This window comes from Trinickia sp. (genome assembly GCF_051954495.1).
Lineage (GTDB): Bacteria > Pseudomonadota > Gammaproteobacteria > Burkholderiales > Burkholderiaceae > Trinickia.
In genome coordinates, this window is record NZ_JBQCHR010000182.1 from 1 (window position 1) to 54,992 (window position 54,992).

The following is a 54,992-nucleotide window of genomic DNA, read 5'->3' on the forward strand; positions in this document are numbered from 1 at the left end:
GGCAATGGGTGTAGCATGAACGCGTTGATTGACCCACAGCCCTTCGCTGCGCCTCCGCAGTTGCCTTTCCCTTCGGAATAGGGCCGCTCGCTTTCATCACAGGCCGAACAACGCGGCCAGTCACGTGAAGACTGAACTCAGTCGCTCACACTCCTTTTCCCGATCGGTCGCAAGTTGATGCGGCCTCAAAGGTATTCTATGACAGCCGCTTTTCGTCTCTACCGTGGACTGGAAGTCTATCCGCTTGTCTTTCCGCATCGCGCCACCGAGCCTGGAAGCGGGCGGAATTACGATCAAGGGTTCGATGCGGCGGTTCGCATTCAAGACCCGGGCGCTTCGGGAGCATCCCCGCGCTGCCGCGTATTCAAGCTTGCGGTGAACAAGCCCTTCGAAAACACCGGCGACGCGCGGCGTGCGTCGACCGCCTATGCGGAGCACCTCATCGATAGGTGTTCGGAAGACACCGACATTCTCGCGCTCGAGGTCTAGGTCGCGCCTCGCTCGACGCCGGAACCCGCGGACAACATCGGCAGTTTGACCGACGATTCCCGGCAAGCTGACACCCAGGAAATAAATTGACTACGGTAACCCCCAAGCTGAACGAACCGATGGATGTCGCGTTGCGCCGCTTTCGACGCTCGATCGAGAGCACCGGCCTGATAAAGGAACTGCGGGCCAGAACGGCTTATGAAACACCGACTGCAAAACGCAAACGAAAGAAGGCCGCCGCTGTAGCGCGGCTCAGAAAGCAGATCAAACGGTCGTTGCCGCCGAGGAAGATGTACTGAGGCTGACATGCAGCCCAACGTTACCGCAATATTGCCCTGCACTGATCTCGATCGCACCGAGGCGTTTTCGTGCGGCTTGGTTTCCGGCGCGAGAATGATAGTCCGGATGACTATCGGATGCTCGCTGACGGCCTCGGCGGGCAAATTCATCTGAACCCGGCCGTCGCAGGGTGGCTCGTACCGGGCCGCAATCCGTTTGGACTTTACCTCTATCGCGAGGATGTAGACGCACTGGCCACGGTGTTTCGCCGCGAACTGCTCGGCAGCGGCGACCCGAGCGACAAACCTTGGGACATGTACGAGTTCGCGCTCAACGGCCCCGATGACTTGCTCGTCAGAGTGGGTTGGCCAACGCGCCTGCGCTAGCCTTTTCCAAATGCGCGATGTACGGCCGTCAGTGAGGAACCCGTTCGCCGGATCGTAGCGTCAAGACCTTCACGCCCTTCGGCACGACCGCCACGGTGTGCTCGAACTGCGCGGACAGTTGCCCGTCCCGCGTGACGACCGTCCAACCGTCGTCTTCGGTCCGAACGGAATGTCTTCCTTGATTGATCATCGGCTCGATGGTGAACACCATGCCTTCTTGCAACCGCAGGCCCGTGTTCGGCTTTCCCCAGTGCAATACCTGCGGATCTTCGTGCATTTCCCGCCCGATGCCATGTCCGCAATACTCTCGTACGACCGAATAACCGTGTCTGCGTGCGTGCCGTTCGATGGCATGACCTACGTCGCCAAGCGTGGCGCCGGGGCGCACGGCCTTGATCCCTTTCCACATCGCTTCATAGGTCACTTGCACGAGCCGCTTCGCTAGCGGCGACACGTCTCCCACAAGGTAGGTCTTACTGGAATCGGCGATGTAGCCGTTCTTTTCCAGGGTGATGTCGAAATTGACGATGTCGCCGTCTTGCAGGATTTCGGTGGCGGACGGAACACCATGACAGACAACGTTGTTGCGCGAGGAATTGAGCGCGTAGGCGAAGCCGTACTGACCTTTGCTCGCGGGCCGGGCGCTCAGTTCGGTCACGATGAAGCGATCGACGAGATCGTTGACCTGCAAGGTGGACATGCCGATCAGACTCATTTGATCTAGATAGCCGAATACGCGCGCCAGCAACTGGCCCGACTCCGCCATCAATGCGATTTCTTCCGGGCGTTTCGTCATGCCAACGCCGCCTTGAAGCTTTTCGCCACGACACCTGCCGCTTTCAGTTCGCGGGTAGCGATTTCATTGAAGCTCAGCGTCGGATTCATTTCGCACAGCATGCCGATCCTGATCCAAAAGGCCGCCTGTGCGTTGATCGAACGGCACGACACCGCGCTCGCTTTGCGTATCTGGTCGTGCAAGTCGTCGTCGATGTTCACGATGCCCATGGCATTTCCTTTCACTTAGTATATGAAACGTATACGAATCATATAGTCGGTGGGACGGAGTGCCAAGGGTTTTTTTTATTTTCGATCTGCCGGCCTACGCCGCGCTTGCCTGCGCGGCCTCCCGCAGCGCACCCAGCGCTAGGCCGTCCTGCCTGAACAAATGCGCGTGCCGCACGGAAAATCCCACCTCGATGCGCTGTCCGTCGGCCGCGGCGGATTCGCCCGATCCCTTCACTTGAATCGTGCCGCCGCCCGCGAGCCCCACATGCGATAGCGTTTCGCCGCCTAGGTGCTCGACAACGATCACCTCGCCCGCGAAGCGTGCGTCGCAGCCGTCGGCGCCGTTCTCCATCAAATGCTCCGGACGCACGCCGAGCGTGAGCTTATCGCCCGTTCGCACACCGTCGGATGCGCGAGGGACGGTGAGCGCCGCGCCGCCGGGCAGCGCGATCGTTACGCCGGCGCCATCGGCCGCACTCACTTGCACATCGATGAAGTTCATCTTCGGCGACCCGATGAACCCGGCGACGAACCGGTTGCGCGGGTTCCGATACAACTCGAGCGGCGAGCCGATCTGCTCGACCGCGCCGTGATTGAGCACGACGATGCGATCGGCCATCGTCATCGCTTCCGTTTGATCGTGCGTCACGTAGATCATCGTCGCGTTCAGTTGCTTGTGAAGCTTGATGAGCTCGAGCCGCATCTGCACGCGAAGCGCGGCATCGAGATTCGACAGCGGCTCATCGAACAGAAAGACCTTGGGCTCGCGCACGATCGCTCGGCCGATCGCCACGCGCTGTCGTTGCCCGCCGGACAATGCGCGCGGACGGCGCTCGAGCAATTGACCGATCTGAAGTATTTGCGCTGCGCCGTTCACGCGCCGGTCGATTTCGCTTTGCGGCATCTTGAGCATCCGTAAGCCGAACGCGATGTTCTCGTACACCGACATGTGCGGATAAAGCGCATATGACTGGAACACCATGGCGACGCCGCGCTCGGAGGGCTCGACTTCGGTCACGTCTTCGCCGCCGATCAGGATGCGCCCAGAATCGACGCGCTCCAAGCCGGCAATGGTGCGAAGCAACGTGGACTTGCCGCAGCCGGACGGACCGACGAAAACGAGAAACTCGTGCTCGTTCACTTCAATGTCGACACCCTTGAGCACCTCGGCGCCGGAGAACGTTTTGCGGATTTGCTGCAACTGCACTGCGCTCATTTCGTGTCTCCTACGAATGTCGCATCTCACACGTTGTCGGCGCGTGTCGCACGCGCTCCGGCTTGATGCCCGCGGCCACTTCATCGTGCAGTGCCGCAAGGACTCCTAATGAATTTCTTCTTGACAAGCGTCGTGCGCCAAAATATACATTTGAAAAAACGAAATTACAAGTGAAACGCGCGCCACCGGAGGGTCGCCGGACGCGCCGAAGTCGCATGACGCAGTACCGAGTGTCCGCATGCGTCGGGACCACCGAAGCCTGACGCTGAATCGATAACAAACCCGCTTTGAATCGGATCGGGAGCGAGCGCGCCGCGTGCTCGTCGCGGTCGACAAGGAGACAATCGATGAGCAAACGGTTCTTGCAGCGAAACATGGCGATGGCGTCGTTGGCCGCCGCATCGTTTCTGGTGGCGGCCCATGCTTCGGCATGGACGTTGAAGGAGGCCGCTGCGCCTTACTCGGGCACGACCCTCCACGCGATCTTCCTCGATCGGCCAGGCTATGCGGCCGCCGAAAAGTTGATCCCGCAGTTCGAGAAAGAGACCGGCATTACGATCAAGTGGGACGTCGTGCCGTACGAGAGCACGCGCCAAAAAGAGGTGCTCAATTTCGTCAGCGGCGGCGCGCAGGATATCGTGCTGGTCGATGTCGTGTGGATCGGCGAATTCGCCAGCAACAAGTGGCTCGTGCCGATCAAGAAGTTCACCGATGATCCCAAGCTCGCCGATCCCAATTTGAATCTGCAGGGCTTTTTCCCGATCCTGCTCGATTCGTTCGGCTCGTGGAACAAGGTCACATACGGGCTGCCGTTCGACAACTATTCGGGCCTCATGTTCTACAACAAGTGCATGCTCAAGCAGGCGGGATTCGACGAGCCGCCTAAGACTTGGGATGACCTGCTGAACGTCTACGCGCCGAAACTCACGAATGCCGGCAAGAACCAATATGCATTCGCGCTGCAGTCGCGGCGCGGCGAGACGCAATCGGCCGATAGCTTCATGCGTATGCTCTGGCCGAACGGCGGTTCCTTGCTCGACGCAAAATTCAAGTCGAACCTGATGTCGCCGCAATCCCAAGCGGGGCTCGAGTACCGGCAAAAGCTCATGAAGTACATGCCGCCGGGTATCGTCGATTTCGATCACGCCGAGGCCGTCAATGCACTTGCGCAAGGGCAAGTGGCGATGATCACCGAATGGTCGGCGTTCTATCCCACGTTGACCGACCCTTCGAAGTCCAAGCTGGGCGATTGCCTCGGCATCGCGACGGAGCCGCGCGGCCCGGCGGGCCTGAAGCCGGCGTTGGGCGGCTTCTCGCTGGCCGTCAACGCGAAGTCGAGCGCGAAGAAGCAAGCGGCGGCCTGGCTCTTTATCCAGTGGATCACCTCCGAGCAGATGGCCAAACCGTATCTCGAAGCGGGCGGCGTGCCGGCGCGTATGGCGGTGTACAAAGACCCGGCCTTGCAGCAGAAGTATCCGTTCGTGAAGCCGATGGTGGAATCCTGGCAAGGCGGGGTGCCCGACTACCGGCCGCGCTTCCCCGAATGGCCCGCGATCTCCGAGATCATCGGCGAGTGGGGCACGAAGATGATGCTGGGCGACGTATCGGTCAAGGAGGGGGCGCAGACCATCGGCTCGAAGATGGAAGCCATCCTGCAGAAAGCCGGCTACTACGACGGCAAGAAGCCGCTGCTCAAGTGAGTCGCGCACTTCGTCTAGCGTGAACCGGAGATCGTCATGCTGAACGGTACCGTGTCGCACGCGGGGCGCGAGCCGGCCGCACGCAAGCGCGTGCGGTCGCGGCTGCGGCCGCGTTCGCCCGCGTTTTGGTTTCTGTTTCCGGCCGTGTTCGCATTGGCCGTGATCGGCGTCTATCCGCTGCTGGTCGCGCTCTATAACTCCGTGCATCAGTACCGGCTCGCCGATCTCGAGTCGGGCACGCCGTTCGTCGGGCTCGACAATTACGTGGCCACGCTGACCGATGCGACGTTTTGGCAAGCCCTCGGCCGCACGATGCTGTTCCTGTGCTTGACGTTGCCGATCGAGATCGCGCTCGGCCTATTCGCCGCTCTGATGCTGCACCGGTCCGGGCTCGCCTGGATGCGGGCCGTCGCCCGCGTCGGGCTCGTGGTGCCCATGGCGACGACCTATGCGGTGGTCGGGCTCATCGGCCGGCTCGTTTTCAATCGTCAGTTCGGCGTCGCCAACTATTTGCTCGGCTTCTTCGGCGTTCGCCCGCTCGACTGGCTCGGCGATCCCACGCTCGCCTACGTCTCGGTGATGATCATGGACGTGTGGCAATGGACGCCGTTTTGCGCGCTGATCCTGCTTGCCGGGCTGACGATGGTGCCGAAGGAGGCCGAGGAAGCGGCGCGGCTCGAGACGCGCAAGCGCTTGACGATCCTTTGGCACATCGAGCGGCCGTATCTGCTACCCGGACTGACCGCGATCTTGATTCTGAGGTCGGCGGACATGCTCAAGATGTTCGACGCCGTCTACACGATGACGCGCGGCGGCCCGGGGGCGGCCACCGAGTTCATCAGCGTCTATATCGAAAGAATCGGCTTTCGCTTGTTCGATCAAGGCTTGGCCTCCGCGCAAGCGATGCTGCTGCTCGTGCTGACGATCGTACTGTCGCGCCTGTACATTCGCTACATCTACCGGGAGGTCGCATGAGCGTGTCCTTCTTAGGGCTGCTGACGCTCGGCGCCGCGCCGCGCTCGAACCGCGCGCGTGCCGAGCGCCGGCGTGCAACGCTATGGCATGGCTTCGCGCTGCTCATCGTATTCCTGTCGTCGGTGTTTCCTTTCTATTGGATGGTGACGACGAGCTTGAAGACGCAAGCCGATGCGCTCGCCTATCCTCCGCTGTGGCGGTTCTCCCCCACGCTGAAACACTACGGCGATGCGCTTTTCCGGCACGACGTGGGCGCAAGCCTCGTCAACTCGCTGATCGTCGCCAGCAGCACGACGGTGCTGGCGATCTTGCTCGGCACGCCGGCTGCCTACGCGCTCGCGCGGTTCGAGTTTCGCGGCAAGCGAGACCTGTGGTTCTGGTTCATTTCGAATCGCATGGTCAGTCCCGTCGTGCTGGCGGTGCCGTTCTTCTTGATCGCGACCAAGCTCGATCTGATCGACACGCATATCGTGCTGATCCTGCTTTACCTCACGTTTTCGCTGCCGATCGTGATCTGGATCTGCACCGATCAGTTCCGCAACGTCCCGATCGAACTCGACGAGGCCGCGCGGCTCGACGGCGCGTCGCCCTGGCGTGTGTTCTGGCGCATCAACCTGCCGCTCGCGATGCCGGGCATCGTCGTCTCGGCCATCTTCGCGTTCATCTTTTCGTGGAACGACTTGCTCTATGCCCTGGTGCTGACGCGCGACAACGCCGCCACGTCTCCGGTGGCCGCCACCAACTACATGAGCGGCTATGAATTGCCTTGGGGCGAAATCATGGCGACAGGCACGCTGATCGTGCTGCCGATGGTGATCTTCGCGCTGCTGGTTTCGGGCCGGCTCGTGCAAGGTCTCACGATGGGCGCTGTGAAATGAACTGTTTGGTATAACGTCCGTTTTCTCTCGGCGAGACCTTTTGACATCATGGGCAAGACCACCCCATCCGCACCGCCAGTCGAACTCGATGAGGGCGTCGACAGCGAAGAGGAACTGCAAACGCGCGTGGCCTGGCATTACTACGTGGGCAACATGACGCAGCAGGAGATCGCCCAGCTGCTCGGCACGAACCGCGTGCGTGTGAACCGGCTGCTCGCGGCGGGCCGCGAAGCGGGGCTCGTGCGCATCACGATCAATAGCCGCATCGCGCCTTGCGTGGCGCTCGAGGAGCAGCTAGTCGAGCGCTTCTCGCTTCAAACGGCCATCGTGGTGCCGAGCGGCGCGACCTACGAGGCGACGATGGCCGCGCTCGGCATCGGCGCGGCCAACTACCTGACTCAGCACATCGCGGCCGGCCATACGATCGGGCTCGGCTGGGGCAGAACGATTCGCGCGGTGCTGCGTGCATTGCCGCAGCGCGCTTATGGGCCGCTCTCCGCGGTTTCGCTGCAAGGCGGTCTTGCGCATTGCCCGAGCATCAATACGTTCGACATCGTGTCCGACTTCGCCGACCTATGTCATGCCGATGGCTACCTGTTCGCCGCGCCGATCTACGTCAGCAGTCAGAAAGTACGCGACATCATTCTTCAGGAAGACGCCGTGCGCGGGACCTATGAGCTGGCGCGCCGGGCCGATCTGGCGCTGGTCACCGCGGGAGATCTCACGGAATCGCTCGTCATCACATACGGCGTGAAAGACCCCGAGGATTTGCGCACGCTGCGCAACGCGGGCGCCGTGGGCGACGTGCTCGGCCATTTCGTCGATGAGAACGGCAAGCTCATCAACCATCCCTTGAATCGCCGCACGGTGGCGATCGCGCTCGACGATTTGCGCGGTATCAAGCGAGTCGTGCTCGCGAGCGGCGGCGCGCAGAAATTCTTCGTCACGCGGGCGGCGCTGCGCGGCGGCTACGTGTCGGTGCTCGTGACCGACGAGGACACGGCGCGGCGGCTCTGCGAGGAGCCGTGATGGTGGAGCGTAACGGACATACCGTAAGGACGACCGATCATGAGCTCGACGAATGCGGTTGACCGCCGCGATGAATTTTTCGGCAAGCGCGCCCTCGTCACGGGGGCCGGCAAAGGTATCGGCCGCGCGACGGCGTTGCTCCTCGCGGCGCGCGGCGCGCGCGTCGTCGCGCTGAGCCGTTCCGCGGACGATCTGCGCGCGCTCGAGCTGGAGATCGGGTGCGAGACGCATGCGGTCGATCTCGCCGACACAGCGGCCACGCGCGCCGCGGCGCTCGCCGCACAGCCGATCGATTTGCTCGTCAATAATGCGGGCATCGCGCGCTTGCAGCCGTTTCTCGATCTCGACGTCGAAGCGTTCGACGAAACGATGGCCGTGAACGTGCGCGCCGCGATGATCGTGGGGCAAGTTTGCGCGCGCAGCATGATCGAGCGTGGGGCGGGCGGCGCGATCGTCAATGTATCGAGCATTTCGGCGCAGATCGGCTTCGCGCTGCACGCCGCTTACTGCGCATCGAAGGCCGCGCTGGATGCGCTCACACGCGTGATGGCCGTGGAGCTCGGCGAGCACGGCATACGCGTCAATTCGATCAATCCGACCGTCACGTTGACGCCGATGGCCGAGAAGGCATGGGGCGATCCGGGGAAGGCGGCCCAGATGCTTTCGCGCATTCCTTTAAACCGGTTCGTCAAACCCGATGAAGTGGCGCAAGCGATCGCCTACTTGCTCGGCGACGAATCGCGCATGATCAACGGCGTCAGTTTGGCCGTGGATGGCGGTTTTCTCGCGCGGTGAACCCGTGCGCTCATTTCCTTTCTCATTTCAAGCGAGTCGACTATGAGTGAACCGAACGAGACGGCGCACATGACGGCCGTCGTCTGCCATGCCCCGAAGGATTACCGCGTCGAACGCGTCGCGCGGCCGCGGCCCGGCCCGAACGAGCTCGTCATCCGAATCGCCGCGTGCGGCATCTGCGCGAGCGATTGCAAATGCTTCTCCGGCGCGAAAATGTTCTGGGGCGGGCCGAACCCTTGGGTGAAGGCTCCCGTGATTCCTGGGCACGAGTTCTTTGGGTACGTGGAGGAGCTAGGCGAGGGCGCGGAGCAGCACTTCGGCGTGAAGGTGGGCGAGCGCGTGATCGCGGAACAGATCGTGCCGTGCGGGAAGTGCCGCTACTGCAAGTCGGGCCAATACTGGATGTGCGAGGTGCACAATATTTTCGGCTTCCAGCGCGAGGTCGCCGACGGCGGCATGGCCGAATACATGCGCTTTCCGCCGACGGCGATCGTGCACAAGATCCCAGACGGTATTTCGATCGAGGATGCCGCCATCATCGAGCCGCTCGCGTGCGCGATTCATACCGTCAACCGGGGCGACATTCAGCTCGACGACGTGGTGGTGATCGCGGGCGCCGGACCGCTCGGGCTCATGATGACGCAGGTGGCCCATCTGAAGACGCCCAAAACGCTCGTGGTGATCGATCTCGTAGACGAGCGACTGGCGCTTGCCCGCGAGTATGGCGCCGACGTCACGATCAATCCGAAGACGGACGATGCGCTGTCGATCGTTCGTTCGCTCACCGACCAATACGGCTGCGATGTCTACATCGAAACGACTGGCGTACCGGCGGGTGTGCCGCAGGGCTTGGAGCTCATTCGCAAGCTGGGGCGGTTCGTCGAGTTTTCGGTGTTCGGTGCGGAAACTTCGGTCGACTGGTCGATCATCGGCGATCGAAAGGAACTCGACGTACGCGGCGCACACCTCGGCCCTTATTGCTATCCGATCGCGATCGATCTGCTTGCGCGCGGGCTGGTCACGTCGAAGGGTATCGTCACGCACGGCTTCTCGCTGGATGAATGGGAGGAGGCCATCAAGGTCGCGAATTCGCTCGATTCGATCAAGGTGCTGATGCGGCCCGGCGATCGGCCGCGCACGTAAGGATCGATCGATCGTGCGCCGGCACTTGGGCGCGAACAGGCTTTGATCTGTATTCGGCATTTACAGACGATTTCCTGTATGGATTCGTCCTACAGGTGCTATACTGTATTTGCCATTTACAGGAAATTTTCTGTTTTCGCACACTCACCGTGGATTACCCCGTCAAGACTCCTCAGCAGCTCCGCCCGCTCCTGGTGGGCTTTCGCAAGGCGGCCGGCTTGACGCAGGCGCAGTTGGCGGCGCGGTTGGGCGTCACCCAGCAAACCTATGCCCAGCTGGAAGCAAAACCCGAATCTGCCAGCCTGGATCGGCTTTATCTGGTTCTAAAGCTGCTCGACGTCAACCTCGTTTTGGCCCATGTGTCGGGCACGGCGACGGTCGAGAATCCTGTTGCGGAGCGTGCCAAGCGCGTTGGGGGGGCCGCCTCGGCGAAGCGGCCGGCTGCGATGAAGCGTGGCGCTGGATCAAACAAGCCGGCCGCCGCCAAGGCCGGTATTAAACGCACAGCCAAGCGGGCCGAAACTCCGCCGAAAGGTCGCACTACCGAGCCTTTGCCTATCGCCTCGGTCGTCAAGAAGCGGGAGAAGTGGTAGGGATGGGTCGAAGAGCGCAATCAAAAAGCCTGGAACTGTGGATGAATGGTATTCCCGTGGGAACATGGGAGACCACGCGCGACGGTGAGAAGCTCACGTACTTCGAGTCCTGGGTCGAGGACGAGCAAGGGCGCCCCCTCTCGCTGTCATTGCCATTTACGCCCGGTAACCAGCCGCATCGCGGCAAGGTTGTTTCAGACTATTTCGACAACCTGCTCCCCGACAGCAAAGCTATCCGCGAGCGTATCGCCGCACGCCATAAAACCGGCGGCACGTCTCCCTTCGAGCTATTGTCCGCCTTGGGGCGTGACTGCGCCGGCGCGATCCAGATGCTGCCGCCCGGCGAGCGGCCGGTCGATCTGCAGCGGATTCGCGGAAAGCCCATGAGGGAGGCTGACATCGCTCGTTTGCTTCGGGATGTTACCGCTCCGCCGCTTGGCCAGCACGAGCCCATCGACGATCTTCGTCTCTCGATCGCAGGGGCGCAGGAGAAAAGTGCGCTGCTGTGGCATGGCAATCAATGGCTCCGGCCCGAGGGAAGCACGCCCACTACGCACATCTTCAAACTCGCGCTCGGGCTGGTCGGAAACATGCGTGCAGACATGCGCTCATCCATCGAGAACGAATGGCTGTGCTCGAAAATAGTCGCCGCCTACGGCTTGCCGATCGCTCACTGCGAGATCGGCGCTTTCGAAGATCAGAAAGCGCTTGTGGTGGCGAGATTCGACCGCAAACTGGCGAGTGACGGTTCTTGGATCCTGCGACTTCCTCAAGAGGATATGTGCCAGGCTACTGGCACGTCCCCCAACAGCAAATACGAATCCGACGGCGGCCCAGGTATCGACAAGATTATGGGGATCCTCGCGGGCTCGGAGCAGGCCAGGGTCGATCGATCCAATTTTTTCAAAGCGCAGATCGTTTTTTGGATTCTCGCGGCGACTGACGGCCATGCGAAGAATTTCAGCATCGCGCATCTCGAGTCGAACCGTTACATAGCCACACCGCTCTACGACGTGCTATCCGCGCACCCTATCATTGGGAAGGGGCGGAACCAGTTTTCTCCCCTCCGAGTCAAGCTTGCCATGGCCGTGCGGAGCAAGAACGCACACTATCTGATCAGCGAGATCCGCCGACGTCATTGGGTTGCGCAAGGGCAGCGTGTCACGCTCGCGGCGGAGGAGGTCGACGAGATGATCGGTACGTTGACCGGAATGACGGAGGCGGTGATCGACGACGTAGCGGCGAAGTTGCCGAGCGGTTTCCCCATGGATGTCGCGGACAAGATCTTCGACGGTATGCGAAGGCAAGCCCGCAAGCTCGCTGCACAATAGCTAGTCCTTCTCTCTTCAGGACTTTGCGCGTCACGCGCGCACTGACGCCGAGGCCAGCCTGACCGTGCCCGTCTTCGGGCGGCCTGAGCTTGTTTCTGATCCATCCCTCAATGTCGCAGAAGCCGCGCTACGGTTGAGAGAAAGTCGTCCATGTGGGCAGGTTTGCGCAGGCAAGCGTCCCACAACTGGACCTCGGGCGTACCGGCGTCGACGTGCGCCGACGTATGCAGTGCGATGGGGATGTGCGCCCACTCCGGATGCGCGCGCACCGAACGGCACAACGATAGGCCGTCCATGTCGGGCATCATAAAGTCCGTGACGATCAGATCCGGCAGTTGGCGTTGCATCTGCGCCAGCGCGTCGCATCCGTCGCGGGCGCATCCAACCTCGTAGCCCGCGTACGTCAGCGCAAAGCTCAAAGCCTCGAGTAGTTCGTATTCGTCGTCAACCAGTAGGACACGCTTCATTGCTCGTTCGAGATCCGAATGATCGATCCACGACATTGCGAAGTTCGTGCCTGCGCGACGCTCTTGCGCAGCCGCTGGCTACGGCCGTCCGGGGCCGATCCTGCGCACAACGATCTCGATCAGCTTCGGCGGCGGGTAGGGTTTGCGCAGTACGGCAAGAAAAAGATCCTTGTCCTCGTCCGACAGCGCATCGGGCGCGGCCGTGCACAAAACGATCGGCACCGCCGCTAGCTTTTCGTTGCGCCGCAGCGCCTGTGCGAGCTCCAAGCCGGACATGACCGGCATCATCAGATCCGTGATGATCAAGTCCGGCTGCAGTTGTTCGGCCGTCTCCAGTGCTTCTTTGCCGGTGCGGGCAGCATGCACCGCATACCCTTCGCGCCAGAAAAGAAACGAAAGGAAATCGGTGACAAGCGACTCGTCGTCGACGACAAGCAAGGTAGTCATGCGTTGATCCGTCGCCTATCGGCAGTCGACCCCGGTACGCACCGATGCGGTGATAGGCGCAGTGCCGGTGACCCGCAGCCCCATGCCGCTCCCCGCGATCTCGAACTCCACGACGGACGTATCGAAGATGCTGTCGCGAACCTTGAGCACTTTCATGCCCCGGCGCAGCGTATCGTCGGTCAGGGTGTGGTGCAGCGCGATCACATTGTCGATTTGGCTCAAGATTTCCGGGGACGGATTGGTGATCCACGGGCCTGAAAGTTCCTTGACCTCCCACGTGCAAATCGTCGTCACGCCTATCGAGCGCAATTCGTTCGATAGGGCGGCGAAGAATTCGACCATTCGGTGCGGATCCACCGTTGCTCGCTCGAAGCCGGCGAGCCCGTCCAGAAACAGCCGACGTGCGCCGGTGGATCGCACCGCGTGGAGCAATTCGTGCGCCAGCTTGTCCAGCAGATTTTCGGTGAGCGGCCGCCACATGACGGTGAGCGCGTTGGATGCGATCATGGCCTGCAGGTCGATGCCGAGGGCCGAGGCTTTCGCCGCCAGCCGTTGCGGCGTTTCGTAGAAGCCGAAGTGCACGGCCGGCTGCTGCGGCGTGGCCTCGTGCAGGAAGCCCAGGCCGAACGTCGTTTTTCCGCTGCCCGCGGGCCCGACTACAACGGAAACGGAATGCGCGGGCAAGCCGCCGCCCATGCGTTCGTCCAGCCCTTGCACTCCTGTGCTGAGCCTGTCGGGCGGCGCCGTGTCGTGGCCGGAAGGTTGCGCGAGCGCCGCTTCGAGGCGCGGATAGACGTCGATGCCGCGATTCGTGATTTCGAACAGATGGAAGCCGCCGAGCGCGCGGCTGCCGCGCGACTTCGCCACTCTCATGCGCCGCACCGTGCGCGAGCCGGCTTCGGCTTCCTCGAGTTGAAAGACGCCGTCCACCATCGTGTGTTCGGGGCTGGACTCGTCGATGCGGGCGCTTGTCAGGAACAGCACCGTGCAGCCGGTGAAGGCAGCGTGCCCTTGAAGCTCCGCGACGAACGTCTTGACGTCCAGGTTGTTGTTGGCGGTTTCGCGCGCCGTCAGCAAGCCGTCCAACACGAGAGTGGTGGCGCCTTGACGACTGAGTTCGCCGCGCAGCATTTCGACGAGCGCACGCAACCCTTCTTCCCGCAGCGTCCGCAATAGGCTGATGAACGTGATGTCTTTGCCGACCCTGGCGGCGTCGAAAAAATCGAGCGTCGAAAGCGACTGGAACAGGCGATCGTGGGACTCGGCGAGCAGCGTGACGTACAAGACCTTATGGCCTTGTCTGGCCTGCGCGAAGGCGAGTTGATTGGCAAGGATCGTCTTTCCTGCGCCGGGGCGCCCCTGGATGATGTACGACGAACCCGCGATTAGGCCGCCGCCGCAAATTTCATCGAAGCCCGGAACGTCACTGCGCAGTCGCGCCGGCACATTTTCCATTGCGTTGGGGATCTGTTGGTTGAAGGGCGAGAAAATATGACCGCTTTGGCAAGCACCAGCAGCGCATTGCGGCGACTGCCCGCGTCGTCGATTTTCGAAGTCTACCGCAGCTCGTGGAGGCCTGGAAGGAGACGAGGCTTGCGCGAAGGCAGTGGAAGTCAGCGATGGCAGTAGCGGGATCGGAGCGCCCGCACCCTGCCTGTCACCACCGCAGGCAACGCGGCGCGATGGCCGCGCCGATGGCTGTCGTGAAGACGATCGCAAGTACGTACCAGACGCCCCAGAAGGGCACCGCCATCTCGGCGCAGTAGAGCGAATAGACGAGCACGCCCTGCGCACCCGCCAGCAAGCCCGCGCCCGCGCCTGCCAGCGCGAGACGCGTCGGCGCGAGTTGCCTCATCGCGTGCATCATCGCGGCAAGGGAGGGCAGCGAAAGCAGCACGATGCTCGCCGTGGTCGTACGCCAAGTCGTGCCGAGCATCAATTGAAGCCGATAGCCCGGCGGCGTCGCCATCAGGATGCCGGCGGCGGCGAACAACATTGCGGCAATGGGTAACGCCGCCGCCAACCAAGCGAGCCCGAGCGAAGCGCCGGGACGGCCCAGCCTGTCCGCTAGGTGTATGGCCCCGGCGATGATGGAAAGCGGGAACGCGAGCCGCGTCCAGAACATCGTCGTCAGGATGAGTTCGGGCATGTCGCTGCGCACGCCGTAGAGCAGGACCAGCAATATCGCGCTGCCGGCAAGGCCCAGCATCAGCGCGCGATTGAGCACCCTGGAGACCGCGTTGCGTTCGACGGGCGACACATCGCTCGCCAGCCGGGCGACCAGATCGCGCGTTTTCATGATCGGCTCGCGCGATCTCCGAGCAGGTAGTCGATCGAGACGCGGCCCGGACCCCACGCGGCGATGCCGAGCGCCATGGCGGCCCATGTGATGTGGATGGGCCAGCCGTCGGGCACGGTCAGCTCGATGATGCAAGTCATCAAGAGCAGACCGATGGCGGCGAAGCGCGTGCCGAGCCCCAGCACGAGGAATACCGGGAACGCGACTTCGCCGCAGGCGGACAGAAACGCGAATACCGCGGGAGCCGGGAACGGGTACGGCCCGCCGGGCAAATGGAGCTTGAATTCTTCCGTGAACAAATCGACGGCGGTGTCGTTCAGCTGCAGGAAGCCGTGCCATTTGAGAATGCCCGATCGCCAAAACGGCACGGCCAGCGCGAGGCGCAATACGAGCTGCACGAACGACGGTTGGGCGAGCCGTTCGACGGCGCGCCGCGCGCGTCCGATCATGCGCGCGACGCCGCTCGGAAAGGGCGGGGTGGAGGTAGGTCGAGTCGACATGGTGATCACGCTCCTAATTCGATGGCGCTGAACACGCCTGCTGAAATCATGGCCGAGAGGTTGGCCGCCAAATCGAAAGCTTCGCTTTCACCGAAGGCCGATTGCACCGCGGCGCCAAGCGGCTCGCCTTCGAGAAGCGTCGCGAGAAATGCCGCGCCGCCCGGGGGCAGGCACGAGACGATCACGTCGTGGTCGGGCCGCGTCACGAGCGCGTCTTCCGCATCGCTGGAATTGAGCGGGGTCACGGGGCCGTCCGAGCGATTCATCGCGAAGATCGCGACCGCGGGATACGGTGAACGAACGATCCTTGCAGCCGGATGCGGGACGAATCGCACTTGTGCAAGGGCCGCATGATCGATGCTTGCGAGCGATTGCGCCGAAAGCGGCGCGGCGTCCGCCGCATGATAGGCATCGAGCCAAGCGCGTTCGATGCGCGCGGTGTCCGCCAGCCATGGCATGTCTCGCGCGTATTCATAAGCTTCGATGAATGCGGGGAAGTCCCGCCCGTATTCGAATAGCAGCGGGGAGATGGGCGGCGTCTCGCGCACGTGAAAGCGCGCCATCGCACGAAAGAATTCGACGCCCGTGATGCGCTGCACGGCGGGATAGATCGCTGCCAATGCGTCGATGAGGCTGACTGTAACGTTGTTGCGGTAAACGTTGTATCGCTTGACGACGCCTTTGCCGCGCGCACTCGTGGCGTCCTCGGGCGCACCCAACTCGGGGTTCGTCAAACCCGGCGCGAATGTCGCTGCATAGTCCCGCACTTCGTATGCTTCGTATTCAAGCTTCATGGGCGGCTGGCTCCGAGTGCGCGGGTCGAGGCTCGAGCGCGTCATGGCCCGCGCGATCCGTCATGATTTGCCGGGCCGTCATGGCCTGCATCCGCAGCTCGGGCCAGGAAGGCAAATCGCTGTCCCATTCGACGAGCGTCGGTACCGGCCCGGTCGTCTCGATTACACTTCGGTAAAGCGCCCAAACAGGCTCCGCCACCGCCCGGTCATGGCTATCGATGAGCAGCGGGGCGTCTTCGTCGTCGCGTTGCTCGCTGTGGCCGGCAAGATGAATTTCGCCGACGTGCTCGAGCGGAAACTGCGCGAGATAGTCGAGGGCCGAATAGCCGTGATTCGTCGCCGATACGAAGACGTTGTTGACGTCGAGCAGCAGCGCGCATCCCGTGCGCTGCGCCACGGCGCGGATGAATTCGGGTTCGCTCATCGTCGACGATGCGAACGTCAGATAGGTCGACGGATTTTCGAGCAGCATCGTTCGCCCGATCGCCTCTTGCGCTTCATCGATGTGCTCGCACACCTTATCGAGCGTCGCGTCCGTGTAAGGCAGCGGCAGCAGGTCGTTGAAAAACGCGCCACCGTGCGAGGACCAGGCGAGATGTTCGGAAACCCACCGCGGTTCATAGCGTGCAACCAACGCACGAAAGCGCGCGAGGTGGTCGCGATCGAGCGCATTCGGCCCGCCGATCGACATGCCCACGCCATGCAGCGAGATCGGATAGTGCTCGCGCAGCGCGGTCAGGGCGCGGTGTACGGGCCCGCCCGCGCCCATGTAATTCTCCGCGTGCACTTCGAAGAAGCCGTCCGGCAGGCCGTCTTCGAGAATCGCCGCGAGATGGGCGTGTTTGAAGCTGGCTCCGGCGAGCCCGGCCGCGCCGGGCGCCGTGCGACGAGAACGGCCGTACGCCTCGGGGGCCGCTGATTGGAGGGAGGCGTTCATGGCCGTCTCGTTGCGGTCGTCGCGCTTAAGACTTCATCGGCGTGAGCGAGCCGTGGCCGCCGCCCGGCACGACGATGCTCGCGCACGTGCCGCCTTGGACGAACTTCCACGAATTGCCTTGGAAGTCGACCGTCGACGTACCCTGGCACGTCGTGCCCGGGCCGGCGGCGCAGTCGTTTTGCCCTTTGAGCGCGACGCCGTAGCACTTCTCTTTATGAGCGGCGACGGCCGCCGTCGCTTCGGCTTTCGTCAACGGCGCTGCGTGGGCGGCCGAAGCGAGCAAGGTGGCGACGGCGCTGGCGAGCAGGGCGGAACTGACAGTGATCTTTGCGGACATGGATGTTCTCCGATGATTGATATGGAAGGTATCCGTCGTGGATACGTGGGTTAATTCGTGCGCTGCCGTCCGCTGGTTACAGCGATCGCAAAATTTTTTTTAGATGTCCAGGCATCCGCGGTGGCGGATCGGGTTCGACGATGGTTCAGATCGGTTGGACGCCGCGATACAGCGGCAGGTATGGCGGGGGAAGAGAGAGGGGAGTCGGCGGGCCGGCATGCGCCCGCCGGCGATCACCAACGCAGAAGGCGCGGGCCTAAAACGGCTCCGAGGGCGGCGGGCAGGGCCATGCCCAGCACGTACCATACGCTCCAGAACGCCGGGCTCATTTCAGGGCAGTGGAAGCAGTAAGCGACGGTTCCGATGGAACTGGCGAGCAACCCGGCTACGGCGCCGGTCACGCCCAATCGGGTTGGCGCCAGCCCCTTGATGGCCCAGAAAATGGCGGCGAACCCGGGAAGGGAAAGCAGAACGATATTGAACGGGCAGCTTTTCCAGGATTGCCCGAGTACCACGGCCAGGCGATCGTGGGGCGCGACGGTGGCGACGATGGCGAGGCCTGCGATCCATACGAGGATTACCGGTGCGCCCATGACCGGCCAACCGATCGTCACACGCCCACCGGGGCGCGCAAGCCGTGTCGCGCCGATCAACGCGCCAATCGCGATACACAGCGGGAATGCGAGCTTTTCCCAGAAGATCGCCGTGCGCGCGACGGCGGCGAGGTCCGGGCGGATGCCGTACACGGCGATCATCAAGAGCGTGGCGCCGATCGCGGCGATGGGCAATGAAATGGCGAACCGCTGCGCCGGCACGCCGCGCTTGACGGGTGCGATGCCGGTAGCGAGCAAGTCGACGAGATCGTCCGTTCTCATGCGACCCCCCGCACCCGCACGGCCAGCGCCTTGAGCCCGCGGTGAATGCTGACCTTGACGGCCGACTCGGTCAGCCCGGTCAGGCGCGCGGCCTCGGCCACGGAAAGCCCCTCGAGCTTGACGTGAAGAATGGAAAGACGCTGCTTGTCGGGTAGGTGGTCGAGCAGTTTCCCGATGTCGCGCCGCGCGTCGGCCCGCTCGTCGTCGGCCTCCGCGAAAATCGCGTCTTCATCGTCGAGCGGATCGTGCAGCCATTCGCGCCGTGTGCGCGTCCTGAAGAAATCCATCAATTTATAGCGGGCTATCGCGTGGACCCACGCGGTCAGCGGCTCGTCGGGCCGAAAGGTATGGCGAGCATTATGCACGGCCAGCAGGATTTCCTGAACGAGGTCCTCGACATCGTCGTGGAATTGCGGAATCCGTTTGCGCAGGTAGCCGCGCAAGTGCCGCGTCAATTCCGCTAAAAACGAACGGTAGTCGGGAGCGTTGCCCTCGAGGCCGCTCACGAACAAGGCTTTAAGACGCGACTCGGCTGAATACAAGGGGCGGTCTCCGGAGTCACAGCGCGCGAAAGTCGATCATGGTGTTCCGAAGCGTCTCAATGCACGAAATTGCACGACATGCGCGCCTCGAATCTGTCGAATGGCTTACGGCGAGGAGGGCGCGCGGGTGGTTTTAGATCGCTTGTTTTAGAATATCGTAATGCTCGTGGCGTTGCAATCCGACGCGCGGCGGAACGTGCAATTGCTGGAGGCGCCATGGCCCGTCCTCGGGAGTTTGATGAACACGCGGTGCTCGACGCCGCCGTTTACCGGTTTTGGCGGTATGGGTACGAAGCGACGTCGGTGCGGGAGCTGGCCCAGGAGATGGGCATCACGGGTGCGAGCCTGTACAACGCGTTCGGAGACAAGCGCTCGCTCTTTCGGCGCGCGCTGGCGTTCTACGTGGAAAACAGCTTCGGCGACCGAGTCGCGCGTTTCGAGCACGCCCTATCGCCGCTCGCGGCCATCGAGGCGTTCTTCAAGGAGATCATCGATCGTTCGGTGGCCGATCAAGATCGCAAGGGATGTCTGCTCGTCAATTCGGCGTTGGAAGTGGCGCCGCACGATCCCGATTTCCGGGCGACGGTGAGCGAGGTGCTGCAGCGTGTCGAGGGATTCTTTCGCCGCTGCTTGCGGGCCGGTCAGCAAAGCGGCGAGATCGCCCAAGGGCAATGCGCCGACGATCTGGCCCGCATGCTGCTCGGCATACATCTGGGCATTCGCGTGCTCGCACGGACGCGGCCCGACCGGGCGCTGCTCGACGGCGTCGCGCGGCCGGCGCTGGCGCTCCTGCGCCCCGCTCACAGCGAAAAGGCGTGACGCCCTGGCAGGCAACGTCACGCTTAGGTCGCCGATTCGATCAGCGCGTTGAGCGGGGCCGTTCGGGCCCGGGCGTGCCGCGGGGTTCTCTCAACGAAAAAGCGCTAGCCGGTGTTCAGCGAGCTTGCGCATAGCGCGGTGCGGGGGCGTTGCTCGACAAAAGGTTCGACATCGCGCGCCGCGCCCCTTCGAAGGCCTCCCACTTGTCCCCATCGTGCAGCGACGGGATCGTTACGAGTTCGCCGCGATCGAAGCCGACCAGCGCGGCATCGACCATGTTCTCGGCCGACATCACGATCGCTTTGTCGAGGTGCTCGAGCGGCAGGCCGCCCGTCTGCCAGAAATCGGTGGCCGTCGCGCCGGGCAGGACGGCCTGGACGCGGATACCTTTGGCGCCGAGTTCATGTTGAAGCGATTGGCTGAATGCGAGCACGTACGCCTTGCTGCCGCCATACACTCCGTTGAGCACTTCGGGTGCGAGCGCAACGATCGACGAGATATTGATGATCTCGCCCTTGCCGCGCGACAGAAAGCCGGGCACGGCGGCGTACGTCAGACGCGTGAGCGCCGTCACGTTCAGATCGATCATGCGGGACATCGCATCGACGTCGCTCTCCACGAGCGGCGTGTGCGTACCGACGCCCGCGTTGTTCACGAGCAGCGTGATCGTGGCGTCGTCCTTGAGCTTGGCTTCGACGCTTGCTACGCCGCCCTTCTCGCCGAGATCCGCGACGAGCAGTTCAACGTTGCGCCGCGTCTCGGTCGTGATGCGGCTGGCCAGCGCGGCGAGGCGTTCGCGGTTGCGCGCCACGAGCACGAGGTCATAGCCGCGCCGCGCGAGACGCTCGGCATAGACAGCGCCGATGCCCGAAGAAGCGCCTGTGATCAGCGCCGTGCCAAGGTAGGTTGGGTTCATGTTTCGCTCCGGTTCAGAAGATGGTGTGAGCGAATTGTGGAACAGGCAGCGTGCATCTCAAATGACGTATAAAGTCATGTTTTAGGACATTCCATTTTTCGACGAGGAGCGGACATGCATCGCATTGGCTATCTGCTGAGCGACGGTTTCCAAGTGATGGCGATCGCGAGTCAGACCGTGTTCGAGTATGGCAACTTGGTGGCCGGCGAGCCGTTCTATCGGATCGAAAACTTCTCGATCGACGGCGGGGAAGTGCGTTCCTCGCTCGGTATGGCGGTCGGCACGCGCGCGGTCGATCACCGCACTGCAATCGACACGTGGATCGTCGCGGGCGTGACCGACCCGCTCGGGCAGCCCCCTTCGGAGGGCGTGCTTTCGTTTCTCCGTAAGGCGAGCAATCGGGCTCGACGCATCGGTGCGATCTGCACGGGCGGATTCGTCGTGGCGGAAGCCGGATTGCTCGGCGGGCGTCGCGCGACGACGCATTGGGCCTTTGCGCGCGAACTGCAGAAGCGGTTTCCCGAGATACGCGTGGAAGAGGACCGGATCTATATCGTCGACGGCCCCGTTTGGACGTCGGCCGGCATGACGGCGGGACTCGACCTGGCGCTGGCGATGGTCGAAAAGGATCTAGGCTCGGACATCGCCCGTTCCGTCGCGCACAAACTCGTGATGCACCAGCGCCGCTCGGGCGGGCAGTCGCAGCACTCGGAAATGCTCGACCTGGCTCCTAAGTCCGATCGGATCCAAAACGCGTTGAATTACGCGCGGAAGAATCTCAGCCGGCCCCTGACCGTCGAGGAACTCGCGGAAAAGGTCAATCTCAGCCCACGGCAGTTCAGCCGCGTGTTCACGCTGGAGACAGGGCAGTCGCCCGCGCGAGCGATCGAAAGCCTACGTCTCGAAGCCGCGCGGCTCATGATCGAGCAAAGCCGTCATCCGCTCGAGGTCATCGCGAAAGAAACAGGATTTCGCGACCGCCGTCACATGAGAGAGGTGTTCATTCGCGGCTTCGGCATGCCGCCGCAGGCGGTCAGGCGCGAAGCGCGATAGCGAAGCGCATCGTCGATGTGAGCGGAATCGGAACGGCTGCCCGCGGGGCCGATGTCAGCCGGTCTTGAGCCGCCCGGCCCGACCTTTCGGCCCCTTCCTCGTCTTCGCATCGGCGAGGATTTCGTCGTGCAGGTCGCGCAGCACGCCCACGAACGCCGCCGCTAGCCGCTCGCGCGGGCGGTTCGGAGGGAACAGCAGATAGGTCGGGAACATCACGGCCGGCGAAAACGGCCGGATCGCGATACCCGGCCCCTCGAAATCGGCGGCGACGATTGGATGCGACAGCGTCACGCCCATGCCGCATCGCACCATCTCGCACGAAATGGCCGTGTACTGCGCTTCGATGGCCAGCACGCGCTCCACCCCGGCGCGGACGAACACTTCATCCATCTGCGAGCGGGTACCGTCTCCATGGCACAGCGAAATGAACGATTCGCCGTTCAGGTCCGCGGGCGTAATCGTGGCCTTCTTCGCTAGCCTGTGCTTGGCCGGCAGCACGCATACGGCGGCCACCTCCGAGAGCAGCTCGATTTCGCAGCTCGACGATTCGCCGACATAGACGGCCACTCCCAGATCGCAAAACTGCGACGCCGTCCAATGATTGACGGTAGCCGAGGTGTTCACGTGCAGCGAGACGGTCACGCCCGGATGTTCGCGCTGAAACCGGCTGATGGCTCTCGGCACGAGCGTGAGGCCGGCCGACGGAACCGCTGCGATCCGCAGCCTGCCGCTGCCTAAATTTCGGATCTGCGCGGCTGCTGTCGCGAGCCCTTGCAAGCCCACGTAGGCGCGCTCCACTTCTCGGAAGAACGCGGTGCCCTCGGTCGTGGGCACGAGGCGTGCGCCCGTGCGTTGGAACAGCCTGAGGCCCGTGTCGCCCTCCAACTGCGAGATCAACCGGCTCACATTCGGTTGCGACGTGAACAGCGCCTTGGCCGCCGCAGTCATCGATCCGCTCACCATCACAGCCCGAAACGCTTCGATCTGCTTCAGATTCATCGTTCCTCCACGATTCGGCGCGCCCGGGACGCGCTGGCGACCACGCCGCTAGGGTATATCACCCATGTATGGATCAGTATTTTATTCGTATTGGACGATATGGGCTGCCGCGCGTGAAACTTCATCGCATCGGCTCACTCGGATCGCGCCGATGCGCTTATAACCACACTGGAGATCGTCCGTCATGAAGACTGCGTTGCGTCGCCGTTCCCTCTCCGTGCCGCGTGCTTTACCGGCGGCGTTCGCGCTGTCGGCCGCGCTCGCGGTCATCGCCCCCGCCCATGCCGAAACGACGCTTTACGTGGCCAATGTCGGCGGCTCCAATGAACAGCTGTATCGGCAAAAGATCGATCCGCCCTTCGAGAAGGCGCACAACGTTCGTATCGTCTATGTCGCCGGCAACTCGACCGATACGCTCGCGAAACTCCAGGCGCAAAAAGGCCACGAGCAGATCAACGTGGCCGTGATGGACGACGGCCCCACTTACCAAGCCATGGCGCTAGGGCTTTGCGCCAAGGTGGACGACGCGCCGGTCATGAAGGATCTGTACCCGCTCGCGCATCTGGGCCCGACGGCCGTCGGGGTCGGCATGGTCGCGACAGGCATCGGCTATAACGAGAAAGCGTTCAAGAAGCTGGGCTTGCCGGCGCCCGATTCGTGGAGCGTGCTGACCGATGCACGCTTGAAAGGAAAAATCGGCGTGCCGCCGATCACGAATACTTACGGTCTGCATACGCTCGTCATGCTCGCCCGCATGGGCGGCGGCGGCGAGAAAGACATCGACCCGGGGTTCAATGCCATGACCAAGAAGGTCGCGCCGAACGTGTTGTCGTGGGCGCCGACGCCGGGCGAGATGGACGGTCTCATGCAGTCGGGCGACGTGATCCTCGCCCCCTACGGAAGCGGGCGTGCCGTCGCGCTGCAAAACACGGGCTTTCCGCTGAAGTTCATCTATCCGAAGGAAGGCGGTGTGGCGCTGCAGGTCGCGGCATGCGTCGTCGCTCAAAACGCGCAGCCACAGCTTTCGCAGCAATTCGTGCAGTACCTGCTGAGCCCTGAAGTGCAAGCGATGCAGGCCGAGGCGATCGGGCTCGGGCCCGTCAACAAGACGGTGAAACTCGCACCCGAAGTCGCCGCGCGTGTGCCGTACGGGCCGGATCAGATCGCGAAGCTGACGGCCGTGGACTGGGCGACCATCAACGAGCATCGTACCCAATGGACCGAGCGGTGGAATCGTTCGGTCGAGCATTGATCGCTGAATTCGCGAGCGGCGCGCAATGCGGGCGCCGCCCATCTCACACGAAGGACGGACGCAGATGAGCTTTCTCTCCCTGCACGGCATCTCGAAGCGGTATGGCGATTTCACAGCGATCGAGCAGCTGGATTTGTCGGTCGAACGCGGCGAGTTCTTGTCGCTGCTCGGCCCATCGGGGTGCGGCAAGACGACGACGCTGCAAATGGTGGCCGGCTTCGTCACACCCACGACCGGACGGATTGTGCTCGACGGCCGCGACATCACGAACGAGCGCCCTGAAAAGCGCGGCATCGGCGTGGTGTTTCAAAGCTATGCGCTGTTTCCGCACATGACCGTGGCCGGCAACGTCGGCTTCGGGCTGGAGATGCGCAAGATGAAGCGCGATCAACGGGCCGCGCGTATTGCCGAAGCGCTCGAGCTCGTGCATTTGACGGGGCTCGATACGCGCTATCCGAAGGAGCTCTCGGGCGGGCAGCGGCAGCGCGTGGCGATTGCCAGGGCCATTGCAATGCAGCCTGAACTCCTGCTGCTCGACGAACCGATGTCGAACCTCGACGCAAAGCTGCGCGAGGAAATGCACATCGAGCTGCGCGCGATTCAAAAGCGGCTCGGCATCACGACGATTCTCGTCACGCACGATCAGGTCGAGGCCATGACGATGAGCGATCGCATCGCGGTCATGCACGGCGGCAAGATCGCGCAGCTGAGCACGCCGTTCGAGGCGTACGAGCGCCCCACCACGCCGTTCGCCTCGACGTTCCTTGGGCGCACCAATACGCTCGCCGGGCAGGTCTTGCGCAACAACCCGCGATGCGCGGAAGTAGCGGTGGCCGACACGCTGCTTCATGTTCCGCGCGAGGGGCGCGACGTGGCCGGCGCGGTCAACGTGTATATCCGCCCCGAGAAGGTGCGAATCGCGAACGGCGATGCGCGCGTGCAAGGACGCGTCGCGACGCGCGTGTTCGTCGGCAATCAGTGGCTGCTCGTCGTCGACACGTCGCTCGGCAAACTTCACGTCGCACAGCCGAATTACGGTGCGCCGCCGCCCGACGAGGGCCAAGAGGTTGGGCTCGCCTGGACCGACGACGATTTGCGCGTGCTGAGCCCGGAGGACCGCCATGGCCACGCTTGACGATGCGCGCGGCGGCGCCGCGCCCTGGCTCCTGTCCGCGCCCGCTTTGCTGCTTTTTGTTGCGCTGCTGCTCGTTCCGCTGGTTCTGACGTTCGCGCTGTCGTTCCATGTCTTCCAAGATATGGCGGGCGTGCAGCCCGGCTATACGCTGCGCAACTATCTGCAGGTGCTGGCCGATCCGTATTACCACACGATTTTTCTGCGCACGGGCGTGCTCGCGTTCGCCGTTACGTTGCTCTCGATCGTGCTCGGCGTGCCCGAGACGATCGTGCTGGCGCGGATGCGCCGGCCGTGGCAATCCATTTGCCTGCTGATCGTCCTCGGGCCGCTGTTGATTTCCGTCGTCGTGCGCACGCTCGGATGGCAGATCCTGCTCGGCAACAACGGCGTCATCAACAGCGTTCTGCAGGCCCTAGGCGTGACGGACGAACCGATTCGCTTCGTGTTCACGATGACGGGCGTGGTCGTGGCGCTGACGCACGTGCTCGTCCCGTTCATGGTGATGTCGGTGTGGGCCACGCTGCAAAAGCTCGATCCGCAAGTGGAGTGGGCCGGGCGCTCGCTCGGGGCCTCGCCGCTGCGCGTGTTCCGCCGTGTCGTACTGCCGCAGATTCTGCCCGGCGTGCTGTCCGGTTCGATCATCGTCTTCGCGCTGTCGGCCTCCGCATTCGCCACCCCGGCCCTGATCGGCGGGCGGCGTCTGAAGGTGGTCGCCACCGCCGCCTACGACGAGTTTCTCGGCACGCTCAATTGGCCGCTCGGCGCCAGCATCGCGGTGCTGCTGCTGATCGCGAACGTCGCGATCGTCATGGGCTGCAGCCGGCTTGCCGAACGTCGCTTCAAGCACGTCTTCGAGTGAGGGGGCCATGAAACGAAACGGATTCTTTTCGCTCGCCTACAACGCGCTCTTCTTGACGTTCATCCTTGCGCCGCTCGTCGTCGTGATGCTCGTCGCGTTCACCGATAAGGGCTATATCTCCATGCCGTTTCACGGGGCATCGCTACGCTGGTTTCGCGCGATCCTCGAAGACGACGACATCGTTTCGTCGTTCTGGCTGTCGGTGCGAATCGCGGTGGCGGCGGCGACGATCGGCGTGGCGTTGGCGGTGCCCGCGGCGCTCGCGATCGCGCGTTACCGCTTCCGAGGGCGCGGCGCCGTGATGGCGTTTTTCCTTTCACCGATGATGATTCCGGCAGTCGTGCTCGGCATCGCGTTTCTGCGCTTTCTGTCGCTGCTCGGCATTGGCGGCTCGTTTTGGGCGCTGGTGGGCACGCACGTCGTGATCGTGCTGCCGTATGCGTTGCGTCTCACGCTGTCGTCGGTCGTGGGCCTCGATCGGGACGCCGAGCGCGCCGCGCTTTCATGCGGCGCCAGCCGTTTCACGGCGTTTCGCCGCGTCGTGCTGCCGATGATCATGACCGGCGTGGCCGGCGGCTGGCTGCTCTCGTTCATCCAGAGTTTCGACGAACTGACCATGACGATCTTCGTTGCGACGCCCGGCACGACCACCCTGCCCGTCGCGATGTACAACGCGATCGCGCAGACGATCGATCCGCTCGTCGCCTCGGTGTCGACGGTCCTGATCGTGGGAACCGTGCTGCTGATGATCGTCCTCGACCGGCTGGTCGGTCTCGATCGTATTTTGATTGGGGAAGTTCGATGACATTGAATGCATCCGCCAGCCCCGATGTGCTCGTGCTCGGCGGCGGCCTCGTCGGTTCGGCGCTGGCCTATGGGCTCTCCCGCATTGGCGTGCGCGTGACTGTGCTCGACGAGGGCGACGGCGGCTTGCGCGCATCGCGCGGCAACTTCGGCCTCGTGTGGATTCAAGGCAAGGGGTATGGGCTCACGCCCTATGCGCACTGGTCGCGCGGCTCCGCGTCTCGCTGGCCCGAGCTGGCGGGGCATCTACTCGGCGATACGGGCGTCGACGTTGCGCTGTGCCAGCCTGGCGGTTTTCACTTTTGCTTTTCCGATGACGAACTGGCCGAGCGGAACAAGCGCCTGTCGACGCTGCGGCAGGAGATGGGCGACTACCCGTTCGAGATGCTCGATCGCCAAGCCGTGCTCGATCGCGTGCCCGGCATCGGCCCCGCGGTGATCGGCGCGAGCTACACGCCGATGGACGGCCACGTCAATCCTTTGAGACTGCTGCGGGCGTTGCATGCGGGTATGCACTGGCGGGGCGTCGAACTCGTCTCCGGCGAGCGCGTGACCGGCATCGAGCCGAGTGCTAGCGCCCACGGCGGGTTCGAAGTGGCCACCGATCGCAACCGCTATCGCGCCGCACGGGTCGTGCTCGCGGCCGGTCTCGGGAATCGGGCGCTCGCACCGTTGGTCGGCCTCCATGCGCCGGTCTCGCCTAATCGCGGACAAGTGCTCGTCAGCGAGCGCGTCGCGCCGTTCTTGCACTATCCGACGCTGAACGTGCGCCAAACCGATGAAGGCACCGTGCAGTTCGGCGACTCGATGGAGGAGGTCGGCTTCAACGACTTCACGAGCACACGCGTGCTCAGCGACATCGCGCGGCGCGGCGTGCGCACGTTCCCGATGCTGCGCGACGTGCGCCTGGTGAGAACCTGGGCCGCGCTGCGCGTCTACAGCCCCGACGGGTTTCCCATCTACGAGCAATCGGCGACTTATCCGGGCGCTTTCGTCGTGACCTGTCACAGCGGCGTCACGCTCGCCGCCGCGCACGCGCTGCGACTCGCGCCGTGGATCGCGGGCGGTGCGATGCCCGAACACCTGCCGGCTTTCTCCGCGCGACGCTTTGAACGCGCCGCCGAACCGATCTCCGCCCACTGAAACCATTATGAACGCCCAATCGACCCATTCGCTGTTCAAACCGCTGACCGACGCCGATGCGCCGGTAGACATCTGGTTCAACGACGAGCCGCTCCAGGTGCCGGGCGAACGCTCGGTCGCCGCTGCCTTGCTCGCGGCGGGCGTGTCCCGTTTTCGGTCGACGCCGGTCTCGGGATCGCCCCGCGCGCCCTATTGCATGATGGGGGCGTGCTTCGAATGTCTCGTGGAGATCGACGGCGTGCCGAGCCGGCAAAGCTGCATGGTGCGCGTGCGTGCGGGCATGCGGATCCGATCGCAGGAAGGGGCGCGCGATCTGCCGCCGATCGAGGCGGGCGTCGATGACACCGTCGCCGTCGCGGAGCATCGTCATGGCCGCTGATGTCGCTCAAGAATGCGTCGACGTGATCGTCGTCGGTGCGGGGCCTGCCGGTATGAACGCCGCGACGCGTGCGGCCGCTGCGGGCTTATCCGTCGTGTTGCTGGACGAACAGGATGCGGTGGGCGGGCAAATCTATCGAGGCATCGGCCGCGCCGATGGGCGACGCAAGGAAATCCTCGGCCCCGATTACGCGGCGGGCTCGCCGATTGCGGAGGCGTTCGCGCGCTCGGGCGCGCGCCACATCGCGAACGCGTCCGTTTGGCAGGTGACGCGCGAGCGCACCGTGCATTATCTGAAGGATGGCAAGGTCGGCAGCTTCGAGGCGAAGCGCGTCATTCTGGCGAGCGGTGCGCTCGAGCGTCCCTTCCCGATTCCGGGCTGGACGCTGCCCGGCGTGTTGACGGCAGGGGCTGCGCAGATTTTGCTCAAGAGCGCCGGCGAGGTGCCCGCGAAGGCGCCTGTGCTCGTGGGGTGCGGTCCGCTCTTGTATTTACTCGGGTGGCAGTACGTGCGCGCGGGGGTGCCGATCCGGGCCCTCGTCGATACCACGCGTCACGAGGACCGCTGGCGCGCGAAGCGTCATTTGCTGTCGGCCTTGCGCGCGTGGCCCTTTCTCGGCAAGGGTCTGCAGTTGATTCGTACGCTGCGCGAAGCCGGCGTGCCAAGGTACGAGGCCGCCGACGATTTGCGCATCGAAGGCAAGCCGGACGGGCAGGGCGTACAGCGCGCGTCGGCGCTGATGTTTTCCACCCCGCAAGGTACGCATCGTATCGAGGCAGACGTCATTTTGCTGCATCAAGGCGTCGTGCCGAACACGCAATTCACGCACGCGTTGCGTGCTGCCCACCGCTGGGACGATGCGCAGTTGTGTTTCACCCCGCAAACCGATGCATGGGGGGAACTCGACGTACCCGGGATCTTCGTCGCGGGAGATGGCGCCGGCATCGGCGGCGCGCAGGCCGCGGCGGAGCAGGGGGCGCTCGCGGCGCTGGCCGTAGCGTCGCAACTGGGCGCGATCGACGCCGCCACGCGCGATCGCGAAGCGGCGCCCTACCGCGCGGCGCTCGCGCGTGCGATGCGCATCCGGCCGTTCCTCGACGCGCTTTACCGGCCGCGCGACGCCAATCGAATTCCGGCCGACGGCACCGTCGTCTGCCGCTGCGAGGAAGTGACGGCGGGCGATCTGCGCGGGTTCGTCGCGCTAGGTTGCGTCGGCCCCAATCAAGCGAAATCGTTCGGCCGTTGCGGCATGGGGCCGTGCCAAGGCCGCATGTGCGGGCTCACGGTAACCGAGGTCATCGCCGATGCGCGCAAGGTGTCGCCGAGCGAAGTCGGTTATTACCGTATCCGCCCGCCGATCAAGCCGCTCACGCTCGGGGAGCTTGCCGGTGAATGAGATCGAGCAGTCGAGCGAGCGCGTGGTGGGCAAAGCCGACATCCTGGTGATCGGCGGCGGCTTGCATGGCGCGAGCAGCGCGTTTCATTCGGCCCGACGCGGCGCGAGCGTGATCGTATTGGAAGCCGACTACGTGGCGCGCCATTCGTCGGGCGTCAACGCCGGCGGCGTGCGTACGCTGGGCCGGCCGCTGCCGGAGATTCCGCTCGCGCTGATGTCGCGCGACATGTGGCACACATTGCCCGAGCTTGTCGGCGACGACGGCGGCTTCGTGCCGTCCGGTCAGTTGAAGATCGCCGAAACGCAGGCGGAGCTGGACGAGTGCCGTGAGCGAGTGGCCTTGCTGCAGGCGAACGGCTTTACCCACGAACAGCTCATCGACCGGGAGACCGTACTCGAATTGGAGCCCGCGCTGTCCAAACATGTCGTGGGCGGCATTTGGGTGGAGCGCGACGGCTATGCATTGCCGTTTCGCACGACGACTGCTTTTCGTCTCGCGGGGCAACGTTGTGGGGTCCGGTTTTACGAAGGCACGGCCGTGTCGCGGATCGAGCAGCGCGGCACGCGTTGGTACGCGAAAACGCCGCGGGGCTGGTTCGCCGCCGAGAAACTGCTCGTGGCTGCCGGTGCGTGGTCGGGTGAATTGGCGCAGCAGGCAGGCGAAGCGGTGCCCGTGCACCCCGAGGGCTTGATGCTGATGGTCACGCACCGGGTGGCCCCCTTCTGCAAGGCCACGCTCGGTGCGACAGGGCGGCCGCTGTCGTTCAAGCAATTCGATAACGGGACCGTCGTGATCGGCGGCAAATTGATTGGTATTGCCGACTTGGCCGGCAGGCATGGCGAAGTCGATTTCATGCGTCTCGTGAAGAGCGCGCAAACCGTCGTGGATCTTTTCCCCCACCTGCGCCATCTCGGCATCAATCGTGCATGGGCGGGAGTCGAAGCGTTCACGGACGATTCGCTGCCCGTCATTTCCGCGAGCCGCACCGCGTCCAATCTCTATTACTCGTTCGGTTACTGCGGCAGCGGCTTTCAGATGGGGCCCGCTTGCGGGCGGCTCGTCGCCGAGATGATGATCGACGGCGCGCCCTCGCTGTCGCTCGATGCGTTCGCGATCGACCGGTCGTTTGCTTGCGTCGACGCGGGTGCGACTTCGACTTCGACTTCGAATGCCGCCGTCCACCACTAGCACTAGCACTAGCAGCTATCGCAGTTTGCTTTCGTCTTTTCTCCCCACTTCCTAAACAAGGAGTCCAATCGATGTCCGATATCGTCCGCCTTCACACCAATCAACGCATGAGCCGCGTCGTCAAAGCGGCGGGGCTCGTTTTCATCGGCGGGCAAACAGCCGGCGACCCGGTCGCCGATGTGAAAATGCAGACCGCGCAAGTGCTGGAAAAGATCGACGGGTTTTTGCGGGACGCCGGCATCGACAAGACGCGCCTCGTATCGGCCCAGGTTTGGCTCGCGAACATCGAGCGCGATTTCGCGGGGATGAACGAAGTGTGGGACGCGTGGGTTCCGCAAGGCTGCGCGCCGACACGGGCGACCGTCGAGGCGAAGCTCGCGGCTGCGCAGTTGTTGGTTGAAATTGCCGTCGTAGCGCTCGCCTAACGGAAAGCGTCGACGGCCTCGACGGTGGAGCGCGTTGTTGATGAAAAACGATCAGCGCATTTCGATCAAACTCGGATCGATATAGGCATCGACGTTCTGCGCTTGCTTATACACCGCGTTGCGCACGTTGAACGCATCGGCATTGTGCGTGGATCCATAGATCGAATCGAGGCCCTCGCCTTTCTTGAACGCTTGCTTTTCCGCTGCCGCGTCGAGCAAATGCGTGCCCTTGAGCAAAGGCAAGTACTGCTGCGGCGAAAGGCCGACGCGCGCCGACATGATCTTCACCGCATCGGCCTGCGTCTTGGGATCGTTGATATAGGCCACGCAGCGGTACCAGACCTTGACCACCTTCGCCCAGTCCGCCTTGCGCGTGGCGAGGCTCGTCGGCGAAACGGTGATGGCGTCGTAGATCAAACCCGGCGCGTCGGCCGAGGTGAAGATCGCACGCGCACCGGGCGAACGTTTCAATGCTTCGCCGGCATTGGGCTGCCAGGCAGCGATGGCCGCGATGTCGTTCGACGATCCCAGCACCTGCGGCAACTCGTTGGTCTTCGCGTTGACGAGCGTGATATCGGTGTCTTTCATCCCGTGCTTTTGCAGCGCGGTTTCAAGCAGCAGGTGGTCGACCAGGCCCATTTCGACGCCCACCTTCTTGCCTTTCAATCCTTCGACCGTCCGCAGCGGCGGCTTGGCGATGATCATGTCGTTGCCGGCCGAATAGTCCGTCAACAGGATCATGACGTTCTTGGCGCCCGAAGCGCCGGTGACGAGTGCGTCGCCGTTCGTCGCCGTCACGGCGTCGAGCTTGCCGGCTGAGAAAGCGTCGAGCGAGGCCGAGTAATCGAACCATTCGAAATCGACGTCGACGCCGGCTTCTTTAAACCAGCCTTTATCGATCGCCACTTGGAACGCGACCCAGCCTGGCCAATCGCTGTAGCCGATTTTCAGCGGCGGGGCGGCGTGCGCGGCCGGCGCGGCGGTAAAGGCGAGCGCGAGTGCCGCGGCGCCAAGCGGGCGGCGCAACGAAGCGGGGGACAACAGGCGATTGAGCAGGGACGCGATACGGGTCATCGTATTCTCCAGGAGACCGGGTGATGCGCTTGTCGAGCGAACCGCGCCCATGGCGCGATCCAATGGCATGACCGGCTTCCTTCGCGTACGCACGACGAACGCCGGTCAAGGAGAGGCACGATGGCCGTCGCCATCGCCGATCTCCCGGGCTTTTGTCCCGCCGTGTAGCGCCCGCGGCACGTCTTTCGACCTTGCCGGCAGGCGCCGGGCTGCTCTCGGACCAGACGTTCTCGCGAACCGGAACCCTAGCACCCCTAAAGATGCGAGTCGCCGCACCTCTCGGCGCCCAGCCGAGCGAGAAGCATGCCAACGCGTGTCGCGCCGGGCTGTCATGCGCGCATCGCATCGCGTCGAGTCAAGTGCGAGCCGTTTGTCTTCTCGGTTCGACCACGCCGCGATCTTCCGGCGATGACGCGGCTGCTTAACGGATCGCATCGCCCCGCGGTGGTGCGCTCGGCGTTGCCATGGTGCGTCGCGCGCCCGAGTCTTGGGCGCTGCATCGCGCGTCGAATGCGCGTCTGCCGCATTGTCCGTTGCCGGACGCGGCTGTCAGCGCTGAGCGATTTCATTGGCATGGTCCTCGCTTTATGAATCCCCGAGAGGTGCGAAGCAATTTGCATCATCTTCAGGATCGCTAGGGTTCCGGTCGCGTGGCGCAAGCGTCGCGCGACGGCTGGTCCGAGAGCAATCCGGTCTGGCCGTCCATCCTCTTCGAGGAAACGGCGAGGCTCCACGGAGGGATAAAAGCCCGGGAGGTCGCGATGTCGTTCGGTCGCCCTCTCATGCCTTTTATCCATCGATCCGAGGAGCCTTCATGTCGCCCAGCACTCAAGCAGAACCCAACCCCGCGCTAGATCCGCTTCCACCGCCCGTATGGGAAGCCGTCATTCCCGCCGGCACGCACTGGTCGGGCATCTTGCGGCGCGGACTGGCGCTTCGCATCGTCGATATCGAAGGCGGCGCGAATCTGTCCGCCGTTTTTCATCGGCAAGAAGATCCGCTCGAGCGCTACAACATGGCCGATACGCTCAAGGCGCAGCACACGGCGCATCTGACCCGCGGACACGTGCTTTATACGGACATGGGCCGCGTCATCGCATCGATCACGGGCGATACCCTCGGGTGGCACGATGCGCTCGGTGGCGTGGGCGATTCGCGACTGTTCGAACGCAAGTACGGCGCCTCCTCCTATCAAGCCGACCGCAACGAGATGATCCGCAACGGACGCGACAGCCTCGTGCTCGAACTCGCGAAGTACGGGCTGTCCGCGCGCGACCTTTCGGCGAACGTCAACTTCTTCAGCAAGGTCGCGCCCGATGAGCAAGGCGCGCTCGACTTCGTCACGGGACACTCGCGGCCCGGCAGCGCATTCGATCTGCGCTTCGAGATGAACACGCTGGCGGCGTTCTCGACCGCGCCGCACCCGCTCGACCCCAACCCGGCATATGCCCCGAGAAGCGTCAAGCTGATCGCCTATCGCGCTTATCCCGCCGATGCGGCGGCGCCCGATGACGATCGTTGCCGCCGCGCCTGCCCGGAGAACGTCCGCGGTTTCATCAATACCGATCGCCTGTTTGCATAAGGAGCACGCCATGCCGACCATCGAAAGCACGCTCGACATGCAGCGAGCCATCTACGACCTCACGCTGAACGCGGGTGAACCGTGGCTGCACGAAGTCAAGCAAGGGCAGATCTTGCGGATCCTCGATCTCGAAGGCAATCAAGCGGTCGATACGCTGTTCTATCGCACCGACGATCCGACCGAGCGTTATAGCGCGCAGGACACGATTCGCGAGCAGCGCAATGTCTACCTGACGGCCGGCAGTGTGCTGAGGTCCAATTTCGGCAAGCCGATGATGACGATCGTCGCGGATACCTGCGGCCGCCATGACACGCTGGGCGGGGCATGCGCGGCGGAGAGCAACACAGTGCGCTACGCGCTCGAGAAGCGTCATATGCACAACTGCCGCGACAGCTTTTTGAATGCGATATCGCGTTGCACGTGCGGCGCCGGGGCCTTGATGTCCAAGCGCGATATCGTGAGCAACGTCAACTTCTTCATGAACGTGCCGGTCACGCCGCTGGGCGGCCTGACGTTCGAAGACGGCATTTCCGCCCCCGGAAAATACGTGGAAATGCGCGCCGAAATGGACGTCACGGTGCTGATCTCGAACTGCCCGCAGCTCAACAATCCGTGCAACGGCTACAACCCGACGCCGGTGCGCCTGGCGATCTGGGAGGCGCAATGAGATTCGCCAAGGTATTGGTCGCGAATCGCGGGGAGATTGCTTGCCGAGTCATTCGCACGCTGAAACGGCTCGGTATCGCCTCGGTGGCGATCTATTCCGATGCCGATCGCGATGCACGGCATGTGACGCTGGCCGACGAAGCGGTTTGCGTCGGCCCCGCGCCCGCCGCGCAGAGTTATTTGAACGTCGAAGCGATCCTCGCCGCCGCTCGGTCGACCGGCGCGCAAGCGGTGCATCCGGGCTATGGCTTTTTGTCGGAGAACCCCGATTTCGCGCAAGCGTGCGAGGCGGCGGACTTGCACTTCATCGGCCCGAGCGCCGCGCAAATGCGTGCGTTCGGCCTCAAGCATTCGGCCCGTGAATTAGCGAGCCGCCACGGCGTCGCGCTGTTGCCCGGAACGGACTTGCTGGCCGACGTCGACGCGGCGCTGGCCGGGGCGGAGGCGATCGGCTACCCGGTCATGCTCAAGAGCACGGCGGGCGGCGGCGGGATCGGGATGTCGCTCTGCAAGGACGCTGTGCAACTTTCCGCCGCTTTCGATCAGGTCGTACGTTTGGGCAGTGCGAATTTCGCGCATGCGGGGGTCTACCTCGAAAAATTCGTCGAGCACGCGCGGCATATCGAAGTGCAGATCTTCGGCGATGGACACGGCGAGGTCATCGCGCTAGGCGAGCGCGACTGCTCGGTGCAGCGCCGCAACCAAAAGGTGATCGAAGAAACGCCGGCGCCCGGCTTGACCGACGACGAGCGGGAAGCGTTGCACGAAAGCGCGGTGCGCCTCGCGCGCGCGGTCGATTATGCTTCGGCGGGGACGGTCGAATTCGTCTTCGACGTCGCGACGCGCGCCTTCTATTTCCTCGAAGTCAATGCGCGGCTGCAAGTCGAGCATTGCGTGACCGAGGAAGTGACGGGCGTGGATCTCGTCGAATGGATGATTCTTCAAGCCGAAGGCGATCTGCCGCCGTTGGGCTCGCTGGCAGTCAAGCCGCGCGGCGCGAGCATCCAGGTTCGCGTCTATGCCGAAGACCCGAACAAGCAGTTTCAGCCGAGCGCCGGCGTGCTCACGCATGCGGTGTTTCCCGATACCGCGCGCGTCGAGACATGGGTCGAGGCGGGGACCGACATCAGCGCCTATTACGACCCGCTGCTCGCGAAGCTGATCGTACGCGGCGAGACGCGCGCGCAAGCGCTAGCGGCGCTTCGTGCGGCGCTGGCCGATACGCAGCTGTACGGCATCGAAACGAATCTCGACTACTTGCGTGCGATTGCAGGTTGCACGACGTTCGTCCGCGGGGAGCAGACGACCGCCTTGCTGTCGCGCTTTGCGTTCGCGCCCCACACGATCGACGTCATCGAAGGCGGTGTGCAGACGACGGTGCAGCAAGCGCCAGGTCGTATCGGCTACTGGGATATCGGAGTGCCGCCCTCCGGCCCGATGGACGATCGCTCTCTCGCCCTCGCCAATGCGCTGCTCGGCAACGCGAGCGATGCGGCTGGGCTGGAATGCACGATGGTCGGCCCCACGCTGCGGTTCAACGTCGACACGTTGTTCGTTCTCGGCGGCGCCGCGCTTGCCGCCACGTTGGACGGCCAGAGCGTCCCCTATTGGCAAGTGCTGCGCGCGGCGCCGGGCGCCGTGCTGAAGCTGGGCGGCGTCACGGGCCCCGGTGTCCGTGCCTATGTTGCAGTGAAGGGCGGACTGCAGGTACCGGACTACCTCGGCAGCAAGGCGACGTTCACGTTAGGGCAGTTCGGCGGCCATGCGGGGCGCGCGCTGCGCAAGGGCGATGTGCTGCATCTGGGCGAATCCGCTGGACGCGGCGATGCCGGTGCTGTCTTGAACGACACCGAGTTGCCGGCGCTCACGCATGCTTGGACGCTGGGCGTGCTCGACGGGCCGCATGGCGCCCCCGACTTCTTCACGAACGACGACATCGCGATGCTGTACGGCACGCGCTGGACGGTGCATTACAACTCGAGCCGAACGGGCGTGCGTCTGATCGGGCCGAAGCCGCAGTGGGCGCGCACCGACGGCGGCGAAGCGGGCCTGCATCCTTCGAACATCCACGACAACGCCTATGCGATCGGCGCGGTCGATTTCACGGGCGATATGCCGGTCATTCTCGGTCCCGACGGTCCGAGCCTCGGCGGGTTCGTTTGTCCCGTGACGGTGGTGCGCCACGAATTGTGGAAGCTGGGTCAACTGCGTCCTGGCGACACCGTTCAGTTCGCGCGGGCCGCTGCTTCGCGGGCGATTGGTGCAGGCAGTGCCGCAAGACACGACGATTGCGTCCTATATCGCGATCCCGCCGCCGGTAACGGAGTCGGCGTCGTCTATCGCCGTTCTGGCGACTGCAACGTCCTGATCGAATACGGGCCGCTCGTACTCGATCTGAATCTGCGGTTTCGAGTGCATGCGTTGATGTGCTGGCTACAAGCACACCCGTTGCCGGGCATGCTCGATCTCACGCCGGGGATTCGCTCGCTGCAGGTGCATTTCGATGCGCGCAGGCTGCCGCTTGACGCCTTGCTCGAGCATCTACAAGCCGCCGAGGATGAACTGCCCGACGTGGCCGAGATGACGGTGCCCAACCGGATCGTGCATCTGCCGCTGTCGTGGGACGACCCGTCCACCCGCTTGGCAATCGAACGCTATATGCAATCGGTACGGCCGGACGCGCCTTGGTGTCCGAGCAATATCGAATTCATTCGCCGCATCAACGGGTTGAGCAGCATCGACGAGGTCAAGCGAATCGTATTCGACGCGCAGTACCTCGTGATGGGGTTAGGCGACGTGTATCTCGGCGCGCCGGTCGCCACGCCGATCGACCCTCGCCACCGTCTGGTCACGACGAAATACAACCCAGCCCGTACGTGGACACCCGAAAACGCGGTCGGTATCGGCGGCGCCTACTTGTGTGTCTACGGCATGGAGGGGCCGGGCGGCTATCAGTTCGTCGGACGAACGGTGCAGATGTGGAATCGCTATCGAACGACTCGCGAGTTCGAAGCGGGTAAGCCCTGGCTGCTGCGCTTTTTCGATGTCATTCGTTTCTACGAGGTGGACGAGCGCGAGTTGCATCGGCTGCGCGCGGATTTCATCGCGGGACGTGCGTCGTTGAAGATCGAGGAATCGACTTTCGACTTAGGCGAATACAACCGCTTTCTTCGCGACGAAGCCGGATCGATCGCTGCATTCAAGTCCGCGCAGCAAGCGGCGTTCGACGGCGAACGAGAGCGCTGGCGCATCGCCGGGCAGGCCGAGTATGTCGGCGAAGGCGGGGCCGGCGATGCACATGCGGCGCTCGCAGAGGATGCGCTGGGCGCCGAGCAGCGCGGCATCGCCGCCGACGTATCGGGCAGCGTGTGGAAGGTGCTCGTCGAAGCAGGCGAACGCGTGACGGAGGGCCAGGTCGTGGCGATTCTCGAATCGATGAAGATGGAGGTGTCGGTGGTAGCGACGGAAGACGGCGTGATCGAGTCGATCGATTGTGCGCCCGGGGCGGCCGTTTCGGCCGGTCAGCGCTTGATGGTCATGAATGCCGGCGCGGCCGAGGAGGCCGTATGAATGCGCGGACGCACCCCATGAACGATAGGGCGCCGAACTATCGCTCGATCTCGGCCCTTCGGAGGCGGTACGCAGCGGGCGAATTGACGCCGCGGGCGCTCGTCGAGGCGATCGCCGCGCATTTCGACGGCGGCGACCCGAATCACGCGTGGATCCGTCCTTTGACGCGCGACGAAATGATGCGATATGCCGATGCGCTTGCCGGCCGAGACATCGATACATTGCCGCTCTTCGGCGTGCCGTTCGCGATCAAGGACAACATCGACCTGGCCGGAGTGCCGACGACGGCGGGCTGTCCCGGCTACGCCTATACGCCCTCGCGCAGCGCGCCTGTTGTCGAACGCTTGATCGCGGCCGGCGCCATCCCCATCGGCAAGACGAACCTCGATCAGTTTGCGACGGGCTTGTCGGGGCAACGTTCTCCGTACGGCGCATGCCGTAATGCGTACGAACCGCGTTATGCGTCGGGGGGCTCGAGTTCGGGCTCCGCCGTCGCCGTTGCGCTTGGCGTGGCCGCGTTTTCCCTCGGGACCGATACGGCCGGGTCGGGGCGGGTGCCGGCCGCGTTCCATGGGCTCGTGGGCATGAAGCCGACGAAGGGTGTATTGAGCACACTCGGTGTGGTGCCTGCGTGTCGATCGCTCGATTGCGTATCGATCTTTGCGCATTCGCCGGCCGACGCACGGGCAGTGTTCGACGTGGCGCGCGGGGTGACGCCGGACGATCCGTATGCGCGCGAGTGGCAACCGCTGTTGACCGGAGGGGCGAACGCGGGCGGGATACCGCACGCCGCGCTCGCCGGCGTGCGGTTCGGTACGCCGCGTGCCGACCAGCTTGAATTTTTCGGCGACGAATCGTATCGCGGCGCCTACGAGGCGGCATTGACGCGTTTGCGCGCGGCCGGCGCAGACGTCGTCGAACTCGACTTCTCCGCGTACCTGGCGACTGCCAAGCTGCTGTACGAAGGCCCTTGGGTAGCCGAGCGGCTTGCCGCCTTACGCGAGTTTTTCGACGAAAATCCCGATGCCGTGCATCCCACGGTGCGCAAGATCGTCGGCGGCGGTTCGCGCTTTACCGCCGCCGATACATTCGCGGCGCTCGATCGTCTCGCCGCGCTGCGCGTCGAAGCCGAGCATGCCTGGGACCACGTGGATGCGATCGTGACGCCTACTTCGGCGACGACAGCCACCATCGATGAACTCGACGCCGATCCGATCGGCGTGAACGCGCGTTTCGGGTATTACACGAACTTCGTGAATCTGCTCGATCTTTCCGCGATCGCGGTGCCCGCCGGCTCCTGCTCGTCGGGCCGTCATGCCGGGCTGCCGTTCGGCATTACTTTCATCGGCCGCGCGCACGACGATGCCAAATTGCTCGGGCTGGCCCAAGCGTGGATCGGCGAAGATCGCAACGCGGCGCCGCCCGAAGCGCAGTCGCCGGCGGCGAGCACAGGCGTGGTTCGCGTGGCTGTAGTCGGCACCCATCTGAGCGGAGAGCCCTTGAATTGGCAGCTGACGCAACGCGGCGCGCGCATTGTGGCGACGACCACGACGGCGACCGCCTACCGGCTCTACGCGCTCGATCCCGCGGCGACGGGCGGTGTCGAAAAGCCCGGCCTCGTTCGCGTGCGCGAGCAAGGCGAAGCGATCGCCGTGGAGGTGTGGGAAGTGCCCGTTCGGGCATACGGCGGGTTCGTCGGGGGCATCGACGGGCCGCTTTGCATCGGGACGATATCGCTGGCGGACGGCACGCGTGTGCAGGGCTTCTTGTGCGAAAGCGCTGGGCTCGACGGTGCGCGAGACATCACCCAATACGGCGGATGGCGAGCCTACCGCGCGAGCGGCGTAACGACCGCCCTGTGTAGCAACGGAGATCTTTGATGTCGACGACCCCGAACTCAACCGAATGGTTCGCCGTACGACGCGAGCTGTCGACACGAGGAAAATGGACGCTCGCAACGGCTTCCTTTCTGCTGCCTCTCCTCCTGTGGTGTTTGATCAGCTACGTGCCGTTCATTTGGCACCCGCAAGTGAAGATTACGAGCCCCGGCAGCGTCGATTACTTCCAGCCCGGCATGCAGGTGGACAAGGCCATCTTCGCCGATGAACTCGACCACGCGCGAGCAGCCCACGCGGCTTTGCCGCAGGGCGTGCCGGCGAACCCGGTGTACCTGCCCGCGCCGCATCAGGTCGCGCGCGCGTTCTATACGGCCTTCACGACGCCGCCGGCATCGCGCGATGGCGTGTGGCTGCACCAAAGTCTTTGGCACAGCATTCGCATCATTTTCTGGGGCTTCGTGATCTCGTCGGCGATCGGCGTGCCGCTCGGCATCATCGGCGGGACGTTCAGCGCGATTGCTCGCTTGCAGGAGCCGTTCTTCGAATTCTTCCGCTATTTGCCCGCTCCGGCGTTCGGCGCGCTGATGGTGGCGATTCTCGGCATCTACGATGCGCCGAAGATCGCGATCATCGTGATCGGCACGCTGTTTCAACAGGTATTGATCATCGCGAACACCACGCGCAAGCTCGAATACGGGCTGTTCGAAGCGGCGATGACGTTGGGCACGAAGAAGCTGAAGCTCATCGCCCACGTCGTGATTCCCGGGGTGTTGCCCGATCTCTACCGGGACCAGCGCATCTTGCTCGGCTGGGCGTGGACCTACCTGATCGTCGCCGAGCTCATCGGCACGAGTTCCGGCATCACCTGGTACATCGTTCAGCAAGCGCGCTACGAGCATTTCGACAACGTTTATGCCGCGATTTTGATGATCGGCATCATCGGCCTCGGCACCGACCTCGTCCTCGCGCTGCTCGCGCGCAAACTATTTCCGTGGGACCGCACGCTGAAAGCGTGACGGCACATGTCAATGAACTTATCGGCCGTTACCGAAGAGGCGATCATGCGCAACCCTCAGCCCGTTCCCGACTATCTGATCCAATCCGAAGCCGTGCGCGAGCGCTTCGACCGGCTCAAGGCCCGCGAGGTGGTGCTCGACGTGCAGCACGTCGGCAAGCGCTATCGCTCGGCGCACGGCGACGTCGTGGCGCTGAACGACGTGAGCTTCCGCACGCATCGGCGCGAATTCGTTTGCGTGATCGGTCCTTCCGGCTGCGGAAAGTCCACGCTCATTCGGATCCTGGCGGGACTCGAGTCGCATACGAGCGGCGAGGTGCTGCTGGACGGGAAGCCGGTTCGCGGACCGGGGGCCGACCGCGGCATGGTGTTTCAGGGCTACACGTTGTTCCCGTGGCTGACGGTGAAGAAGAACGTCATGTTCGGTTTGAAGATGAACGGCAGCAGCACGGGCGAGGCCGAGCGCGAGGCGCTTCAGTGGCTCGACCTCGTGGGGCTTACGCCGTTTGCCGACGTGTATCCGCATCAGTTGTCGGGCGGCATGAAACAGCGCGTGGCGATTGCTCGTTCGCTTGCGAATCGGCCGCGCATTTTGCTGATGGACGAACCGTTCGGCGCGCTCGATGCGCAGACGCGCGCCAAGATGCAGGCGCACCTCATCGATATCTGGCGCAACATCGACGTGACGATTCTATTCATCACGCACGATCTGGACGAAGCGATTTTGCTCGCGGACCGGATTCTCGTCTTGAAGGCCAACCCGGGCGAGGTCCAAGAATTGATCGAGGTGCCGGTGCCGCGCCCGCGCGAGGCGGCGCAGTTGACCACGCGCGAGTTCCAGGCGACGAAGGCGAGACTGGAGGCGCTGATTCACCCCGCGGCCCCCGAGGGCGACAGCGCGGACGAGGTCGTTCGCCCTCATATGATCCGCATGACGGATGTGACCGACAACGTGGAATGAAACCGGCCGAAAAGCGGCGCGCCTTCCGACGAGGCGCCGCTCTGCTGGGCCGGGCGGTATCCGCCCCCAAACTTTGCTAGTCCCACACCGCTCGCGGGCGCCCGGTTTTCGGGTGGCCCGCGCAACGACGCTCGAGCCGTCGATCCCCGCGATCCACAACCCATCTTCCCCCGCACCCGTGCACCGTCCAAGCGCGGAAAACGCCGGTCACGTTTTTTGAAACCCATTTTGGATAGAAAAATATTCTATCTGCACAACGATTTACGGCATTTCTTTGGAAGCACTTTTCGCTGCGTCGACTTTAAGCTTGCGTTCAGTGGCGCCCACGAGCGCAGGCCGAAGCGGGCCTGCCCGCCTTCCAGGGCTCGCGCGATGCCACTGCGGGTTGATGGTCGATCGGTGAACACAGTCCGAATACGCAAATTATTTTTCGTAGTACAGGAGACAAAGTTGACGTCCGCGATCATGTCTTGCGTTGCGCGGGTTGCGTACGCTGTCTAAGGGGGCTAATCATCATGAGTGCGAATGGCAATCTTCGATATTTCGACTATGCGGCGACGACGCCCGCCGACCCGCGCGTGATCGAATCGATGTCGGAGTGCTTGGGTATCGATGGCGTATTCGGCAATCCCGCTTCGAGTTCACACGCCGCGGGAATCGCCGCGCGCGAACGAGTCGAGCGCGCGAGAGAGCAGGTGGCGCAATTGATCGGCGCGGATGCGCAAGAGATCGTTTGGACATCCGGGGCGACCGAGTCGAACAATCTCGCTTTGAAGGGCTGTGCCGAATTGGCTACGTCGCGACGGCATATGGTCACGAGCCGGATCGAGCACAAGGCGATTCTCGATACGATGGCCAGCCTCGAGAAGCGCGGCATGTCGATCACCTTCATCCGGCCGACGGCCGATGGGGAAATCACCGCCGAGGCGGTCGCGGCGGCGGTCGGCCCGCAAACGTGCTTGGTGTCGCTGATGCTGGTCAACAACGAACTGGGCACGCTGACCGATATCGCCGCCATTGCGCCGATCGTCCATGCGGCGGGGGCGCTGCTGCACGTCGACGCCGCCCAGGCGCTCGGCAAGACGCCGATCGACGTCAAGGCGCTCGGGATCGACTTGCTGTCCATGTCCGCGCACAAGGTGTACGGGCCGAAAGGGATCGGCGCGCTGTACGTCAGCCCCGAGGCGGCCAAGCGGATCGCGCCGCAGATGCATGGGGGCGGCCATGAGTGGGGGCTGAGATCGGGGACGTTGGCGACGCACCAAATCGTCGGAATGGGGACGGCGTGCGAGTTGGCCTGTGCACGCATGGCCGAGGACACTGCACGCATCGGCAAGCTGAGTGCAAGGCTGCTGGATGCGGTGCTCGCGCTCGACGGCGTGAGGCAGAATGCGCGCGCGGCGCATCGTATTCCTCACACGTTGAGCCTGACGGTCGATTTGCCGGGCTTTTCCACGTCGATGCTGGGAGACGAACTCGCGGTGTCGTCCACTTCGGCGTGCAATTCGGCGGCCGGCATGCCTTCGCACGTGTTGACCGCGATCGGGCTCGACGCGCAGGCTGCCGCCCGCACGGTACGTTTGAGCCTTGGCCGGTACACCGGGCAAGAAGACGTCGATTTTGCGATTGCCTGCTTTCAGCGAGCCGTTAGCGCATGTCGTGAAGCGGCCGCCGGCCGGCCGACGTCGCGGTTCACGAAGATGTCGACTGAATTTGCCGTCGCGCCGCAGTTGTCGGGCGACGACCTGGAAGCCGCACGCACCGAGGGCTTCAAGACGATCATTTGCAACCGTCCGGATGGCGAGGAACCCGGGCAGCCTCGGTTTTCAGCCATTGCCGAGGTAGCGGAACGTCTCGACATCGAGGCGCGTTATCTGCCGGTCATCGCGGGCAAGATCAGCGAATCCGACGTCACGGCCTTCGCCGCCTATATCGCGGCCTTGCCCAAACCGGTGTTGGCGTATTGCCGAACGGGAAATCGGTCGAAGTTGCTTTGGACTATGTCCGCAACGCTGCGCAAATAACCCGAACCGAATCGAGGACAAGCCATGAGCAGCACGCCGGTCATGTCGATTGAAGGCTTTTTCGACCCAGCCACGAGCACCGTGAGCTATCTCCTGCTCGATACAGCGCGTGGCGACTGCGCGCTGATCGACAGCGTGCTCGACTACGATCCGAAATCCGGGCGCACGCGAACGGAAAGCGCCGATCGGCTCGTCGCACGTGTATCGGAGCTGGGCGCCACGGTTCGCTGGTTGCTGGAGACGCATGTTCATGCGGATCATCTGTCCGCGGCCCCTTATCTGAAGCGCCGCGTCGGCGGTGAAATTGCGATCGGTGCTCGCGTCAGCCGCGTGCAGGACGTGTTCGGTCGGTTGTTCAACGTTACGACGGACGGTAGTGCGATGGGCGCGAGAGCGTTCGACCGGCTGCTCGACGATGGCGAAGTGCTGCCGCTTGGCGCGTTGTCGATTCGCGCCATGCACACGCCGGGGCACACGCCTGCCTGTATGAGTTACCTCGTCGACGACGGCGCGCAGCGGGCGGCGTTCGTCGGCGATACGCTGTTCATGCCCGACTACGGTACGGCGCGGTGCGACTTTCCCGGAGGGGACGCGCGTGAGCTGTACCGCTCCATCTCGCGCTTGCTGAATCTGCCTCCCGACACTCTCCTCTACACGTGCCACGACTATCAACCGGGGGGACGAGGTGTGCAGTACGCGTGCACGGTGGCGGACCAGCGAGGGGCCAACGTGCATGTGCGCGAGGGCGTGACCGAGGACGAATTCGTCGCGATGCGTACCGCGCGCGACGCAACGCTCGCCATGCCGGTGCTGATGCTGCCAGCGGTGCAGGTCAACATGCGCGCCGGCCGCCTGCCCGATCCCGAGGGTAACGGCGTGCGCTACTTGAAGATTCCGCTCGATGCTTTCTGAATGTTCATCGCGCGCCTCGTGAGGGGGCGAGATGTCCGATAAATGGGGGAACAGAGGGAACATTCGCCGAACGTTTAACATCGGCGATAATGTCGCCCGCGCCGGCGCGAGATGTATCGAACGATCGTGCCGGTACACTGTTTTCGAATCTGGAGGACATCCATGCGTGACGTCATCGACGGCTTTCTGCGTTTTCAGCGCGAGGTCTTTCCGCAGCGTGCCGAACTGTTCAAGCAGCTTGCTACAACGCAAAATCCGAAGGCGCTGTTCGTGACTTGCTCGGACAGCCGCGTCGTGCCGGAGCTGCTCACGCAGCGCGAACCGGGCGAGCTGTTCGTGATTCGCAATGCCGGCAACATCGTGCCGTCGTACGGTCCGGAGCCGGGCGGCGTATCGGCTACCGTGGAATATGCCGTGGCGGTGCTGGGCGTGCAGGACATCGTGATCTGCGGCCACTACGACTGCGGCGCGATGGGTGCGATTTCGCGCTGCACGTGTCTCGATCATATGCCGGCGGTGGCGAACTGGTTGCGCCATTCCGATGCCGCGAAGGCGATCAATGCGGCGCATCAGTTCGACACGCCACGCGCCAAGCTCGACAGCCTCGTGCGGGAAAACGTGATCGCGCAGTTGGCGAACATCCGCACGCACCCGTCCGTGGCGCTCGCATTGGAACAGGGGCGTATGAACCTGCACGGCTGGGTCTACGACATCGAGAACGGGTCCATCGATGCCCTCGACGGCGCCACGAGACGCTTCGTATCGCTCGCCGAATTCCCGACCACTGTTGCCGTGGCTTCGCGCAACCGCGCGCAGGTGTAAGACGCCGCCTTCGTCGACGGCTTTTGTTGGGAATGCACGCTTGCGCCGGGGATTAGCGAGCGCGACTCGGAGCAACAAAACCATTACGTGGCAGGTAATTGAGGTGCACCTCGGCGGCGGGCAAACTTCGGCCTAGAGGTTTCGAATCGGCGCTTCGATGCGATACCGGTAGGTGCGCGCAATCCCGGTAGCGCGAGGGATCCGACGAAAACACTCGCATCGGCAATGACTCGCAACCGCAAAGGTCGAAGGAGGAAAGCTACTATGACTGCATTCGCGATCGCCCGTCTGCGCGACGTCAAGATGGGCCCGGACATCCAATCCTATCTTGCCCGCATCGATGACACGCTCGCCCCGTTCGAAGGGAAGTTCATCATCCACGGCGGGCGAAAAAAGGTGGTCGAAGGGCAGTGGACCGAAGACTTGATCGTCATCGCTTTTCCCGATTTCGACAAAGCCAGCCGCTGGTACGAATCGCCGGCGTATCAGAACATCCTTGCGTTGCGCACCGGTAACTCAGCCGGTGACGTCATCCTCATCGAAGGCGTGCCGCAGAACCATCGAGCGACCGATATCCTCGCCGGGATGGAACTGTAAGCATCGGCATCGGCATCGGATCGCGCGAGCAGGCTCGCAAGGTCCGATGCCGTTCGCTTCCGCCGGAGCGAACGTTTGGTCGGCCGGTGTGCCGGTCTTACCGTTCCAGCGCGGCCTGCGGCGTGTTACGGAAGCTGATGGCCATGCGGTTGTAGGTATTCATCAAGCCGATGGCGATGGTCAGATCCACCAATTCCCGTTCATCGAACACCGCGCGGGCGGCATCAAAAGCCGCGTCCGGCACGCCGGTCTGCGCGACGAGCGTGACCGATTCGGCCCAGGCGAGCGCGGCGCGCTAGCGTTCGTCGAACACATTGCCGGCCTCTCGCCATGCCTGCACGAGCGCCAGCTTTTCGACTTTTACGTCCTTTTTCAGCAGGTCGCGCGTATGCATGTCGAGGCAGTAGGCGCAATTGTTGATCTGCGAGATCCGCAGATAGACCAGATCGACGAGGACCGGGGACAGGCCGCTTTGCATGACGTAACCATAGACGCCGCCAAGGGCTTTGACGCCTGCCGGCGCGATCTGGGCATAGTCGAGACGCTTGCTCACGAGATGACTCCTTGGTGCGGTGATTTACTTGATGGGGGTAGTCAGCACTTTGTCGCTTGTGTCCGCGACGAACACGGCGAGCAACTTGGCAGGTTGCGTGTCGCTCGCGTTGCGGCTGACGCGGTGAGTGGCGCCGGGCGCTTCGAAGAAGCTCTCACCGGCATGGTAGATGCGCTTCGGGCCGTCATCGACCTGTGACTCGATTTCGCCCGATACAACATAGGCGTAGATGAACGCCGAGCGTGCGTGCCGGTGCGCGGGCGACGCTGCTCCGGGTGCATAGTCGACGACGACGGCAGTCAACGATTTGCCCGGAACGTTCGGAATGGCGTGCTGGAAATTCGGTGTGACGGTTTCAGCGGCGCTATCCGCTACGGCCGGCAAGGCGATGCCGCAGGCCACGGCTGCGCAGGCGACTGCCGCGATGGATCGGATGTTCATGGATGTCGGGCTCCTTTGTGTTCCTGCATTGTCGTGCGACATGGGACAACGCTAAAGGACCAGGAATGAACATTTTCGATGTACCAAGATGCGATAGCGGGCGAGGCGTCGCCGGCTCTCGTCAGCCGCGCTCGCGAACGAGTTCCAGCAGGCGGGCACAGTGTGCCTGCAGCGTTTTTTCATTGAGATTCGTTACACCGAGCACAAGTCCCTGCCGCGTCGGATCGCTCATGTACCAGGGCGAAAGCGGAACCAGGGCCAGCCCGAATGCGCGCGCCTGAAAGACAATGTCGACATCCGATACGGATGATGGAAGGGCGGCTACCACCGTCATGCCGGCCGCGGCCTGCACCTTGATCGAATCCGAGCCCAGTTCGTTCAGACAACGAACCAAGGCTTCCTGCCGGGCGGCGTAGAGGCGCTTCATCCGCCGCAGATGGCGAAGAAAGTGGCCTTCGTGCATGAACTCCGTCACGGCGTGCTGTCCGGATGCGGCCGGGGCAGGGGCCAGGCACGCCGCGACGTCGCCGAAGCGCTGTGCCATGTCAGGCGGGACCACGAGAAAACCCAGACGCAACGCGGGGCTGATCGTCTTGCTGAACGTTCCGATATGCAGCACTCGCCCGTCTTGATCGAGCGAGGCCAGCGCCGGGGCGGCCCGCCCTTTCAACTGCAGCTCGCCCAGGTAATCGTCTTCGACGATCCAGGCGTCGTGTCGCTTGGCCCAGTCGAGCAGCGATATCCGACGGGCGAGCGACATCGTCATGCCGAGCGGCGCCTGCTGGCCCGGCGTCACCACCGCGAGGGCGGCTTTGGGCGCGATGCGAACCCCTGTGTCGACGTCCAAACCGTCCGCGTCCACCGGCACGCCTGCCACGCTCATGCCGGCTAACCCGAGCGCCGTGCGCGTGAGCGGAAAGCCGGGCTCCTCCATCCAGGCTTGCCGGCCTTCGACCTGTAGCCCGCGGATCGCGAGATTGAGCGCGCCGGAGAAACCGGCCGTGACGAAGACCTGAGAGGGGCTGCATCGAAGGCCGCGCGAGACGGCAAGATAGGCCGCGATCTCCTGTCGCAATTCCGGATCCCCGCGTGGGTCGGGATATCCGACGGGAGCCGCCGCCGCCCGGCGCGCCGCCCGTGCTTGGATGCGCGACCAGAGCTTGAACGGGAAGGCATCCTGGGCGGGCACGCCCATTTGAAACGGCAAAGGCGCCGTGCTGAAGTCGGTGAAAAGGTCGGGAAGCGGCGGCGCGTCCGGCGACCATCCGGTCGTTGCGGGCACGGGCCGCTCGGCTACTCGAGTGCCGGCTGCGCCCAGGCCGATCGCGAATTGTTCGTCGATCAGGCGTTCGTAGGCGGCCCGCACCGTGCCCCGGGACACCCCGAGCTGGACGGCTAAATCCGACCAGGATGGCAGCCGCGCGCCGGCGGCAAGCTGCCCGGATTCGATCGCATCTCGGATCGAGCTGTAAATTTGCGCCGATAACGACGTGCGGCCGGCGCGGTCAATGTCGATGGAAAGCGTTCCCATGGACGCGATAGTACATTCGGATTGCTCAATCTTGGGTCTGGTCCGTGATCCATGCGAAGCGTAACTTTCTGTGTGCAACGCCGCCGGTCGTTCGCGGCGGCACCGAAAGTGCAACGCTCTTCCGCTCGAGTAACCCGATGAAGCACGATAAAACAACGCCGCCGAACGAGATGTTCGACGTCGTCATCCCCGACAGCCAACTGGCGCGTGACGTAGCCCAGCTCATCCGCGACACCGAAAGCGAATTGCTGTTCAACCACTCGACACGGGTTTACCTGTGGGGGGCATTGCTTGGGCAGCGAAAGCGCATCGCTTTCGATCCTGAACTGCTCTACGTCGCGGCGATGTTTCACGACATCGGCTTGACGTCGGCCTACCGTGAAAGCCAACTGCGCTTCGAAGTGGACGGCGCCAACGCCGCGCGCGATTTTCTGCGCAGTCGTCATATCGATGAGGCGGACGTAGCGAAGGTATGGACCGCTGTGGCGCTCCACACGACGCCCGGCATTCCCGAGCACATGCACGGGGAAATCGCGCTGGTGCAGGCCGGAGCGGGGATGGACGTGGCGGGACGGGACTTCGATGCGTTGACCGAGGAACAACGCGCGGCGGTGATTGCGGCCTATCCGCGCGGCGCCGATTTCGCGGCCGAGATGATCGATGCCTTCTATGACGGCATGAAGCATCGCCCGGGCACTACGTTCGGCACCTTCAACGACGATTATCTCGCGCACAAGGACCCGCACTTCGAGCGCGTGAATGTGTGCAGCATCATGTTGAATTCAAGGTGGGGCTGACATTCTGTGCAGGCCCCTCTCGATCATCCCAACACTAATAGGATTTAGTCATGCTTAGCCGTACGTTTTTGGTTACGGGCGCCAGCAAAGGTATCGGACGCGCGTTGTCCCATAGGCTCGCCGCCGATGGTCATCAGGTCATCGGCCTTGCTCGCGGGGCCGATGACCCCAGTTTCCCCGGCACACTCGTTTCCGTCGATTTGACCGATCGCGATGCGACGACACGAACGCTCGAGGGGCTGGTCGAGCGCTATACGTTCGACGGCGTCGTCAACAACGCTGGGTTCGTCCGTCTAGCTGGCATCGAAGCGGTCGATCTAGACGATTTGGAGGCTTCATTCAGACAAAATCTCACCGCTCCTGTGCAGACCGTGCAAGCGTTGCTACCCGGGATGCGGGAGCGAGGGTGGGGGCGAATCGTCAATCTGTCGAGTCTCGTCGTGCTCGGTGTCGTCAACCGTACGGCCTACGCCGCGGCCAAAGCCGCCATGATGAGCTTTACTCGAACGTGGGCGCTGGAGCTTGCGCAGACCGGCATCACGGTCAACGCCGTCGCGCCCGGACCGACCGAGACCGAGTTGTTCCGGCAAAACACGCCCGTGGGCAGCGAAGCGGAGCAGCGCTTTCTGTCGCTGGTACCGATGAAGCGATTCGGCAAGCCAGAGGAATTAGCCGCGGCCGTCGCATTTCTTTTGTCCGAGGACGCGGGTTTCATCACTGGACAGACCTTGTTCGTCGATGGCGGCGCTTCGGTAGGCAAGGCGGCGTTTTGATCGCTTGCGGTCTCCGGCCATGCATGCTTTTTGCTCCGTCGAAGTACCGTCCGAGGCCGACAATGGGAAGACGCGATGAGTTGGCGCGCGGCGATTCGACCGGTCTACAGGAGGTGTGCGATGAAAGCGTCGAACCATGGCATGGCCCGCAGTCTCGTTTTCGCGGCGGCCGTGGCGCTGCTGACCGCGTGCGGCGGGCACGGCAGCGACTCCGTTGGCGGGGCGGGCAGCGGGGCCGGCGCCGGAGCCACCCCCGCGGGCGGCATCCATTTGCAGGTGGTTTCGTTCGGAGATAGTTTGTCGGACGTCGGCACTTATGCGCCGATTGCGAAGCTAGTGGGCGGCGGACGCTTTACGACCAACCCGGGGCAAGTGTGGGCGCAGGATGTCGCCCAGTATTACGGCGACACGCTCACAGCCGCCTATACGATCGATGCGACTCAAAAGCTGAGCCCGCAAGGCGGCTTTGGATACGCGGAAGGCGGGGCGACGGTGGCGACGCCGGCCGATCTCAACGACTTCCTCGTCGACGTGATTGGCGACATCGAAATGCCCGTGACCCAGCAGGTGTCGAGCTATCTGTCGCAACACGGCAGTTTCAATGCAGGGCAGCTCGTGCTCGTATGGGCGGGATCGAACGACGTGCTGCGAGCAGGAGCGTTACCGGCGGGCGCGGCCACCGTGCAGACGGCTGCCAATGCGCTCGCCCAAACCGTCAGACAGATCGTCGCAAACGGTGCGACGCACGTGGTGCTGGTCAATGTCCCGAACGTTGGACTTTCGCCAAAAGGCCTTGCGACACCGGACGGCGGCGCGACGTTGACACAGGAGTCGCAATTGTTCAACGCCGACCTGACCGCGGCCTTGCAGGCCGGCGGCTTGCAAAACAAGGTCATTCAGGTCGACTCGTATACCTGGATCAACCAGGTGGTCGCCAACTACCAGGCCAATGGTTTTCTCGTAGCCAATACCGGCCAGGCCTGCGATGCTTCGAAGACACCCCACGATACGTCGCTGTTGTGCTCGCCCAGCACGTACGTCGCGGCCAATGCCGACCAGACGTATATGTTCGCGGACGATCTGCACCCGACGACGCATCTGCACGCGCTGTTTGCGCAGTTTGTCGAGCAGCAGATCGCGGCGGCCGGGCTGGGCCGTTGAAGTGCTCCGCAATGTTCTATTTGGACGGGTTTTTGCTTGCAGCACGCGTTATCCGTGGACCCGGGGCACGAGACGGCCTCGGCGATTCAACCGCGCCGGCTCCCGCTCTCGCGTTCGGCATCTGTCGTCCAGTGTTCAAGCAGCAACTCTTTCAGTAGGGGCAGGGTTTGAGTAAGCAAGGGCCCCCGAGGACGCTGCGCGGAGGTGGCGACCCAAAGCGTCGTGTCCAGGCTCGGTTGGGATATGGGGCGTACGTTGAACTCCTGCGCGTACCCGCTAGAGCGGACGGCCTTGAGCGACAGGACCGCGTGAAGACCTTCGTCGCGAACCAGGGCCAAAATTGCTTGGACGCTTTCGACCTCGACGACAATGCGCGGCTTCAACGAGGCTTGCGCCATCGTCGCTTCCAGCAGCATGCGAATGGAGTGCGGCCGGCTGGGCATCACCAGCGGCCGCCGAGCAACCTCCGCCAGGGTGATCGCCCCGTCGCCCGCGCCGCCGGATGAAGCGGTGTCGCCCGTGCGTCCAGATACAAGATAAAGCGGCTCGGTGAGTACCGGCGTCAGCTCCACCGCCGATGAAGTGGGAACGGTATACACCACGGCGCAATCGGCCCGGCTCGTCGTCAGCCACTCCAGCACATAGCTCGATAGCCCCTCCAATACGCACAACGTCGCCTTCGGAAACCGGTCCCGAAATGCTCTGACCAATGCAGTCGTAAGCGTCAGGCTCACGCTCGGCGGCAGCGCCACGACCACGCGTCCCGTCGACGCGCCGCGGCCTTCCTCCATGTCCAGTTGCGCGCGTTCGATTTGCGCCAGAACGCTACGGCCGTGCTCCAGAAAGCGCTTGCCGGCCTCGGTCAGCGTCACGCCCCTGCCGTTGCGCTCCAGCAGCACCTGACGGAACTCCACTTCCAGCGCCCGTACTTGCCGACTGAGCACCGGTTGCGCGACGGATAGGAAATTCGACGCCCGCGTAAAGCTTCCAAGCTCCGCGACGTGGACGAAAGATTCGAGCTGACGAAGCTCCATGACACTCTCCTGATTTGCAAAATACGCATATCTACTATGCTGGATATGTCATTGCAGAATGGCAGAAAACATCAAAAAATACAAGCACATCGCAGAGCGGGCCCGACCTTCGAGATCGTGCCGCTTCGGTGCGATCGATAACCTGAGTGGGTGCAAGAAAGTCGATGACCACGCATTTCGAAAAGACGCCGGGTTGGTTGGACTGGTACCGAGGTCCTTCGCGACCGAATTTCCGATTGCCGCCGGGTTCGGTGGACGCCCACTGCCATGTCTTCGGTCCGGGCGAGCGGTTTCCCTATGCGCCGGAGCGCAAGTACACGCCGTGCGACGCCAGCAAGGAGCAGCTTTTTGCGCTGCGCGACCATCTAGGTTTTGCACGCAATGTCATCGTGCAGGCGACCTGTCACGGCGCGGACAACCGCGCGCTGGTCGATGCGTGTCTGGCGTCGGAAGGCAGGGCGCGCGGCATTGCCACGGTCAAGCGCGATGTGAGCGATCAGCAACTGCGCGAATTGCATGCGGCGGGGATACGCGGCGTGCGTTTCAATTTCGTCAAGCGGCTGGTCGACTTCACCCCTAAGGACGAACTGCTTGAAATCGCGCATCGCATTGCCGAAATGGACTGGCACGTCGTCGTTTATTTCGAAGCGGCGGACCTACCGGAGCTTTGGGACTTCTTTACCGGCTTGCCGACGATCGTGGTGATCGACCACATGGGGCGCCCTGACGTGTCCCAGCGCGTCGACGGAGAGGAGTTCGAACTGCTTGTGCGTTTGATGCGCGAGCACCGCAACGTTTGGTCGAAGGTAAGTTGTCCAGAACGGCTTTCCGTATCGGGGAAACCCGCTTTGAACGGTGAGCGGGACGCCTACGGCGACGTCGTGCCGTTTGCGCGGCGCTTGGTGGAGACATTTCCCGATCGGGTTCTTTGGGGCACGGACTGGCCTCATCCGAATTTGAAGGACCATATGCCGGACGATGGCTTGCTGGTGGATTTCATCCCGCGTATCGCCGTAACCGCCGAGCTTCAGCGAAAGCTGCTCGTCGACAATCCCATGCGTTTGTATTGGGGGGAGCGATGAACCCCACCGACACGCGCGCCTATCGCCAAATCCCCGGCACCTACGTATTCGATGGAGAGCATTGCCGGAAAGGCTATGCGCTGAACATGTTCTGCAAGTCGCTCGATGTGGATGGCAATCGAGCAACTTTTCGCGCGGACCCCGTGGGCTATCTCGACACGTTCCGCCTGACCGACGAACAGCGCCGCGCGGTGCTCGATCGAGACTGGCTGGCCATGCTGCGGCTGGGCGGAAACATCTACTACACGTTCAAGCTCGCGATTTTCGACGGTTTGACCATGCAGCACGTGGGGGCCGCGATGTCGGCGGAGGGGATGTCGGTGGATGAGTTCCGCGCAATGATGATCGCTGGAGGGCGGCCAGTCGAGGGCAATCGCAGCATCGAGGAGCGGTCTCATGGCTAAGTTCGTTGGAGGCGTCGGCACCTCCCATGTGCCGTCGATCGGCGCGGCGATCGATCACGGCAAAACGCAGGAGCCTTACTGGAAGCCGTTATTCGATGGCGTCAAGGCCGCGCGCGATTGGATCGGCGAGGTCCAGCCCGATGTCGTCATCGTGATCTACAACGATCACGCGTCGCGGTTTGGGCTGGACGTGACACCCACGTTCGCGCTCGGCGTGGCCGAGGCGTTCCCGCCGCACGATGAAGGGTATGGCCCGCGGCCTGTGCCGACATGCCAAGGCGATCCGGCATTGGCGTGGCATCTGGCCGAATCGCTGATACTGAACGACGAATTCGACATGACGATGGTTGGCGAGATGACTGTCGATCACGGCCTCACCGTTCCGTTGTCGTTGATGTTCGGTCAGCCCGATACGTGGCCCTGCCGAGTCATCCCTCTGTGCGTCAACGTCATCCAGTATCCCCAACCGACCGCCATGCGCTGCTTCAGGCTCGGACGGGCGCTGCGGCGCGCCATCGATTCCTATGCGCCCGATATCAAGGTCGCCATTTTCGGCACGGGCGGCATGTCGCATCAATTGCAGGGCGAACGCGCCGGGCTGATCAACGCGCCCTATGACAAGCATTGGCTCGAGGCCATGGTAAGCGATCCGCTCTCGCTCGCCCGCATCGAGCATACCGAGCTATTGCGCGAGGCTGGATCGGAGGGGCTCGAGATCATCATGTGGCTCATCATGCGCGGCGCATTGAACGAAGCCGTGCGCGAGATT

General features: G+C 63.4%; 57 protein-coding genes, 1 pseudogene and 2 riboswitches (1 of these 60 running past the window's edge). Of the genes and pseudogenes, 38 read left to right on the forward strand and 20 right to left on the reverse strand.

What is annotated here, in order from left to right:
- Positions 1-198: 198 nt before the first annotated feature.
- The 3 genes from ACTHNR_RS25315 to ACTHNR_RS25325 all read left to right on the forward strand — a co-directional run bounded on the left by ACTHNR_RS25315 (position 199) and on the right by ACTHNR_RS25325 (position 1,154).
- Complete coding sequence (locus ACTHNR_RS25315; RefSeq protein WP_440551336.1) at positions 199-489, forward strand: hypothetical protein; 291 nt, start codon at positions 199-201, stop codon at positions 487-489.
- A 119-nt stretch (positions 490-608) separates the two neighbouring features.
- The gene (rpsU, locus tag ACTHNR_RS25320) at positions 609-788 is read left to right on the forward strand and encodes a 30S ribosomal protein S21 (protein WP_440551549.1); all 180 of its coding nucleotides are present in this window, start codon (positions 609-611) and stop codon (positions 786-788) included.
- Positions 789-905: 117 nt separating this feature from the next.
- A complete protein-coding gene (locus tag ACTHNR_RS25325) occupies positions 906-1,154 on the forward strand; it encodes a hypothetical protein (protein ID WP_440551338.1) in 249 nt (82 codons plus the stop codon).
- Between the two features lie 28 nt (positions 1,155-1,182).
- Here ACTHNR_RS25325 and map read toward each other — a convergent pair whose 3' ends face one another.
- The 3 genes from map to ACTHNR_RS25340 all read right to left on the reverse strand — a co-directional run bounded on the left by map (position 1,183) and on the right by ACTHNR_RS25340 (position 3,375).
- Positions 1,183-1,950 (reverse strand): type I methionyl aminopeptidase, encoded by a 768-nt coding sequence (map, locus tag ACTHNR_RS25330; protein WP_440551341.1) that lies wholly within the window; start codon positions 1,948-1,950, stop codon positions 1,183-1,185.
- Positions 1,947-2,159 carry a ParD-like family protein gene (locus ACTHNR_RS25335; protein WP_440551343.1) on the reverse strand — a complete coding sequence of 71 codons (213 nt, stop codon included), beginning with the start codon at positions 2,157-2,159 and terminating at the stop codon, positions 1,947-1,949. Before ACTHNR_RS25335 ends, map begins: the two co-directional genes overlap by 4 nt.
- Before the next feature lie 94 nt (positions 2,160-2,253).
- Positions 2,254-3,375: an ABC transporter ATP-binding protein gene (locus ACTHNR_RS25340; RefSeq protein ID WP_440551346.1), complete on the reverse strand. Its 1,122-nt coding sequence runs from the start codon at positions 3,373-3,375 to the stop codon at positions 2,254-2,256.
- 347 nt (positions 3,376-3,722) lie between these two features.
- Between ACTHNR_RS25340 and ACTHNR_RS25345 the strand changes: the two genes are divergently transcribed.
- The 8 genes from ACTHNR_RS25345 (at position 3,723) to ACTHNR_RS25380 (ending at position 11,819) form a co-directional block, all read left to right on the forward strand.
- Entirely contained in the window at positions 3,723-5,075 is a 1,353-nt protein-coding gene (locus tag ACTHNR_RS25345) for an ABC transporter substrate-binding protein (RefSeq protein WP_440551349.1), read from the forward strand.
- Between the two features lie 36 nt (positions 5,076-5,111).
- Positions 5,112-6,050: a carbohydrate ABC transporter permease gene (locus tag ACTHNR_RS25350; protein ID WP_440551350.1), complete on the forward strand. Its 939-nt coding sequence runs from the start codon at positions 5,112-5,114 to the stop codon at positions 6,048-6,050.
- Entirely contained in the window at positions 6,047-6,928 is an 882-nt protein-coding gene (locus ACTHNR_RS25355; protein ID WP_440551352.1) for a carbohydrate ABC transporter permease, read from the forward strand. Before ACTHNR_RS25350 ends, ACTHNR_RS25355 begins: the two co-directional genes overlap by 4 nt.
- A gap of 48 nt (positions 6,929-6,976) precedes the next feature.
- Complete coding sequence (locus ACTHNR_RS25360; protein ID WP_440551354.1) at positions 6,977-7,957, forward strand: sugar-binding transcriptional regulator; 981 nt, start codon at positions 6,977-6,979, stop codon at positions 7,955-7,957.
- 39 nt (positions 7,958-7,996) lie between these two features.
- Entirely contained in the window at positions 7,997-8,752 is a 756-nt protein-coding gene (locus ACTHNR_RS25365; protein ID WP_440551357.1) for an SDR family oxidoreductase, read from the forward strand.
- A gap of 42 nt (positions 8,753-8,794) precedes the next feature.
- Complete coding sequence (locus ACTHNR_RS25370) at positions 8,795-9,895, forward strand: alcohol dehydrogenase catalytic domain-containing protein (RefSeq protein WP_440551359.1); 1,101 nt, start codon at positions 8,795-8,797, stop codon at positions 9,893-9,895.
- Between the two features lie 149 nt (positions 9,896-10,044).
- Positions 10,045-10,488 carry a helix-turn-helix transcriptional regulator gene (locus ACTHNR_RS25375; RefSeq protein WP_440551362.1) on the forward strand — a complete coding sequence of 148 codons (444 nt, stop codon included), beginning with the start codon at positions 10,045-10,047 and terminating at the stop codon, positions 10,486-10,488.
- 2 nt (positions 10,489-10,490) lie between these two features.
- Positions 10,491-11,819 carry a type II toxin-antitoxin system HipA family toxin gene (locus tag ACTHNR_RS25380; RefSeq protein WP_440551364.1) on the forward strand — a complete coding sequence of 443 codons (1,329 nt, stop codon included), beginning with the start codon at positions 10,491-10,493 and terminating at the stop codon, positions 11,817-11,819.
- A 107-nt stretch (positions 11,820-11,926) separates the two neighbouring features.
- Here the strand turns inward: ACTHNR_RS25380 and ACTHNR_RS25385 are convergent, their stop codons facing one another.
- From ACTHNR_RS25385 to ACTHNR_RS25430, 10 genes are all read right to left on the reverse strand, one after another.
- Positions 11,927-12,322, reverse strand: a complete 396-nt coding sequence (locus tag ACTHNR_RS25385) for a response regulator (RefSeq protein ID WP_440551367.1) — start codon at positions 12,320-12,322, stop codon at positions 11,927-11,929.
- Positions 12,323-12,364: 42 nt separating this feature from the next.
- Positions 12,365-12,733, reverse strand: coding sequence for a response regulator (locus tag ACTHNR_RS25390; RefSeq protein WP_440551370.1), 369 nt, complete (start codon positions 12,731-12,733; stop codon positions 12,365-12,367).
- Positions 12,734-12,748: 15 nt separating this feature from the next.
- Positions 12,749-14,188, reverse strand: a complete 1,440-nt coding sequence (locus tag ACTHNR_RS25395; protein ID WP_440551372.1) for an RAD55 family ATPase — start codon at positions 14,186-14,188, stop codon at positions 12,749-12,751.
- A 202-nt stretch (positions 14,189-14,390) separates the two neighbouring features.
- Positions 14,391-15,032, reverse strand: coding sequence for a DUF1109 domain-containing protein (locus ACTHNR_RS25400; RefSeq protein WP_440551374.1), 642 nt, complete (start codon positions 15,030-15,032; stop codon positions 14,391-14,393).
- A complete protein-coding gene (locus tag ACTHNR_RS25405) occupies positions 15,029-15,481 on the reverse strand; it encodes a DoxX family protein (protein ID WP_440551552.1) in 453 nt (150 codons plus the stop codon). Before ACTHNR_RS25405 ends, ACTHNR_RS25400 begins: the two co-directional genes overlap by 4 nt.
- A gap of 56 nt (positions 15,482-15,537) precedes the next feature.
- Complete coding sequence (locus ACTHNR_RS25410; protein WP_440551376.1) at positions 15,538-16,326, reverse strand: HvfC/BufC family peptide modification chaperone; 789 nt, start codon at positions 16,324-16,326, stop codon at positions 15,538-15,540.
- Positions 16,316-17,263 carry an MNIO family bufferin maturase gene (gene bufB / locus ACTHNR_RS25415; protein WP_440551378.1) on the reverse strand — a complete coding sequence of 316 codons (948 nt, stop codon included), beginning with the start codon at positions 17,261-17,263 and terminating at the stop codon, positions 16,316-16,318. Before bufB ends, ACTHNR_RS25410 begins: the two co-directional genes overlap by 11 nt.
- 25 nt (positions 17,264-17,288) lie before the next feature.
- On the reverse strand, positions 17,289-17,600 hold the full coding sequence (locus ACTHNR_RS25420; protein WP_440551380.1) for a BufA1 family periplasmic bufferin-type metallophore: 312 nt from the start codon (positions 17,598-17,600) through the stop codon (positions 17,289-17,291).
- Positions 17,601-17,833: 233 nt separating this feature from the next.
- The gene (locus ACTHNR_RS25425; protein ID WP_440551381.1) at positions 17,834-18,475 is read right to left on the reverse strand and encodes a DUF1109 domain-containing protein; all 642 of its coding nucleotides are present in this window, start codon (positions 18,473-18,475) and stop codon (positions 17,834-17,836) included.
- A complete protein-coding gene (locus ACTHNR_RS25430) occupies positions 18,472-19,017 on the reverse strand; it encodes a sigma-70 family RNA polymerase sigma factor (protein WP_440551382.1) in 546 nt (181 codons plus the stop codon). Before ACTHNR_RS25430 ends, ACTHNR_RS25425 begins: the two co-directional genes overlap by 4 nt.
- A 216-nt stretch (positions 19,018-19,233) precedes the next feature.
- Here ACTHNR_RS25430 and ACTHNR_RS25435 point away from each other — a divergent pair, with 216 nt between their 5' ends.
- Positions 19,234-19,836, forward strand: coding sequence for a TetR/AcrR family transcriptional regulator (locus tag ACTHNR_RS25435; protein WP_440551383.1), 603 nt, complete (start codon positions 19,234-19,236; stop codon positions 19,834-19,836).
- A gap of 115 nt (positions 19,837-19,951) precedes the next feature.
- Here ACTHNR_RS25435 and ACTHNR_RS25440 read toward each other — a convergent pair whose 3' ends face one another.
- On the reverse strand, positions 19,952-20,752 hold the full coding sequence (locus tag ACTHNR_RS25440) for an SDR family NAD(P)-dependent oxidoreductase (protein ID WP_440551385.1): 801 nt from the start codon (positions 20,750-20,752) through the stop codon (positions 19,952-19,954).
- Between the two features lie 114 nt (positions 20,753-20,866).
- On the opposite strand from ACTHNR_RS25440, the gene ACTHNR_RS25445 reads away from it, so the two are divergent.
- Positions 20,867-21,805 carry a GlxA family transcriptional regulator gene (locus tag ACTHNR_RS25445; RefSeq protein WP_440551386.1) on the forward strand — a complete coding sequence of 313 codons (939 nt, stop codon included), beginning with the start codon at positions 20,867-20,869 and terminating at the stop codon, positions 21,803-21,805.
- Positions 21,806-21,859: 54 nt separating this feature from the next.
- Here the strand turns inward: ACTHNR_RS25445 and ACTHNR_RS25450 are convergent, their stop codons facing one another.
- A complete protein-coding gene (locus ACTHNR_RS25450) occupies positions 21,860-22,804 on the reverse strand; it encodes a LysR substrate-binding domain-containing protein (RefSeq protein WP_440551388.1) in 945 nt (314 codons plus the stop codon).
- 184 nt (positions 22,805-22,988) lie between these two features.
- Here ACTHNR_RS25450 and ACTHNR_RS25455 point away from each other — a divergent pair, with 184 nt between their 5' ends.
- The 9 genes from ACTHNR_RS25455 to ACTHNR_RS25495 all read left to right on the forward strand — a co-directional run bounded on the left by ACTHNR_RS25455 (position 22,989) and on the right by ACTHNR_RS25495 (position 31,386).
- On the forward strand, positions 22,989-24,056 hold the full coding sequence (locus ACTHNR_RS25455) for an ABC transporter substrate-binding protein (protein WP_440551389.1): 1,068 nt from the start codon (positions 22,989-22,991) through the stop codon (positions 24,054-24,056).
- A gap of 64 nt (positions 24,057-24,120) precedes the next feature.
- The gene (locus tag ACTHNR_RS25460) at positions 24,121-25,191 is read left to right on the forward strand and encodes an ABC transporter ATP-binding protein (RefSeq protein WP_440551391.1); all 1,071 of its coding nucleotides are present in this window, start codon (positions 24,121-24,123) and stop codon (positions 25,189-25,191) included.
- The gene (locus tag ACTHNR_RS25465) at positions 25,178-26,050 is read left to right on the forward strand and encodes an ABC transporter permease (RefSeq protein ID WP_440551393.1); all 873 of its coding nucleotides are present in this window, start codon (positions 25,178-25,180) and stop codon (positions 26,048-26,050) included. The genes ACTHNR_RS25460 and ACTHNR_RS25465 overlap by 14 nt, the downstream gene beginning before the upstream one ends.
- A 7-nt stretch (positions 26,051-26,057) precedes the next feature.
- Positions 26,058-26,855, forward strand: coding sequence for an ABC transporter permease (locus ACTHNR_RS25470; RefSeq protein WP_440551395.1), 798 nt, complete (start codon positions 26,058-26,060; stop codon positions 26,853-26,855).
- Complete coding sequence (locus tag ACTHNR_RS25475) at positions 26,852-27,997, forward strand: NAD(P)/FAD-dependent oxidoreductase (RefSeq protein ID WP_440551397.1); 1,146 nt, start codon at positions 26,852-26,854, stop codon at positions 27,995-27,997. Before ACTHNR_RS25470 ends, ACTHNR_RS25475 begins: the two co-directional genes overlap by 4 nt.
- A gap of 7 nt (positions 27,998-28,004) precedes the next feature.
- Positions 28,005-28,376 (forward strand): (2Fe-2S)-binding protein, encoded by a 372-nt coding sequence (locus ACTHNR_RS25480; RefSeq protein WP_440551398.1) that lies wholly within the window; start codon positions 28,005-28,007, stop codon positions 28,374-28,376.
- Positions 28,366-29,772 (forward strand): FAD-dependent oxidoreductase, encoded by a 1,407-nt coding sequence (locus tag ACTHNR_RS25485; protein ID WP_440551400.1) that lies wholly within the window; start codon positions 28,366-28,368, stop codon positions 29,770-29,772. The genes ACTHNR_RS25480 and ACTHNR_RS25485 overlap by 11 nt, the downstream gene beginning before the upstream one ends.
- Positions 29,765-30,961 (forward strand): NAD(P)/FAD-dependent oxidoreductase, encoded by a 1,197-nt coding sequence (locus tag ACTHNR_RS25490; protein WP_440551402.1) that lies wholly within the window; start codon positions 29,765-29,767, stop codon positions 30,959-30,961. Before ACTHNR_RS25485 ends, ACTHNR_RS25490 begins: the two co-directional genes overlap by 8 nt.
- Before the next feature lie 71 nt (positions 30,962-31,032).
- Positions 31,033-31,386, forward strand: coding sequence for a RidA family protein (locus tag ACTHNR_RS25495; RefSeq protein WP_440551405.1), 354 nt, complete (start codon positions 31,033-31,035; stop codon positions 31,384-31,386).
- Positions 31,387-31,437: 51 nt separating this feature from the next.
- Here ACTHNR_RS25495 and ACTHNR_RS25500 read toward each other — a convergent pair whose 3' ends face one another.
- Positions 31,438-32,460 (reverse strand): ABC transporter substrate-binding protein, encoded by a 1,023-nt coding sequence (locus ACTHNR_RS25500; protein ID WP_440551407.1) that lies wholly within the window; start codon positions 32,458-32,460, stop codon positions 31,438-31,440.
- A 139-nt stretch (positions 32,461-32,599) separates the two neighbouring features.
- Positions 32,600-32,720, reverse strand: a riboswitch (guanidine-I (ykkC/yxkD leader).
- A gap of 363 nt (positions 32,721-33,083) precedes the next feature.
- Positions 33,084-33,217, forward strand: a riboswitch (guanidine-I (ykkC/yxkD leader).
- Between the two features lie 57 nt (positions 33,218-33,274).
- On the opposite strand from ACTHNR_RS25500, the gene ACTHNR_RS25505 reads away from it, so the two are divergent.
- From ACTHNR_RS25505 to ACTHNR_RS25550, 10 genes are all read left to right on the forward strand, one after another.
- Positions 33,275-34,042, forward strand: a complete 768-nt coding sequence (locus tag ACTHNR_RS25505) for an urea amidolyase associated protein UAAP1 (protein ID WP_440551409.1) — start codon at positions 33,275-33,277, stop codon at positions 34,040-34,042.
- 10 nt (positions 34,043-34,052) lie between these two features.
- Entirely contained in the window at positions 34,053-34,709 is a 657-nt protein-coding gene (locus ACTHNR_RS25510) for an urea amidolyase associated protein UAAP2 (RefSeq protein ID WP_440551411.1), read from the forward strand.
- Complete coding sequence (gene uca / locus ACTHNR_RS25515; RefSeq protein ID WP_440551412.1) at positions 34,706-38,278, forward strand: urea carboxylase; 3,573 nt, start codon at positions 34,706-34,708, stop codon at positions 38,276-38,278. The genes ACTHNR_RS25510 and uca overlap by 4 nt, the downstream gene beginning before the upstream one ends.
- A gap of 17 nt (positions 38,279-38,295) precedes the next feature.
- Positions 38,296-40,158: an allophanate hydrolase gene (atzF, locus tag ACTHNR_RS25520; RefSeq protein ID WP_440551413.1), complete on the forward strand. Its 1,863-nt coding sequence runs from the start codon at positions 38,296-38,298 to the stop codon at positions 40,156-40,158.
- The gene (locus tag ACTHNR_RS25525) at positions 40,158-41,132 is read left to right on the forward strand and encodes an ABC transporter permease (RefSeq protein ID WP_440551415.1); all 975 of its coding nucleotides are present in this window, start codon (positions 40,158-40,160) and stop codon (positions 41,130-41,132) included. The genes atzF and ACTHNR_RS25525 overlap by 1 nt, the downstream gene beginning before the upstream one ends.
- 45 nt (positions 41,133-41,177) lie before the next feature.
- Positions 41,178-42,092, forward strand: coding sequence for an ABC transporter ATP-binding protein (locus ACTHNR_RS25530; RefSeq protein WP_440551554.1), 915 nt, complete (start codon positions 41,178-41,180; stop codon positions 42,090-42,092).
- A gap of 515 nt (positions 42,093-42,607) precedes the next feature.
- The gene (locus ACTHNR_RS25535; protein WP_440551417.1) at positions 42,608-44,116 is read left to right on the forward strand and encodes an aminotransferase class V-fold PLP-dependent enzyme; all 1,509 of its coding nucleotides are present in this window, start codon (positions 42,608-42,610) and stop codon (positions 44,114-44,116) included.
- Between the two features lie 24 nt (positions 44,117-44,140).
- Positions 44,141-45,028 (forward strand): MBL fold metallo-hydrolase, encoded by an 888-nt coding sequence (locus ACTHNR_RS25540; protein WP_440551419.1) that lies wholly within the window; start codon positions 44,141-44,143, stop codon positions 45,026-45,028.
- Between the two features lie 162 nt (positions 45,029-45,190).
- The gene (locus ACTHNR_RS25545) at positions 45,191-45,850 is read left to right on the forward strand and encodes a carbonic anhydrase (RefSeq protein WP_440551420.1); all 660 of its coding nucleotides are present in this window, start codon (positions 45,191-45,193) and stop codon (positions 45,848-45,850) included.
- 264 nt (positions 45,851-46,114) lie between these two features.
- Positions 46,115-46,447 carry a DUF1330 domain-containing protein gene (locus ACTHNR_RS25550; RefSeq protein WP_440551421.1) on the forward strand — a complete coding sequence of 111 codons (333 nt, stop codon included), beginning with the start codon at positions 46,115-46,117 and terminating at the stop codon, positions 46,445-46,447.
- 97 nt (positions 46,448-46,544) lie between these two features.
- Here ACTHNR_RS25550 and ACTHNR_RS25555 read toward each other — a convergent pair.
- The 3 genes and pseudogenes from ACTHNR_RS25555 to pdxR form a co-directional block, all read right to left on the reverse strand.
- A pseudogene (locus tag ACTHNR_RS25555) lies at positions 46,545-47,000 on the reverse strand (carboxymuconolactone decarboxylase family protein).
- A gap of 24 nt (positions 47,001-47,024) precedes the next feature.
- A complete protein-coding gene (locus ACTHNR_RS25560; protein WP_440551423.1) occupies positions 47,025-47,441 on the reverse strand; it encodes a cupin domain-containing protein in 417 nt (138 codons plus the stop codon).
- A 121-nt stretch (positions 47,442-47,562) separates the two neighbouring features.
- Positions 47,563-48,972, reverse strand: a complete 1,410-nt coding sequence (gene pdxR, locus ACTHNR_RS25565) for a MocR-like pyridoxine biosynthesis transcription factor PdxR (protein ID WP_440551425.1) — start codon at positions 48,970-48,972, stop codon at positions 47,563-47,565.
- 137 nt (positions 48,973-49,109) lie between these two features.
- Here pdxR and ACTHNR_RS25570 point away from each other — a divergent pair, with 137 nt between their 5' ends.
- From ACTHNR_RS25570 to ACTHNR_RS25580, 3 genes are all read left to right on the forward strand, one after another.
- A complete protein-coding gene (locus tag ACTHNR_RS25570) occupies positions 49,110-49,769 on the forward strand; it encodes an HD domain-containing protein (RefSeq protein ID WP_440551427.1) in 660 nt (219 codons plus the stop codon).
- A 50-nt stretch (positions 49,770-49,819) separates the two neighbouring features.
- Positions 49,820-50,542, forward strand: coding sequence for an SDR family oxidoreductase (locus ACTHNR_RS25575; protein ID WP_440551428.1), 723 nt, complete (start codon positions 49,820-49,822; stop codon positions 50,540-50,542).
- Between the two features lie 120 nt (positions 50,543-50,662).
- Complete coding sequence (locus tag ACTHNR_RS25580; protein ID WP_440551431.1) at positions 50,663-51,703, forward strand: SGNH/GDSL hydrolase family protein; 1,041 nt, start codon at positions 50,663-50,665, stop codon at positions 51,701-51,703.
- A gap of 86 nt (positions 51,704-51,789) precedes the next feature.
- Here ACTHNR_RS25580 and ACTHNR_RS25585 read toward each other — a convergent pair whose 3' ends face one another.
- Positions 51,790-52,737, reverse strand: coding sequence for a LysR family transcriptional regulator (locus ACTHNR_RS25585; RefSeq protein WP_440551433.1), 948 nt, complete (start codon positions 52,735-52,737; stop codon positions 51,790-51,792).
- Positions 52,738-52,901: 164 nt separating this feature from the next.
- Here ACTHNR_RS25585 and ACTHNR_RS25590 point away from each other — a divergent pair, with 164 nt between their 5' ends.
- The 3 genes in view from ACTHNR_RS25590 to ACTHNR_RS25600 are tightly spaced (each overlapping or abutting the next) and all read left to right on the forward strand, a layout consistent with a single transcriptional unit that may run on beyond the window.
- Positions 52,902-53,819: an amidohydrolase family protein gene (locus ACTHNR_RS25590; protein WP_440551434.1), complete on the forward strand. Its 918-nt coding sequence runs from the start codon at positions 52,902-52,904 to the stop codon at positions 53,817-53,819.
- Positions 53,816-54,223, forward strand: a complete 408-nt coding sequence (gene ligA, locus ACTHNR_RS25595; protein ID WP_440551436.1) for a protocatechuate 4,5-dioxygenase subunit alpha — start codon at positions 53,816-53,818, stop codon at positions 54,221-54,223. The genes ACTHNR_RS25590 and ligA overlap by 4 nt, the downstream gene beginning before the upstream one ends.
- Positions 54,216-54,992, forward strand: the 5' portion of a protein-coding gene (locus tag ACTHNR_RS25600) for a class III extradiol dioxygenase subunit beta (RefSeq protein ID WP_440551439.1). 66 nt of this gene lie beyond the right edge of the window; 777 of the gene's 843 nt are visible here — the first part of the coding sequence; it begins with the start codon at positions 54,216-54,218; the stop codon falls past the right edge of the window. The genes ligA and ACTHNR_RS25600 overlap by 8 nt, the downstream gene beginning before the upstream one ends.

Excerpts from the sequence above, each read along its gene's own strand:
- ACTHNR_RS25545 (WP_440551420.1), top strand. The coding sequence starts at position 45,191 with ATGCGTGACGTCATCGACGGCTTTCTGCGTTTTCAGCGCGAGGTCTTT.
- ACTHNR_RS25365 (WP_440551357.1), top strand. The coding sequence starts at position 7,997 with ATGAGCTCGACGAATGCGGTTGACCGCCGCGATGAATTTTTCGGCAAG.
- ACTHNR_RS25535 (WP_440551417.1), top strand. The coding sequence starts at position 42,608 with ATGAGTGCGAATGGCAATCTTCGATATTTCGACTATGCGGCGACGACG.
- ACTHNR_RS25560 (WP_440551423.1), bottom strand. The coding sequence starts at position 47,441 with ATGAACATCCGATCCATCGCGGCAGTCGCCTGCGCAGCCGTGGCCTGC.
- ACTHNR_RS25465 (WP_440551393.1), top strand. The coding sequence starts at position 25,178 with ATGGCCACGCTTGACGATGCGCGCGGCGGCGCCGCGCCCTGGCTCCTG.
- ACTHNR_RS25350 (WP_440551350.1), top strand. The coding sequence starts at position 5,112 with ATGCTGAACGGTACCGTGTCGCACGCGGGGCGCGAGCCGGCCGCACGC.
- ACTHNR_RS25370 (WP_440551359.1), top strand. The coding sequence starts at position 8,795 with ATGAGTGAACCGAACGAGACGGCGCACATGACGGCCGTCGTCTGCCAT.
- ACTHNR_RS25550 (WP_440551421.1), top strand. The coding sequence starts at position 46,115 with ATGACTGCATTCGCGATCGCCCGTCTGCGCGACGTCAAGATGGGCCCG.
- ACTHNR_RS25440 (WP_440551385.1), bottom strand. The coding sequence starts at position 20,752 with ATGAACCCAACCTACCTTGGCACGGCGCTGATCACAGGCGCTTCTTCG.
- ACTHNR_RS25475 (WP_440551397.1), top strand. The coding sequence starts at position 26,852 with ATGACATTGAATGCATCCGCCAGCCCCGATGTGCTCGTGCTCGGCGGC.
- atzF (WP_440551413.1), top strand. The coding sequence starts at position 38,296 with ATGAACGATAGGGCGCCGAACTATCGCTCGATCTCGGCCCTTCGGAGG.
- ACTHNR_RS25385 (WP_440551367.1), bottom strand. The coding sequence starts at position 12,322 with ATGTCGTGGATCGATCATTCGGATCTCGAACGAGCAATGAAGCGTGTC.
- ACTHNR_RS25505 (WP_440551409.1), top strand. The coding sequence starts at position 33,275 with ATGTCGCCCAGCACTCAAGCAGAACCCAACCCCGCGCTAGATCCGCTT.
- ACTHNR_RS25500 (WP_440551407.1), bottom strand. The coding sequence starts at position 32,460 with ATGACCCGTATCGCGTCCCTGCTCAATCGCCTGTTGTCCCCCGCTTCG.
- ACTHNR_RS25590 (WP_440551434.1), top strand. The coding sequence starts at position 52,902 with ATGACCACGCATTTCGAAAAGACGCCGGGTTGGTTGGACTGGTACCGA.
- ACTHNR_RS25530 (WP_440551554.1), top strand. The coding sequence starts at position 41,178 with ATGCGCAACCCTCAGCCCGTTCCCGACTATCTGATCCAATCCGAAGCC.
- ACTHNR_RS25405 (WP_440551552.1), bottom strand. The coding sequence starts at position 15,481 with ATGATCGGACGCGCGCGGCGCGCCGTCGAACGGCTCGCCCAACCGTCG.
- ACTHNR_RS25420 (WP_440551380.1), bottom strand. The coding sequence starts at position 17,600 with ATGTCCGCAAAGATCACTGTCAGTTCCGCCCTGCTCGCCAGCGCCGTC.
- ACTHNR_RS25570 (WP_440551427.1), top strand. The coding sequence starts at position 49,110 with ATGAAGCACGATAAAACAACGCCGCCGAACGAGATGTTCGACGTCGTC.
- ACTHNR_RS25345 (WP_440551349.1), top strand. The coding sequence starts at position 3,723 with ATGAGCAAACGGTTCTTGCAGCGAAACATGGCGATGGCGTCGTTGGCC.
- ACTHNR_RS25400 (WP_440551374.1), bottom strand. The coding sequence starts at position 15,032 with ATGAAAACGCGCGATCTGGTCGCCCGGCTGGCGAGCGATGTGTCGCCC.
- ACTHNR_RS25580 (WP_440551431.1), top strand. The coding sequence starts at position 50,663 with ATGAAAGCGTCGAACCATGGCATGGCCCGCAGTCTCGTTTTCGCGGCG.
- rpsU (WP_440551549.1), top strand. The coding sequence starts at position 609 with ATGGATGTCGCGTTGCGCCGCTTTCGACGCTCGATCGAGAGCACCGGC.
- map (WP_440551341.1), bottom strand. The coding sequence starts at position 1,950 with ATGACGAAACGCCCGGAAGAAATCGCATTGATGGCGGAGTCGGGCCAG.
- ACTHNR_RS25470 (WP_440551395.1), top strand. The coding sequence starts at position 26,058 with ATGAAACGAAACGGATTCTTTTCGCTCGCCTACAACGCGCTCTTCTTG.
- bufB (WP_440551378.1), bottom strand. The coding sequence starts at position 17,263 with ATGAACGCCTCCCTCCAATCAGCGGCCCCCGAGGCGTACGGCCGTTCT.
- ACTHNR_RS25380 (WP_440551364.1), top strand. The coding sequence starts at position 10,491 with ATGGGTCGAAGAGCGCAATCAAAAAGCCTGGAACTGTGGATGAATGGT.
- ACTHNR_RS25355 (WP_440551352.1), top strand. The coding sequence starts at position 6,047 with ATGAGCGTGTCCTTCTTAGGGCTGCTGACGCTCGGCGCCGCGCCGCGC.
- uca (WP_440551412.1), top strand. The coding sequence starts at position 34,706 with ATGAGATTCGCCAAGGTATTGGTCGCGAATCGCGGGGAGATTGCTTGC.
- ACTHNR_RS25340 (WP_440551346.1), bottom strand. The coding sequence starts at position 3,375 with ATGAGCGCAGTGCAGTTGCAGCAAATCCGCAAAACGTTCTCCGGCGCC.
- pdxR (WP_440551425.1), bottom strand. The coding sequence starts at position 48,972 with ATGGGAACGCTTTCCATCGACATTGACCGCGCCGGCCGCACGTCGTTA.
- ACTHNR_RS25540 (WP_440551419.1), top strand. The coding sequence starts at position 44,141 with ATGAGCAGCACGCCGGTCATGTCGATTGAAGGCTTTTTCGACCCAGCC.
- ACTHNR_RS25480 (WP_440551398.1), top strand. The coding sequence starts at position 28,005 with ATGAACGCCCAATCGACCCATTCGCTGTTCAAACCGCTGACCGACGCC.
- ACTHNR_RS25495 (WP_440551405.1), top strand. The coding sequence starts at position 31,033 with ATGTCCGATATCGTCCGCCTTCACACCAATCAACGCATGAGCCGCGTC.
- ACTHNR_RS25395 (WP_440551372.1), bottom strand. The coding sequence starts at position 14,188 with ATGGAAAATGTGCCGGCGCGACTGCGCAGTGACGTTCCGGGCTTCGAT.
- ACTHNR_RS25450 (WP_440551388.1), bottom strand. The coding sequence starts at position 22,804 with ATGAATCTGAAGCAGATCGAAGCGTTTCGGGCTGTGATGGTGAGCGGA.
- ACTHNR_RS25575 (WP_440551428.1), top strand. The coding sequence starts at position 49,820 with ATGCTTAGCCGTACGTTTTTGGTTACGGGCGCCAGCAAAGGTATCGGA.
- ACTHNR_RS25315 (WP_440551336.1), top strand. The coding sequence starts at position 199 with ATGACAGCCGCTTTTCGTCTCTACCGTGGACTGGAAGTCTATCCGCTT.
- ACTHNR_RS25410 (WP_440551376.1), bottom strand. The coding sequence starts at position 16,326 with ATGAAGCTTGAATACGAAGCATACGAAGTGCGGGACTATGCAGCGACA.
- ACTHNR_RS25435 (WP_440551383.1), top strand. The coding sequence starts at position 19,234 with ATGGCCCGTCCTCGGGAGTTTGATGAACACGCGGTGCTCGACGCCGCC.
- ACTHNR_RS25455 (WP_440551389.1), top strand. The coding sequence starts at position 22,989 with ATGAAGACTGCGTTGCGTCGCCGTTCCCTCTCCGTGCCGCGTGCTTTA.
- ACTHNR_RS25390 (WP_440551370.1), bottom strand. The coding sequence starts at position 12,733 with ATGACTACCTTGCTTGTCGTCGACGACGAGTCGCTTGTCACCGATTTC.
- ACTHNR_RS25360 (WP_440551354.1), top strand. The coding sequence starts at position 6,977 with ATGGGCAAGACCACCCCATCCGCACCGCCAGTCGAACTCGATGAGGGC.
- ACTHNR_RS25485 (WP_440551400.1), top strand. The coding sequence starts at position 28,366 with ATGGCCGCTGATGTCGCTCAAGAATGCGTCGACGTGATCGTCGTCGGT.
- ACTHNR_RS25510 (WP_440551411.1), top strand. The coding sequence starts at position 34,053 with ATGCCGACCATCGAAAGCACGCTCGACATGCAGCGAGCCATCTACGAC.
- ACTHNR_RS25525 (WP_440551415.1), top strand. The coding sequence starts at position 40,158 with ATGTCGACGACCCCGAACTCAACCGAATGGTTCGCCGTACGACGCGAG.
- ACTHNR_RS25335 (WP_440551343.1), bottom strand. The coding sequence starts at position 2,159 with ATGGGCATCGTGAACATCGACGACGACTTGCACGACCAGATACGCAAA.
- ACTHNR_RS25460 (WP_440551391.1), top strand. The coding sequence starts at position 24,121 with ATGAGCTTTCTCTCCCTGCACGGCATCTCGAAGCGGTATGGCGATTTC.
- ACTHNR_RS25425 (WP_440551381.1), bottom strand. The coding sequence starts at position 18,475 with ATGAGAACGGACGATCTCGTCGACTTGCTCGCTACCGGCATCGCACCC.
- ACTHNR_RS25325 (WP_440551338.1), top strand. The coding sequence starts at position 906 with ATGCTCGCTGACGGCCTCGGCGGGCAAATTCATCTGAACCCGGCCGTC.
- ligA (WP_440551436.1), top strand. The coding sequence starts at position 53,816 with ATGAACCCCACCGACACGCGCGCCTATCGCCAAATCCCCGGCACCTAC.
- ACTHNR_RS25585 (WP_440551433.1), bottom strand. The coding sequence starts at position 52,737 with ATGGAGCTTCGTCAGCTCGAATCTTTCGTCCACGTCGCGGAGCTTGGA.
- ACTHNR_RS25445 (WP_440551386.1), top strand. The coding sequence starts at position 20,867 with ATGCATCGCATTGGCTATCTGCTGAGCGACGGTTTCCAAGTGATGGCG.